This window comes from Neoaquamicrobium sediminum, from assembly GCF_040970315.1.
In the GTDB taxonomy this organism is placed as follows: domain Bacteria; phylum Pseudomonadota; class Alphaproteobacteria; order Rhizobiales; family Rhizobiaceae; genus Aerobium; species Aerobium sediminum.
In genome coordinates, this window is the sequence record NZ_JAZHFV010000010.1 from 56,878 (window position 1) to 100,576 (window position 43,699).

Sequence of the window (43,699 nt, forward strand, 5' to 3'; positions counted from 1 at the left end):
CGGTGACCACCAGGCCGATCACGCCGCAGGCGAACAGTGCCGAGCCGGTGATGTCCATGCCGGCAACCGTGCCGATCGAACCCCAGCCGATGGTCAGCGAAGTCGCAGCGCCCACGCCAACGATGGTCAGCAGGCCGGTGACGATAAGGCCCTTGTACAACGCGCCCATGATCGAGCCATTGGCGCCGAGCTTGACAAAGAAAGTGCCGATGATCGACGTGATGATGCAGGCCGCACAGATGGCGAGCGGGTAGACCATCACCGAGCCGAGCACGTCGGTGCCGGCAAAGAAGATCGCGCCGAGCACCATCGTGGCGACGACGGTCACCGCATAGGTCTCGAACAGGTCGGCCGCCATGCCGGCGCAGTCGCCGACATTGTCGCCCACGTTGTCGGCGATCGTGGCCGGGTTGCGCGGATCATCCTCCGGAATGCCTGCTTCCACCTTGCCGACGAGATCGCCGCCGACGTCCGCACCCTTGGTGAAGATGCCGCCGCCGAGACGCGCGAAGATCGAGATCAGTGAGGCGCCGAAGCCGAGCGCGACCAGCGCATCGATCACCGCACGGTCCGCCGGCGAATAGCCCATGGGACCGATCAGGACCCAGTAGTAGACGGCCACGCCCAGCAGCGCGAGGCCGGCGACCAGCATGCCGGTGATCGCGCCCGCCTTGAAGGCGACGTCGAGGCCGGCTGCGAGGCTGTTCGACGCTGCCTGCGCGGTGCGCACATTGGCGCGCACGGACACGTGCATGCCGATATAGCCGGCCGCGCCCGAGAGCACGGCGCCGATCAGGAAGCCGACGGCCGCCGCACCCGACAAAAGAAGCCAGGCGAGTACGAAGACGACGATGCCGACAATGGCGATGGTTGTGTACTGGCGGTTCAGATAGGCCTGCGCTCCCTCCCGGATCGCGCCTGCAATTTCCTGCATGCGTGCATTGCCCTGATCGGCCGCAAGGACCGACTGTGTCGCCCAGAATGCATAGACGACAGACAGGACGCCGCAGAGAATGACGACATAAAGTATGGTCATTTCACGGATTTCCTCGATTGCGGTCCGAAAGACCCCTCCCCGGACCAGTTAGAAACAGGGTGGAAGCCGAGCGGCCTTCACCCTTCCGCAGCAGCTTGCGAAACGGTCCGGCGAACGTCAAGGTTCAGTTGATGTTTTGTCCCGCCTTTCAGCGGTTCCGGCCCTTGCGGCCTAAGCCAGCTCACCGTCGGGCTGGTTGACGTAGATCAGCACGGCGAGGATGGTGATGTAGAACTTGAAGGCCGCGTCCTGCCCGTTCCAGGTGCTCGACTGCCACATGGCGAACCATTCGCCGCCGATGACCATGAAACCCAGGAACCAGACCAGGAAACCCATCGTGGCGGCCAGGGCCACGCCACCCTTGGCGCCGTTGAATTGCGCGGCGGTACCGCTGCGCGCGCTCCACAGACGCCATGCAGCCACCAGGAACAGAATGCAGGTAATGGCTTCGCCAGCGATGATCAGCCAATAGCCTGCCGTCCAAAGTGCAGGGTTGGTGATCGCCCGATACATCAGCGCATTGCCGGGAAAGGTCGTGTCCATGCTCAATACGTGCTGTACGAACGCGTAGTTCGAGCCGTAGTCGGTTATGTTGCCGAAAGCGACGAGAAAGCAGAATGCCGCAAGGCACAGGCACATGACGATCTTGGAAAGGCGCATGGTCATGACGAAACCTCCATCTGATTCCCGCAAACATACTCCCACAAATCCGGGAAGCGGTATTGCGGGCGGCGACATGCATGTGGGTATCCGGCTGACAGCATCGGCTGAACGTTATGCCAGGCACCATGCGCTGATGGAGTTCATCGAAGCGGCCAATCCGGGACCAATGGCGGCGGTTGGCGACATCCTCTCGCTAACGGCCGGAGGAAGCGTCCACGAGTTCGCCGTAGCACAGCGCCGCTGGATCTTCGACGGAGAGACGCGTCGGCTCGAACTCACGATCGACCACCCCGCCTTCGGGCGCAGATGATCAGGAGGATACAACGGCCGTGTTGCGACGAAGCACGACCAGCGCTCCCAGGCCTGCAAGGCACAGCACCACAACCGGGAAGATCACCCAGTTGAGCATGTCCCAGCCCCATTCGTTGTAGACGACACCGGACATGAACGAGGCGAGCGCCACCGAGCCGAACAGCACGAAATCGTGGAAGCCCTGTACCTTACCCTTCTCCGAGGGACGGTACGCATCGGCCACCATCGCGGTCGCGCCGATGAAAGCGAAGTTCCAGCCGAGGCCGAGCAGGATCAGCGCCGTCCAGAACTGCCACAAATCGATGCCGGACAAGCCGACCAGCGCGCAGCCGACAAGAAGCAGGAGCCCGACGCCGACCATGGTTTCGCGGCCGAAGCGCGAGATCAGCCTGCCGGTGATAAAGCTCGGTCCGAACATCGCCATCACGTGCCACGAGATGCCGAGCGCAGCTTCGTCGGGCGAGAAACCGCAGCCAACCATGGCCAGCGGCGCGCCGGTCATCACGAAGCTCATCAGCGCGTAGGAGCCTACGGCGCACAGGAGGCCGATGGCGAAGAGCGGCTGGCGGAGAATCTCGCCGAGCGGCCGGGCGGGTTCTTCCGCGCCGGACACGTGCGACGAGCCGGCCTGGCGCGCCGGCAGGAAAGCGAGGATCATCGCGCCGACTGCCGCCAAGCCAATGATGGCGGCAAACGAGCCCGCAAACATCACCGGCGCGAGCATTTCGCGCGTGAAGATCACCACCTGCGGCCCCAGTATGGCCGTGATGATGCCCCCTGCGAGCACGAACGAGATCGCCCTCGCCTTGAAGGCAGGCGGTGCGTTGTCGGCAGCGGCAAAGCGGAACTGCTGCACGAAGGCGCCGCCGAAGCCGAGCACAAGCAAGCCGAAGCTGAACAGCAGGAACGAGGCCTGGAAAAGCCCGAGCGTCGCCACGGCCCCGCCGACGGCGGTGATGCCGGTGCCGGTCATGAAGCCGGCGCGCTGGCCAACCTTCTTGATGATGCTTGCTGCAGGAATCGCGCCCACGGCGACGCCAACCGTGAACGCGGTGACGGGAATCGTCGCCAGCGACTTGTCGGCATCGAGCAGATAGTAGCCGGCGAGCCCGCCGACGGAGAAGGAGATGGGCGCTGCGGAACCGACGATCGCCTGCGAGGCAGCGAGGACGATCGCCGTGCGCCGCGCCTGCGATTCGCCGGGCATGCTCATGCGGGATCCCTGCCCTTGCCTTCGCCACGCACACGCCGCGATACGCGATCGAGCACGGCGTTCACCAGCTTGGGCTCGTCGTCCTCGTAGAACGCCTTGGCGATGTCGACATATTCGGAAACGATCACGGCAACCGGCACGTCGCCGCGCTGCATCAGCTCGTACACGCCGGCGCGCAGGATCGCGCGCAGCGTCGAATCGAGCCGCGAGAGAGGCCAGTCGTCGGTCAGCGCCTGACGAATGATCGGGTCGACGTTCTTCTGGTTCTCAACCACGCCCGAAAGGATCGCGCGGAACCACTGTGCGTCGGCCTCGCGATATTGCGCGCCATCGACTTCCTTGCCGAGGCGGAACTGCTCATATTCCGCGGTGATCTCAAGAATGCCGCTGCCGGCGACATCCATCTGGTAGAGTGCCTGCACGGCGGCGAGGCGCGCAGCGCCACGCTTGTTGGCCTGGCGCGGTCCTGCCGCTTTGCCCGCTGGGGATTTCTCCGACACGATCACGCTCCCAGACGGTCGCGCAGTTCGATCATGGTGAGGGCGGCGCGCGCGGCGAAACCGCCCTTGTCGCCCTCATCCATCTTGGCGCGCGCCCAGGCCTGCGCCTCGTTCTCGACGGTCAGGATGCCGTTGCCGATCGCAGCCGATTCTTCGACGGCGAGGTCCATCAGCGCACGGCAGGATTCGTTGGCCACGATGTCGAAATGATAGGTCTCGCCACGGATCACGCAGCCGAGCGCGACGAAGCCGTCATACTCCGTCCCGTCGGCCTCGCCGCCGTCGAGCGCGAACGAGATTGCGGCCGGCACTTCAAGCGCGCCAGGCACGGTCACCACGTCGTAACGCGCGCCGGCGGCATCCAGCGCGGCCTTGGCGCCAGCAAGCAGCGCATCGGAAAGGTCGTCGTAGAAACGCGCCTCGACGATGAGAAGTTTGAGTTGTTTTTTGCTTGCCATGGTCGTCTCCGAAGTCGCCGGTGACTTAGGCCGAAGCCGACACCTTAGCAAGCGGTTCGTTGCGGGTAGCGGCCCTGCGCGGGACGCAAGGCTTGCAAAATGGAGCTACAACCCCTCCGCAGCAGCCTCGCTCAGTCGCGCGGCATAGCGGGCCATGGTGTCGACTTCGAGGTTGATGCGGTCGCCGGGCTGGCGCTGGCCCCACGTCGTTACGGAAAGCGAGTGGTGGATCAGAAGCACGTCGAAACGCCTGCCTTCGACGTGATTAACGGTCAGCGACGTGCCGTCCAGCGCCACCGACCCTTTCGGGGCGATGAAGCGGGCCAGTTCCTTCGGCGCCTCGATGGTGAAGCGCACGGCGTCGCCCTCCTCCTTGCGCTCGACGATCTCGGCCGTGCCGTCGACATGGCCGGAGACGATGTGGCCGCCCAGTTCATCGCCGATCTTCAGCGCGCGTTCGAGGTTGATCGCGGTGCCCTCGCCCCAGTTCGCGGTCGTCGTCAGGCGCAGCGCTTCCTCCCAAGCCTCGACCTCGAACCAGCGCTGGTTCGAGCCCTGCTCGGGAAGCGCCACGACCGTCAGGCAGACGCCGGCACACGCGATCGACGCCCCGATCGCGATCGTCTCTGGGTCGTAGGCCGTCTCGATCCGCAGCCGGATTCCTTCCGGCAGCGGCGAGACGGATGCGACGCGCCCCACGTCGGTGACGATCCCGGTAAACATCAGCGTGTCCTTACATATTCGCGATAGAGGTCGTTGCCGAACGTGGCTTCCCGCACGAGACGGAAACCTTCCGGCGGGTCGGACGGATCGAGCGGCGACGCGACACCCCCCTCTCCCACCGTGCCCGGCCCGACATAGAGTGCTATGCGGTCGACGAGACCCTCGTCGAGGAAATGAGCGGCCGTTTCCGCGCCGCCTTCGACCATCACCGTCATCGTGCCCTGCGCGGCCAGGTCTTCCAGCAGTTCGGGCAGCGCGATCCGTCCGGTCTCGTCGATCTCGACTGCGAGGAAGCCGACACCCTGCGCTGCCAGCCCGGCGCGTCGGCCCGCATCCGCGTCGCCGGCTGCGGCCACCAGCACCGGCACGTCGCGTGCGCTTTGGGCAAGCTTTGAAGAAGGCGGCAGCCGCAGGCTCCGGTCGATCACGATACGCGTCGGCGAGCGCGCTTCCAGCCCCGGAAGCCGGCATGTCAGCTCTGGGTCGTCGTCAACGGCAGTGCCGACCCCGATCAGGATTGCATCGCATTCGGCGCGCATCATATGCACCTGAAGCCTCGCCTGCGTGCCGGTAATTGCGACCTGGCATTCTCCGCGCCGACCGATCATGCCGTCGGCAGAAATCGCAAGCTTGAGAATCACTTCCGGCCGTTTTTTCAGGGACCGATTCAGGTAGCCGGCCAGCATATCGGCGGCGGCTTCTGCCAGCACGCCCTCCGTCACTTCGATGCCGTCGGCACGCAGGATTGCATATCCCTTGCCCGAAACGCGTTCGTCCGGATCGCTGGCAGCGCCCACCACCCGCGCCACGCCCGCGGTGACGAGCGCGTCGGCGCAAGGCGGCGTGCGGCCATGATGGGCGCAGGGTTCGAGGGTGACGTAGGCGGTCGCGCCGCGCGCGCGATCGCCGGCCTCGGCCAGCGCCTGCGTCTCGGCATGCGGCCGGCCGCCGATGGCCGTCACACCGCGCCCGACGATCACGCCGTCGCACACGATCAGGGTTGCCACAGACGGGTTTGTGGCCGTCAGGCCAAGATGCCTGCGCGAAAGCCGGATGGCGGCGGCCATGAAGCGGCGGTCAGTCTCCGCCTGCCGGGCAGCGTCCTTTGCCGCCATCGCCGCCTACTCCTCGTCTTCGTCGCCCCGCAACTCGCCGAGCACGTCGTGAAAATCCTTGGCCTCGCGGAAATTGCGGTAGACCGATGCGAAGCGCACATAGGCAACATCGTCTATCGACTTCAAGGCCTCCATGACGAGACGGCCGATCTCGCCGGAAACCACCTCGCTCTCGCCGGAACTTTCGAGCTGGCGGACGATGCCGCTGACGGCACGGTCAATTCGCTCCGGGTCGACATTGCGCTTGCGCACGGCGATTTCAACGGAGCGCAGCAGCTTGTCGCGGTCGAACGGAACCTTGCGGCCCGATTTCTTCAGCACCACGAGATCGCGCAACTGCACGCGCTCGAAGGTGGTGAAACGGCCGCCGCAATCCGGGCAGACGCGGCGGCGGCGGATCGCCGCCCCGTCTTCGGCGGGGCGGGAATCCTTCACCTGCGTATCTTCGGACTGGCAGTAGGGGCAGCGCATAGCTTATCGATCCGGTGAATCTGTCTCGCCGGACTGCTTACCCCAGATAGGGGTAGAGCGGAAAGCGTTCGCACAGTGCTTCCACCTTCTTGCGCACCGCGGCCTCGACCGAAGCGTTGCCTTCGTCCGAGTTTGCGACCTTCAGCCCGTCCAGCACCTCGGCGATCAGCTTGCCGATCTCGCGGAACTCGGCCGCGCCGAAGCCGCGCGTGGTGCCGGCCGGCGTGCCGAGGCGCACGCCCGAGGTCACGAACGGCTTTTCGGGATCGAACGGAATGCCGTTCTTGTTGCAGGTGACGTGGGCACGGCCCAGTGCTGCCTCGGCGCGCTTGCCGGTCGCGTTCTTCGGCCTCAGGTCGACCAGCATCAAATGGTTGTCGGTGCCACCCGAGACGATGTCGAGCCCGGTCTCCTGCAGGCTCGCGGCCAGCGCCTTGGCGTTGGTGACGACGTTCTGCGCATAGGCGTGGAATTCCGGCTGCAGCGCCTCGCGGAAGGCCACCGCCTTCGCGGCGATGACATGCATCAGCGGCCCGCCCTGGAGGCCGGGGAAGACAGCGGAGTTAATCTTCTTGGCGATGTCCTCGTCATTGGTGAGGATCATGCCGCCGCGCGGGCCGCGCAGCGACTTGTGGGTCGTGGTGGTCACGACGTGGGCGTGCGGGATCGGCGACGGATGCACGCCGCCGGCAACGAGGCCTGCGATATGGGCCATATCGACCATCAGCCATGCGCCGACGCTGTCTGCGATCTCGCGAAAACGCTTCCAGTCCCAGATGCGCGAATAGGCGGTGCCGCCGGCGAGGATCAGCTTCGGCTTGGTCTCGTGCGCCTGCTTTTCGATGGCGTCCATATCGAGCAGGTGGTCGTCCTCGCGCACGCCGTAGGAGACGACGTTGAACCACTTGCCGGACATGTTGACCGGCGAGCCGTGCGTCAGGTGGCCGCCGGAGTTGAGGTCCAGCCCCATGAAGGTGTCGCCCGGCTGCAGCAGCGCCAGGAACACCGCCTGGTTCATCTGCGAGCCCGAATTAGGCTGCACGTTTGCGAAGTTGCAGGAAAACAGCTTCTTGGCGCGCTCAATGGCCAGTTCCTCGGCGATGTCCACGAACTGGCAGCCGCCATAGTAGCGCTTGCCCGGATACCCTTCCGCATATTTGTTGGTCATGATCGAGCCCTGCGCCTCGAGAACGGCGCGGGAGACGATGTTCTCCGAGGCGATCAGCTCGATTTCATCACGCTGGCGACCGAGCTCCTTGCGGATGGCCCCAAAGATTTCCGGGTCGCGCGATTCGAGCGTCTCGGTGAAGAATGCGGACGCATCCGTCGCTGCTGCGGGGTCGAGGGCCATGGCTCAGTCCTTTACTCGTCGGGAGATGGCGGCGCATTAACACACTTCCCGAGGCCCTTCCATGTTCGGCACGCGAATTTTGATCGCCGCTTTGCGCCGTTCCGAAAAAAGAAAAGGCCGCCCGGGAGGCGGCCTTCAATTTTGCAGTGCTTCTGGCAATCAAAGCGTGGAGAGCTGAAGCTCCTCCACCCCGTCGCGGCCGTAGATGTCGTCGCGGAAATGCGCCACACCACCGTCGCTTGCCCAGGCCGAAATATAGGTGAAATACACCGGCACCGGATTCGTCAGAGCAACCGGGACGTCCGAATCGTTCTGGATCGTCTGCTCGATATGGCGCCTGTCCCAGCCGGGCGTGTCACGAAGCAGCCAGGTGACGAGGTCGCGCACGTTCTGGACGCGCACGCAGCCCGACGAGTGGAACCGTTCGAGCTGGTTGAACAGGCTCTGCTGCGGCGTGTCGTGCATGTAGACCGCGTGCGGGTTGGGGAAGTTGATCTTCACCGAAGCCATGGCGTTGATCTTGCCCGGATCCTGCCGGAAGCGCAGCTTTGCCGCCTCTTCCGTCGACCAGTCGATGCTCATCGGATCGACCTCGCCGTTTGGCCCGAGGATGCGGATGTTGTTTTCGGTCAGATACTGCGGATTCTTGCGCATCAGCGGAATGATGTCGCGGCGCACGATCGATTCAGGCGCGTTCCAGTACGGATTGATGATGATCTCGTGGATCTTGGAATTCAGGATCGGCGTCTGGCGGTCGATCTTGCCGACCACGGCAGCATGACGCGAGACAACGCGGTCCCCTTCGACTGCTTCGATCTGAATGGCGGGAATGTTCACCATCACGTAACGATCGCCGAGGAAACCGGACATCGAGCGCAGACGCACGAGATTGGTCTCGAGCTGGCCGAGCCGCACCTGCGCGGAAACGTTCATGGCGCCATAGGTGAAGCGGCCGGTGGCGCCGTCGGCTGGTATGCCGTGGCGGATCTGGAAGCGTTTGAGCGCGGCGTCAACGTAGGTGTCGAATGAAGACGAGATGCCCGCCTGTTCCGAAAGGTCACCCGAGATCATCAGGCGGCGGCGCAGCACCTGCACGTCGGGGTCGACAACGCCGACCTTGAGGGCCTTGGTGTCCGGCACCATCGGCCAGCCGCCGCGCGAGACGATGTCGCGATACTGGCCAAGCGTCTGCTCGATGTAGGCAACGGTGAACGGGCTGAACACCGGCGTCGTCGAGACCACGGTGCCCGGCTGCGTCGTGGCGCGCGCGTCGAACTGGTCGTCCCAGTTGCCGCGCTGGGTTGACGCGAGGATGTCATCGATGGCGCTTTGCGCGAACGCGCTTCCAGACAAGGCGCTGGCTGCTGTCGCACCCGCACCGGCAAGGAAGATACGGCGAGATGTCTTCATGGATTTTCCCGACATTGTTCTCGTCTGCCGCGAAAAGTCGCGACTTCATCCGGCATAGTGAGCGGTTAACGTTAAGAATCGCCAAACCCGCCCGGCTGCCACACTCCTTTACGGAAGTTATCCGTTTCGGTTTCATTCCTTTATGGCAGGATCGTGACCAAGGTGCGGCGCAGCGCCGCGGAACTCTGAAAACGGCGAACCGCAAGCGGCGGGCCGCTTGCGGTTTGGATAGAATCGGACCCCGGTGGCCCGATACGGAGAGTGGGTCCTACATGCGGTAGGCGATGGTATCGTTCCAGAAGCGGTCAAGGCGCTGCAGGGCGCGGTTCATCTGCTGGAACTCTTCCGAATTGATGCCGCCGACCTGCTCGATCGAACCGACGTGACGGTCATAGAGGCGTGCGACGACCTCGGCGACCTCCTGCCCCTTCGGCGTCAGGCTCACCCGCACCGAGCGGCGGTCGACACGCGAACGCTGGTGGTTGATAAAGCCCAGGTCGACCAGCTTCTTGAGGTTGTAGGACACGTTCGAGCCGAGATAGTAGCCCCGCGAACGCAGCTCGCCGGCGGTCAGCTCAGCCGAACCGATATTGAAGAGCAGCAGTGCCTGGATGGAATTGATGTCGCTGCGACCCGCACGGTCAAATTCATCCTTGATCACATCAAGCAACCGGCGGTGCAGCCGCTCGACGAGCTGAAGCGATTCAAGATAAAGCGAACGGATCGAGTCGTAGCGATCGTTGTTTTCAGCGGGCTTCGCCGCCTGGCGCGAAGTCATCATGGTCTAGCCTCTCGTTTTGACGCCCGGTGATTTTGTTTTTTGTTCTCACCTTGGCCCGACCTTATCGAATGCCTATAAAATTCGACTTAAACCGCAGGCTTAACAAGGGCTTACCAGGGGCCGAGCTGCAAAGAGGCCTAAAAAATGGTTAATCCTCCTGTTTGCGCGAGCGGATATAGAAGACCAGCCTGAAGGTGGCGTAGATCACCGCGACCAGCGCGTGGGAGACGATCACCTCGATGCGCCAGCCGTAAAGATCGGAAAAGCCCGCATACATCGTCGTCTCGATCACCGCACAGATGAACCAGATGACGAAGCCCCAGGAAGCGAGCATCCAGAGGCCGCTCGCGGCAAACGGAAACAGGACCGCAAGCGTCACCGAAACCACCTGCCAGTGAATCGGCATCAGGTCGAAGCGCCAGTTGGCGCCTTCATAGATGCCCACCAGCCGCACCCAGTAGAGAACCCCGAACAGCAGGCAGTAGACGGCGACGATCCTGTGGAACCACTGCCAGATCAGTTCCAGCGTGGTCGCGTGCAGGGGCGCGCGTTCAAAGACCTGCTGCATTGCGGATGACTGCTCCGGATCGTTGCGATTCGTTAAGCATAGTTTTTGCCGCGCGGTTGGGCAAAGGCATCCGCGATGGTGATCGGGCAAAGCGTGCCCACTGAAGGGCGCCGCCTTGCACACGGAATCACAGCACGGCAGGATCGAGCACTTCCTACTCCGCCGCGACGGCTTCGATCTCCACCAACAACGACGGCGAAGCCAGCGCCTTCACATAGACGAGCGTAGTCGCTGCCGGCGGCTGAACGAGCAGCGGAGCCGCCGCTGCGGTGAACCCCTCGAAATTGGCCTCGTCGGTAAGGTAGATCGTGGACTTCACGATGTCGGCGGGCGTCATGTCGGCAGCGGCAAGGACGGCGGTGAGGTTTTCGATCGCCACGGCGGCCTGCGCCCCAATGTCCTCGGCAACCGTCCCGTCGTGCCGGAGACCGACCTGCCCGGAGACGAAGACCATGCGCGCGCCGGCCTGCACTTCAACGCCATGGCTGTAGAATGGCGGCGGGGTCATTCCTTCCGGGTTGAACTTCCTGGTCATATTTCATTCCTCCTTCTGGGTTGTCCCCTGGCGGGACCGGAAGCGGTCTCGCGATTGTCGCAGGATGTCGAACTGTGATCGAACCGCATCCTCGAAGCCTTCGTCGAACCGCCCTGCCCGGGAGAAGACGAGGATGCCGTGATAGAGAAGAAGCAGCTTGTCGGCTTCCGCGGCGGCGCGCTCTGGCTCGATCTCGCGCTCCAGCACCCCGTGGATGCCGGCGGTCACCAGATCGAACGACCGCGCCATCGCCTCCTCGCCCGGGGAACCCTGCGTTCCAAACTCCATCGTGGAATTGACGACTAGGCAGCCATTGCCGTCGGTCATGGGCTCCCTGAACAAGGTGAGGAACAGTTGCTCAAGGTCATCGAGCGTCGCCACCGGCCCCGCATGCGCCGCGATGCGGCCAGCTACATAACCGTCGACGTAAAACGCCATCGCGGCGCGGAATAATCCCTCCTTGTCGCCATAGGCGTTGTAGAGGCTGCCGGAACTGAGACCCGTCGCTTCCTCCAACTGCTTGATCGAGATGCCGGCGTAACCGTGGCGACGAAAAGCGTGCATCGCGCTTTCCAGCACTTGGGTCTCATCGAAAGAGCGGTTGCGTCCCATCTGACTCTCTAATTAGAATTCTCATTTTAAAATACACATTCTAAAATTGCTGTCCAGCGGCATTTTGGCCTGCCATTGCATGCTTGGTTCGCTCGCCCTGACCGTGATAGAAGCCGGCGAACCGGAGTGAATGCCATGAACAGCCCAGCCCGCCTGAAACCGTCGCGCACCGTCGACGAGATCACCGGGTCGCGCAGGTTGCGCAGGATGCGCAAGGCAGACTGGTCGCGCAGGCTGGTTCAGGAAAACCACCTGACGGTGAACGACCTGATCTGGCCGATCTTTCTGGTCGATGGCGAAGACCGCCGCGAGGAAGTCGCGGCCATGCCGGGCGTGTTCCGCCTATCGGTCGATCTGGCAGTGAAGGAAGCCGAACGAGCGGCGAAGCTTGGCATTCCGGCGCTCGCCACCTTCCCCAATGTGGATCTCGCGCTGCGCGACCGGACCGGCTCCGAAATCCTCAATCCGGACAATCTCATCAACCGCGCCACGCGAGCGATCAAGGCCGCAGTGCCGGAGATCGGCATCATCACAGACGCCGCACTCGACCCCTTCACCAGCCACGGCCATGACGGCATTCTCGATGGCGGCATCATCGTCAACGACGAGACCGTCGATCAGGTCGCGGCTGCCGCGGTGCTACAGGCGGCTGCAGGCTCGGACATCATCGCGCCATCCGACATGATGGACGGACGCATCGGCGCGATCCGCGATGCGCTGGATGCGGCGGGCTTTCAGGACGTGGCGATCATGTCCTATGCGACGAAGTTCTCCTCCGCTTTCTACGGCCCCTATCGCGAGGCGATCGGCACGCAGGGCCTGCTGAAGGGCGACAAGAAGACCTATTATATCGACCACGCTAATTCCGACGAGGCGGTGCGCGAGACCGAGCAGGACCTTGCCGAGGGCGCGGACATGATCATGGTCAAGCCCGGCCTGCCCTATCTCGACATCGTGCGGCGGCTAAAGGACGAGTTCCAGATGCCGACCTTCGCCTATCAGGTGTCCGGCGAATACGCGATGATCGAGGCCGCAAGCGCCAATGGCTGGCTCGACGGCGAAAAGGCGATGCTGGAAAGCCTGCTGGCCTTCAAGAGGGCCGGCTGCGACGGCATCCTGACCTATTTCGCGCCGCGCGTGGCGGAGATGCTGAAGGGCTAGTACCTAGGCCGCTTCGATGTCCGTTAGGGGGAAATCCGCCCCCTTGAACATCAAAGGCATGCCGAAATGCCTCGCACAGGCATAGGCAAAGCAGTCGCCGAAATTCAGTCGCGCTGGATGCCGGCCTTTGCCGTAGCGGTCATAGGCGTCGATCGCAATCCTGGCGGTCGAAGGCGGAACGGCGACGACCTCGATTCCCATCTCTTCGAAATACGCCTCCAGCGCAGAAGCGACTTCTTTCACACTCAAGTCGAGCACGCGAGCGACAGCGATGGCTGCCTCCCACACCGCCATCGGCGAAGTGATGCGCGTCGTCGCCCCCTGCATGCGGGCCAGCAGTTCGCGCGCATCGTCCTCGTCGGTGAGGAGCGCGGTCAGCGCGGAAGCGTCAATGAACATCAGTCGTTCTCGTAAAGGCTGTCGATAAATGCCTTGTCGGCCGGAAGGCCGCGCTCGGATCGCCCCTTCGCGCGAAGAGCGCGGCTAAACGCAAGCCCCTTTTCGACCAGTGACGGTTTGCCCAGTTCTCGATCGAGCTCGTGGCGGAGCGCGTCGTGCACCACCTCTGTCAAACCCGCCTTCCTCAGGGCAGCGAGCCGCCGCGCCAAGGCCTCAGTCTCAGAATTCCTGATATGAAAGGCCATCTCACACTCTATCTAGCCATTTGTATCTATCCGTATATACAGCATCGGATACACGACTGGAAGGGAAGTGCCATCTTGAATTCGGTAGCACAATTCCCATCTGCAACGGACGATCATCCGCGAAGCACAAGGAGCAGCGCGCATCATGAACACACGGGTTCTCGACGGTGAGATCATCTCGTCACGCCTCGAAGACACGCGTGTCTATGAGGGTGTGCGGACACGGCGCATATTCGCCTTCATCATCGACTATTGCATCATCGCGCTGCTGCTGATCCCGTTTGCCATCCTGGTCGCGATCCTCGGCGTCCTCACGCTGGGGCTGGGATGGATGCTCTTTTCCATACTCGGCCCTGCGGTGGCCCTGCTATATGTGTGGAACACGCTGGGCGGCGCCAACCAGGCAACGGTCGGCATGAAGATGATGGGCATCCGCCTAGACCGTCTCGACGGTCGTCCCGTCGACGGCCTGATCGCCGTGGTGCATACCGTGCTGTTCTGGGCCGGCAACGTCATCCTGACGCCCTTGATCCTGCTCGCGACACTCTTCCTGGACCGCAAGCGCACGGTTCACGATCTGTTGCTCGGCACGGTGGTGACCCGCGACGACCGCTGAACGCCTTGTGCTCCAAGGTTTGCGTTACGTCATATTCAATATTTTACAGTTGACGTTTGCTGCGGGCGTGACAAGCCTAGAAACCTGAATCGCAGCAACGGCTCATGAAGCACCAACCGACGCAATCGCCGCAGTTCTTCCTGACAGCGCCTTCGCCCTGTCCTTATGTCGAAGGACAGTTCGAGCGGAAGGTGTTTACGCATCTCGTCGGCGAGCGCGCGGCCGAACTCAACGACCTCCTGACGCAGGGCGGCTTCCGCCGCTCGCAGAACATCGCTTATCGCCCCGCCTGCGAAACCTGCCGGGCCTGTGTTTCGGTGCGCATCCTCGTCGACGAATTCAAGCCGTCGCGCAGCATGAAGCGCGTTGCGGCCACCAATGCCGACTTGATCGGCGTGGAGCATGACGCGGAGCCGTCGACCGAACAATATTCCCTCTTCCGCACCTATCTCGATGCGCGTCACCGCCGCGGCGGGATGTCAGACATGACCGTGCTCGACTATGCGATGATGGTCGAAGATACACATGTTGATACCAAGATCATCGAATATCGCAGGCGCGGCCCGGACTCCTTCATCACCGGCCGGGGCGAAGGCGAGCTCATCGCGGTCGCGCTGACCGATCGCATGGGCGACGGGCTGTCGATGGTCTATTCGTTCTTCAATCCTGAGTTCGAGGATCGCTCGCTCGGCACCTTCATGATTCTCGATCACATCGCGCGCGCCCGCGCGGCGGGGCTGCCCCACGTCTATCTCGGTTACTGGGTCAACGGGTCCCGCAAGATGGCTTATAAGGTACGCTTCGGACCGCAGGAGCATCTCGGTCCCAAGGGCTGGGAACGCTACGACCACGAAGCCGTCTGAAGGTATCCGGTTCTTCCGCCTTTCGCCCGTTGCCTTCCTCGGCGTTCCGCCGGAGCCAGTTTCCATGTCCGCACCCATTTCCGACCATTCCAAGGGTCTGCTGCTGACCGCCATCGGCGGGCTGACGCTGACCGTCGACATTCCGCTCATCAAGCTCGCCAACGGCGACGTCTGGTCGGTGCTGATGGTGCGCTGCGCCACCACGCTGGTGGTCACCGCCATAGTGTGGGCGGTCTGGCGGGCGCTTTCGCCGCGCGCGCCTGCGCTTTTGCCCGGCAAGGCCGGCCTGGCGGTCGCCGCATGCTACGGCATCGGCTCAATCTGTTTCCTGAGCGCCGTCTACCATATCCCGACGGCCAATCTCGTATTCCTGCTGGCCTTCAACACGGTCTTCGCGGCGGTGCTTTCATGGTTCTTCCTCAAGGAGCGGCCGCGTCCCGCGACGCTGGCGGCCATGGCTGCCATGCTGGTGGGTGTCGCCATCATCGTCAGCGACGGCATCTCCGCCGGCAGCCTTTTCGGCAATGTGCTGGCGCTGTGCTCGTCGCTGTGCATCGCCTCGGCCATCACCATCACGCGGGCAACCGGGCGAGACATGGGCTTCACCTCGCTGGTCGCGGTCAGTCTGCCGCTGCTGGTCGCCGTCGCCATGGTCGCGCAGGTTGGCTACAGGATCGAGGCGCCGTGGTGGATCGTCCTCAACGGCGCGGTGGTGATGCCGATCGCCTTTTTCCTGCTGGCGACCGGCCCGAAATACATCTCCGGCCCGGAAGTAGCGATGTTCTACCTGCTGGAAACCGTTCTGGCGCCGATCTGGGTGTGGTTGATCTTCCTGGAGACGCCAACGCCGCAGACGCTGGTCGGCGGGGCGATCCTGATCACCGCCCTGCTCTCCCATTCGCTGTGGCAGCTTCATCAAGGCCGGCGACGCCGCGCCGCACAGGCAGTCCGCCACGCGCCCTGACTACTCGGCAGCGTCGCGGCTTTCGGCAAGTTCATCCGGCGCGTTGGGATCGCCCGGCGCACTCTCGGCGCCGAGGTCGGGAAAGACCACGATGCGCTGGCCGTGGAAATCCGTACGAACCACCAGCAGTCCCCGCTCCTCGAAATAGGTGAGCAGCCGACGCGCGCGCGACAGCGAATGCGTACCGTAGGCCCGCGCCAGCGTCGCATCGGACGGGCACGGCGCGCCGGCCAGGGCCGCCTGCGCGACGATCAGGAAAACACCCTGAATGTCGTCGGTGAGGCTTTCCGACATGCGTAGCGCCTCCTGCCAGGCATCGTCGCTCGCCATTGCCTCGTCGACGCCGGCCCGTGCAATCGCCAGCCTGCGCTTGAAGGCGGCTAGGTCGAGCGGCTGGCCCGGCACCCTGTGGATGCGGCAGCGCACGAGAAAATCCTGGTAGAGCACAGCGACCGTGCGGAACGCGGCGTCGGCATCGGCCACGATCTCGCGCAATACGGCATCGAGAGCGGCGCCTCGTTCGGCCTCGTCGATCTCGGGGAAAAGCGACCCCGCATCGGCTGCGGCCGACTCCGGCTTGGACCGGGCGAGCTGGGCCAGGATTTCCGCCGTGGGTGTGGGCGGAGGCGGCGGTGGTGGTCGACGAACCGGTTGGCGCAGCTCGATCGGGTCCATCTTGAAGATCAGCTCGGCAGCATCCTCCGGCGCCGTTTCCGGCAGCGGCATCAGCTTGGGGCTGACGGAGCGCGCGGACGTCTCGACCGCACCGATCGCCACCGGCAGAGGCCGGCGCGCGATCGCCGGGCCGAGCGCCACGAAGCGACCGCGATCGAGGTCTCGGAACTGCTCCGCCTGACGGCGATCCATGCCGAGCAGGTCGGCTGCGCGCGCCATGTCGATGTCGAGAAAGGTACGCCCCATGAGGAAGTTGGAAGCTTCCGCAGCGACATTCTTCGCAAGTTTGGCGAGGCGCTGGGTAGCGATGACGCCGGCGAGGCCGCGCTTGCGGCCGCGGCACATCAGGTTGGTCATCGCGCCCAGAGACAGTTTGCGGGCCTCGTCGGAGACTTCCCCGGCTGCGGCGGGCGCGAAGAGCTGGGCCTCGTCTACCACAACAAGCACCGGGTACCAGTGGTCGCGCTCGGCATCGAACATGCCGCCGAGGAAGGCGGCGGCCGCCCGCATCTGCTGCTCGACGTCGAGCCCCTCGAGGTTGAGCACCACGGAGACGCGATGCTGGCGGATGCGGCCGGCGATGCGCGTGAGTTCCGTCTCGGTGCGCGCAGCGTCGACCACCACATGGCCGAACCTGTCGGCCAGCGTCACGAAATCGCCCTCGGGGTCGATCACGCATTGCTGCACCCAGGGAGCCGACTGCTCCAGCAGCCGGCGCAGCAGGTGCGACTTGCCAGAACCCGAATTGCCCTGGACGAGCAGGCGCGTGGCGAGCAGTTCCTCAAGGTCGACGGATGCCGGCGCGCCGCCCGCGCCCGTTCCCAGATCGATACCGACCTTCATTCATGCCTCGACGCGTGTTGCAATGCGGCAGGCATATCATCCCCGGCAACACATTGCGCGGGTCGGCGGTCGCAATTCACAAGAGAGGCGCAGGCCGGCCGAGCAATCGCAGGGGCGCAGCCATGAGAAGCAGCCCAGCAATCATGCCCACCAGTCCCAGGAGACCCTTCAGGATTGCCGGGCGCCAGGCGAAGGAGGTCTCCAGATAGGCGCGGTCCGGATTGTCGGGATCGTAATGGGCCGGCACCGTCCGGCCCGTTACGCTGGCGAAGACCAGCCGATGGTAGAGCCGGCGGAGGCGGCGGTCGCCGGGTTCGGCACGGTCGGAAAGGCTGGCCGAATGGCCGGTGCGCCGCTCGCCATCGGCTTCGAATTCGTAAGCGACCGACAGAACGAGCTCACTGACGAAGCCTTCGCCGCGCGGCAGTCGATCCTCGAAGAGCGTTGCGGAGACGATGGTCGCCTCGGCCGTTGGCCAGGCTCGTGCCTCCATATGCGTGGCCGCCTGCCGCGAGGGCACGCTTGCCAGCAATGCGAAGGATACGATGGCCAACGCCATGCCAATGAGGACGTTGAGCGCCCTGCCCCGATGCCGCGTATTGCGGCCGCCTCTGGCCCGGATTGCTCCGAAGCTCGCCGTATCCATCTCGGCCCCCGCCGATCGTTTTCCCCATCCTCAGACTAGCATGGGTATGTTGAGCAACGACCAAGGAATTCGGTTAAATTGCGCTTATCCGAATGGGTTAACGGGCACTCTCCGCGAGGCGGCGGGCCTTTTTCCAGCGCATGATGCGCGGCCGCAGGGCGCGGTAGCCGACGAGCACGAAGGCGATCAGCAGGTAGATGAACGGCTCGGCCGTGACGACCTTCACCGACATGGCGAAATGGGTCGCAGCGCCAAGAACGATCAGGTAGCTGAGCTTGTGCAGGCGCTGCCAGTGGGGGCCGAGCCTGCGGATCGACCACGCATTCGAGGTCGCCGCCAGCGGTATGAGCAGCACGAGGCAGGCCATGCCGATGGTAATGAACGGCCGTTTGGCGATGTCGGCCAGGATCGTTCCAAGGTTGAGGTTCTGGTCGAGCACCATGTAGGTGAGGAAATGCATGAGCACATACCAGAAGGCGAGAAGGCCGAGCGCGCGCCTATAGCGTAGCAGGTTGACGCCGGCGAGATCGCGCAGCGGCGTGACGGTGAGCGCGGCAATGAGGAAGCGCAGCGCCCAGATGCCCAGCAGATGCTCGAACTCCTTGACCGCGTTGCCCGCTATCTGCCCCGTCGCGCCGAGGTAGAAATACCAGACGGCAGGCACGAAACCCACAGCGTAGAGCGCCCATATGCTGGCGGGCCGCCAGTTCCAGGGCTTCGCCCGCGCCGTTCGGCCTTGGGCCGGTTTCGCTTGCACCGATCTGGCTTCTACCTGTGCCATGGTCAGTAATTCTTCCTGAGATCCATGCCGGCGTAGAGGCTGGCAACCTCATCGGCATAACCGTTGAAAGGCAGCGTCGGGCGCCGGGCGGCGTTGAAGAACCCGCCCTCTCCGACGCGCGTCTCGCTCGCCTGGCTCCAGCGCGGATGGTCGACCTCAGGATTCACGTTTGCATAGAAACCGTATTCCTGCGGCGCAAGACGCGACCAGCTCGTCACCGGTTCCTCTTCCACCAGCGTCATGCGCACGATCGACTTGATGCCCTTGAAGCCGTATTTCCACGGCACGACGAGGCGGACCGGCGCGCCGTTCTGTTTCGGCAGGGTCTCGCCATAAAGGCCGACGGAAAGAATGGTGAGCGGATGGCGCGCCTCGTCGAGGCGAAGGCCCTCCACATAAGGCCATTCCAGCGGCTGGAACAGCCCGCGCTGACCGGGCATCTCCTCCGGCCGCACGACCGTTTCAAATGCAACGTATTTCGCGCTGCCCAGCGGCTCGACGCGGTCAAGCAGGGCTGCGAGCGGAAAGCCCACCCACGGTATGACCATCGACCATGCTTCCACGCAGCGCATGCGATAGGTGCGATCCTCCAGAGGGAAAGCGTGCAGGCTGTCGAGATCGAACTTTTGCGGCTTGCCGACAAGGCCGTCGACCTCAAGCGTCCACGGTTCCGGCCTGAAGTCGCCGGAGTTGGCCGAAGGGTCGGCCTTGCCGGTGCCGAACTCGTAGAAATTGTTGTAGCTGGTCACGTCCGACTTGGCGGTCGGCTCCTCGTCGATGGTGAAGGGACCAGGGGTGGTCTTCAATGCCGCCGCATGAGCTACACCGCCGCCGATGAGCGGCAATGCGGCCGCCGTGCCGACACCAGCCAGGAAACGGCGACGGTCGAGCCAGACGGACCGCGGCGTTATCTCGGACGCCGCCACCTTCGGATAACGATATGAAGCCATGGGCATGATCTCCTGCTTTCGGCCTGCGGGCCGGAGCCCGCTTTTCAATGACCAGTCACGTTGCGCACACGAACATAGTTTCGGTCGAACGACATGAAATGTTACATCACGAAGGCGTGTTTTTTGTAGGATTTTTGGGGGCTTTGTGTCCTTCGAGGCTCGCTGCGCTCGCACCTCAGGATGAGGGCGGTGGGTTGATGGACCTCCAATGCAGCGGGCTCCCCACTACAGTCGCGTGCTGAATAGATCCGGGCGGTTGCGCTCTTCTGGCAAAGATCGACGCCGTGCCCGCGGCACCGTCGCCGCGATGACCAAGACATGGATAAAAGTTGCCGGATTACGGGATTTCATATCGAGTTGCAGCGGCAACCGCCCGTAGGCAACCGGCCAAGACCGGCTATCGGATTCGAGCTCTCAGGAACCCGACGCTTGCTGTCCCTTGTCAGGCGCCGGTGGGACCGGCCCCGCTGTTCAAGGACCTTTTGAGCATCTCCTGCGTCACCTGCCGTTCGTCGTAAGGCTTTCCGAAAAAGACGGCGTCGGGAGGCAGGCGAAGGTCGCGAGAGGCTACGTGGCCGGATGTCACGATAAGATGGATGGGCGGCCAACGATCTCGGATAATCGCCGCCAGCCTCATGCCATCCATGTCTCCCGGCATATCAATGTCAGTGAAAACAATATGTATGTCGGTGCGGCCTTCCAAAATCGTGACTGCTTCGGCAGCGTTGCACGCCTCGAGTGCCTCGAAGCCTGCGTCTTCCACCATGTCCACCGCGGCCATGCGAAGAAGCGGCTCGTCCTCTACAACGAGTACGATCGTTCGGACGCCTGAAATTTGGGACAAACCTATGCCGCCTATGTCTGCTGCATCTGCTGCAGCTTTGCCTGCATGAGAACCATCAGGCCTGAATGACGGTAACTTGCCTCAACACCGCCGGTTCCAATCAAACCCATATTAATAAGCCGAGACCCAAATCCACGGCCTGAGGGCTCGACGACAGGGGGGCCATCCCTCTCTATCCAGCTAAAAATCAAAATATCCCCGGTCTCGTCGCGTTCGACCCGCCATTCCACAGCGACACGCCCTTCAGGAACCGAGAGGGCGCCATATTTGATTGCGTTGGTCGCGAGTTCGTGGAGGATCAACGAGAGTGACAGGGTGGCTCTTGGGCCTATGCGCAGGTTAGGACCCACAAGATCGAACCGGTCCATCCGATCAAAGGTTGAGAGCACCGCGACGACTATGTCCCGCACGATTGCCTCGGACCAACTCTGGTTCACCAGCACATCGTGTGCGCGCGAGAGCGCGCCGATGCGTTGGGTGAATGCCTCCACGGCCTGTCGATCGGTAACCTGTCGCAGTGTCTGCGTTGCGATCGCCTGCACCATAGCCAACGTGTTCTTGAGGCGATGGCTCAGTTCCTGATTGAGGATCTTCTGCTCTTTCTGGGCGCTCAGCCTGTCCATATTTACCTGAACGCCGTCCGCAACGGATCGAACAAAGTCGATGTCGCTGTCGCTCCAGAGGCGCGGCAGCCGGTCATGCGCAAAAAACAACGCAATGGCCTTCCCGTGAACGACAAGGGGAACGTTGATCATCGACCTTACGTCGATCGCTTCCAGCAGAGCCGTGTCGTCCTTGGTCAGGGCATCGCTTCTGACGTCATTCAGAATAATGTTTCGACCATCGTTGAGAGCTGCACTGAACAGGCCATAATCGTCGAGGTTGTGTATGCCAGCGACACTCGCCTGGCCCTCGATCGCCCAATCGCCATCAATCGTGATTGTTTCAAAGCCATTGCTCAAACGACCGAAGCCAGCTCGCGAAATTCTGAGAGTCCGCGTGACAATCTCGCCTGCAATCCTGGCCATGTCGGCATAAGTGTCCAACGGCCGCAGACGATCTCCGAGTTCCATCAGCGCCGAAAGGCGCTCCACGGCCGAGGCCTGATCGGCTATTGAGCGCCTTAGTTCCAACTGCGTCATCACCTGGCGCGCAAGGAGCTTCAGCGTGCGTATCTGATGGGCATCGAGGTCGCGGGGGACGGTATCAAGAACGCAGACCGTACCGATTGGGAGTCCCCCAGGCGCTTTCAGGAGTGCGCCCGCATAAAAGCGCAATCCACCCTCGGAGTGCACCAGTGGATTGCCGTCGAAGCGCGGGTCCTTGGACGCGTCGTTCACCACCATCATGTCTTCGGAGAGAATCGCGTGCCCGCAGAATGATGTCTCAAGCGGCGTCTCCCGCACACCGAGACCGACTTCGGCCTTGAAAAACTGCCGGTGCGTGTCGACGAGATTGACGACAGCAATCGGTGTTGCACAAACCTCCGCTGCCAGCCTGGCTATATCGTCGAACTCTGCCTCACGTGGTGAATCCATCACGTTGTAGCTGTGAAGAGCTGCCGAACGGCGCGATTCATCGTTGAGTCGAGTTTGGTGCTTCAAGCGACCTCGGCTACAGGCGTGGGAAAAGTGTCAACCTCATTTAGAGCACAATCGCAGCTTGTGCCATGAGCAGCGGACCAAATATTCCGCATCGCGAATACCGAAGCGAAATGCGCGCGACGCCCAAGCCTGCAAATTCATGTGCTCTGCGCCGTCCGCTCCCCAGCAGTCCACCTCGCTTCCGGTGCATCGATCACTCAGCCGTGAACGCGCAGTTGCGATTCGCAACAAAATTGCGCGGAACTATTTTCCGCAAGCATACGTTGCTTCACCGATCGTCAGGACTCGATCATGAAAACAACGAAGGAGCCCTAAAGATGAAACGTATTCTTCTCGCTACCGCCCTGTGTGCCGCTTTTGCCGGTTCGGCCTTCGCACAGACTGCAACGGACGCAGCGACTGACAGCCAGGGCAACAGCCCGATCATGATGGATCGCGAACTGGTTGGCGGTTTCTACACCGACGACACCATGACCGAGATGCGCTCGGTCGACGAGATGCGCTCCGCCTACGGTGCACTGACCGAGGAGCAGCGCGAGACGCTGCGCACGCAGTGCGAGGAGGAAGAGAACCGCGGCACGGAAGGCACGGCGCTCTGCTCGCAGATCATGACGTTCTGATAGACATATCAGCGTCCTACGCAAAACCCCGCCGGTTAGCGCCGGCGGGGTTTTTTCTTGCGGTCGTTTCGGCTGCTGCGCGAGGCGCGCTAGAACCGACCCGTCCTCGGGAAACCCTTCGGCACCATGCGGCCGGCGCCGGCGCGGGCGCCGATCCATTCGGCCAGCTCCTCGCGCGTCTTCACAAAGGTGCGGTCGGCGGAATCCGTCCATGACAGGCCGGTTTCCATCGCGAAGCTCTTTGCGTCGGATACGCCGCCGTCCTTGTATTTCTGCAGGCGCACGCCCTTGCCGCGCGTCATCTCCGGCACGTCGGCGAGCGGGAAGACGATCAGCTTACGGTTCTCGCCGACGATGGCGAGATGGTCGCCCGAAACCGGGGCGCAGATCTTGGCCTCGTCGGGCGATTTGACGTTCATGACCTGCTTGCCCTTGCGGGTGTTGGCCACCACCTCGCCCTCGGGCACGACGAAGCCGTTGCCCTGATGCGACACGAGGAGAAGCTTGCGCGACGGGTCATGCACGAAGGCGGTGACGATGTCCTGCTCGTTGTCCATGTCGACCATGATGCGGATCGGCTCGCCATGGCCGCGCCCGCCGGGCAGACGATCTGCGCCGATGGTGTAGAACTTGCCGCCTGTGGTGAAGACGAGGATCTTGTCGGTGGTCTGGGCGTGGAAGGCGAGCTTGAGCTTGTCGCCCTCCTTGAAGGACAGGCCCTCGAAATCGGCCAGATGCCCCTTCATCGCGCGCAGCCAGCCCTTTTCCGACACGATGACGGTAACGGGCTCGCGCTCGATCATCGCGTGGGCAATGTGCTGCTCGTCATGCTCGGGCGCGTCGGCGAACTGGGTGCGGCGGCGGCCGAGCTCGGTGTGGGAACCGAACTGGTCGCGCAGCTTCTCCACCTGCCAGCGGATCGTCTTCCACTGCTTGGCGTCGGACGCGAGTAACGCCTCGATCTGCTCCTTCTCGGCGGTGAGTGCGTCGAACTCCTTGCGGATCTCGAATTCCTCCAGCTTGCGCAGCGAGCGCAGGCGCATGTTGAGGATCGATTCGGCCTGCAGATCGGTCAGGTCCCAGCGGGCCATCATCACCGGCTTGGGCTCATCCTCCTCGCGGATGATGCGGATGACCTCGTCGATATTGAGATAGGCGATCAGGTAGCCGCCGAGGATTTCCAGCCGGCGGACGATCTCGGCGAGGCGATGGCGGGAGCGGCGGACGAGCACGTCCTTGCGATGCTCCAGCCACTCCTGCAGCACCTGCTTGAGCGACATGACGCCCGGCACCTTGCCGCGCGAGAGCACGTTCATGTTGAGCGGGAAGCGGCTTTCGAGCTCGGTGAGCTTGAACAGCGATTCCATCAGGATGGCCGGGTCCACCGTACGGCTCTTGGGCACCAGCACGAGGCGGATATCCTCGGCGCTCTCGTCGCGCACGTCGTCGAGCAGCGGCAGGCGGCGGGCCAGAAGCAGCTCGGCGATCTTCTCGATCATCCGCGATTTCTGGACGCCATAGGGGATCTCGGTGACGACGATCTGCCAGACGCCCCTGCCCTGATCCTCCGTGTGCCATTTCGAGCGGACACGGAACGAGCCGCGGCCGGTCTTGTAGGCCTCGAGGATCGCGTCGAAGGAATCGACCACGATACCGCCGGTCGGGAAGTCGGGGCCGCGGACCTTGTTCTCGTCCGGATCGTCGGCCGGATCGCGGGTCATCAGGTCCTCGACCTCCGCCTCCGGGTGATCGATCAGATGGAGCGCTGCCTTGCAGAGTTCGGCGGCGTTGTGCGGCGGGATCGAGGTCGCCATGCCAACGGCGATGCCGGACGAGCCATTGGCGAGCAGGTTCGGGAAGGCGCCGGGGAGCACTACCGGCTCCTCGTCCTCCTCGTTGTAGGTGAGGCGGAAATCGACCGCGTCCTCGGTGATGCCCTCCAGAAGCTGGGTGGCAACCTCGGTCATGCGCGCCTCTGTGTAGCGCATGGCGGCGGCGTTATCGCCGTCGATATTGCCGAAATTCCCCTGCCCGTCGACCAGCGGATAGCGCACGGAGAAGGACTGCGCCAAGCGCACCAGCGCGTCGTAGATAGACTGGTCGCCATGCGGGTGAAACTTGCCCATAACCTCGCCGACGATGCGGGCGCATTTAGCAAAGCCCTGCTCGGGGTTGAGGCGCAGAAGCCGCATGGCGTGCATGATGCGTCGATGGACGGGCTTCAGCCCGTCGCGCACATCCGGCAACGCACGGTGCATGATGGTCGAGAGCGCATAGGCAAGGTAGCGTTCCTCGAGCGCCTTGCGCAGATCGACCGGCTCGATGTGATCGCCCCCGTCGGAGCCGGGCGGAATAAGGTCTTTTCCCATGAAATCCGGTTACTTGAGCGGGTGATTCGGGGCAAGCCGCAATCGCCTCGCGCCGCAGGCGGCGGCAGGAGACGAAACCGACCGTTTACACAGAAACGCGAGCCGGGCCGCTTTGATTTGCGTTCCGGCCGAAATAAGTGAATCTTGCCGCGATGTCACGCTTCGCGGCACCCGGTTGAGTGCGGCGCCGGGCAACACGGTTTTTTCAAGGAATGATCCATGTCGATAATCCATAAGCAATTGCGGGCACTTGCGCTCTCCACCCTGTTCGGCGGCCTCGCCGTGACCGGCGCATCCGCGCAGGCGGTCGAGGAGGCGCTGGACCGGCTGAAGGCGCTGAGCGCCGACCAGGGCGTGACGCTCGACTGGGCGAGCGCCGACATCAGCGGCGACGACGCCGTGCTCTCGGGCGTCACGGTCACGGTTGACGGCAAGTCGACCCCGATCAGCGACATCACGCTCAGCGGCATCTCGGAAGTCGATTCGGGCTACAGGATCGAGCGCCTCGAGGCGGACGACTATTCGATGTCGAACGACGGCGGCTCGGTGGCGGTCGAAGGCGTCGAGATGACCGGCCTGCTGCTGCCCAGCGAGGAAGACCGCGACGCCTATGGCGGTTTCCTGTTCTACGAGACAATCGCCGTCGCTTCGATGAGCGTCGCCGCGCAGGGCAACGAGATATTCAGCCTGACCGACCTCCAGGCGGAAGTCACCGCGGGCGAGGCCGGCGAGCCGATGTCGTTCACCGGCGGGGCCGATGGGTTCACCGTCAACCTTTCGTTCCTGGAGCCGCAGCAGCGCGCCATCATGCAGGCGCTAGGCTACGAGGAACTGCAGGGCTATCTGGAGATGGAGGGAAGCTGGCAGCCGACGGACGGCCGCATCGAGCTTTCGCAATACGACGTAACCGTGGACGGTGCAGGCACATTCGGCCTGTCGTTCGACCTGGCCGGCTACACGCCCGATTTCATCGCGTCGCTGCGCGAACTCCAGCAGCAGGCGCTCGCCAACCCCGACGGCGACAAATCGGCCCAGGGCATGGCCATGCTGGGGCTGGCGCAGCAGCTCTCGTTCAACCGCGCCGAGATCGCGTTCGACGACGACTCGCTCACCGGCAAGGTGCTGGACTTTGTCGCCGCGCAGCAGAACATGAGCGCAAGCGACGTCGCCAACCAGGCAAAGGCGATCCTGCCCTTCGTGCTGGCCCAGCTCGGCGACCCGGACCTGACGGCCAAGATCACGCAGGCGGTCTCCACCTTCCTCGACGATCCGCAGAGCCTGCGCATCACGGCCGCGCCGCCGGCACCTGTGCCCTTCGCGCTGATCGCAGCCGGCGCCATGAGCGCGCCGAAAGAGCTGACGAAGACGCTGGGCGTGACCGTTACGGCCAACGACTGACGAAAAAGGCCCGGTTCAGACCGGGCCTTTCATTTTCAGGCGCGGACGTTCCACTCGTCGATGCAGGCGGCGATGACGATGTGGGCGCCGGCGACGAGGTCGTCGATGGCCATTGCGGCGGGGTGGTCCGGTTCCGCTTCCTTCAGCGGCGGCACGTGCACGAAACCCGCCATTACCGGACGAAGGCCGTCGCAGGCGTGGGCCGCCGACAGCGTAAAAACGGTGTTGCACAGATAGCCGCCGGCATCGTCGGACCATTCGACAGGCAGGCCGGCCCCCTCGAGACGCTTGGCGATGAGGTCGAGCGGCAGTGTCGAGGCCAGCCGGTCCGGCCCGGCACAGACGCGCGTGGCCGAAGGCAGCGCACCCGACTGGTCCGGGCGCGCGCCGTCATGGCTGTTGCGGGCGACGCGCTCCAGCCGGAAACCGCTGCACTCCCGCGCCAGACCGAAATGGATCGCGATGTCGGGCAGGAACTCGCGGCCGATGGCCGACAGGCGATCCGCGATCGTCGCGTATTCGACGGCCAGCACATCGGCGCGAAACGCCTCGACGCCTGCCGGGGGCTCGTCGTTGAGAATGCCGGCAAGCGCCTCGGTCGGGTTGACCGGCGCGCCGGGAAACACCGAGAAACCTGTGACGAGGATGCGTGGCGGGCGCGTGAACACGAGCCACTATAGCCTGCACGCAACCAAAGCCAATCGAATTTGCGCCGGGTTCGAACGGCCTGCGACCGGCGCCATTTACTGCCGGAAGACCCACCGGCGGTCTTGGCTTTCCAGATCCATTTGAATATATGCTTCATATACGAATCATATATGGAGACTTCAGTGGGCATCGTGAACATCGACGACGACCTGCACGAGCAATTGCGCAGGGCCAGCAAGGTATCGTGCCGGTCGATCAACGCGCAGGCCGTGTTCTGGATCAAGATCGGCATGCTGTGCGAGACCAACCCGACGCTCAGCTTCTCGGAGATCATCCAGCGCGAGATGAACTCGGCGGGCGTTTCGGCGCCGGCGCTGGCTATGGGTGACGCGTGATCAAGAAACCGAACGAACTGGCGCTGCTGGCCGCGTCCGGCCGGCTGCTGGCGTCGGTGTTCGAGATGCTGGATCGAACGCCGCTGGCCGGCAAGTCGACGCTCGAGATCAACGATCTGGTCGAGCGCTTCATCGTCGACGACCTCAAGGCCCGGCCTGCGAGCAAGGGACAGTATGGCTACGGTTTCGTGCTGAATTCCTCGATCAACGAGGTGGTGTGCCACGGGGTGCCCTCGCAGGCTGACGTGCTTCGGGATAGTGACATAGTCAATCTCGACATCACGCTGGAGAAGAACGGCTATATCGCCGATTCCAGCAAGACCTACCTCGTCGGCGACGTGAACCCGGCAGCCAGACGGCTGGTGCAGACCACCTACGAGGCGCTGTGGTTGGGCATTAACGCGGTGCGGCCGGGCGCGACGCTCGGCGATGTCGGCTGGGCGATCGAGCGGCACGCCAAGCGAAACGGCTATTCGGTGGTGCGCGAATTCTGCGGGCACGGCATCGGCCGCGAGATGCACGAGGAACCGCAGGTGCCGCATTTCGGCAAGCCCGGAACCGGGCCGGTGCTGCGCGAGGGCATGGTCTTCACCATCGAGCCGATGCTCAACCGCGGCCGGCGAAGCGTGAAGACGCAGGACGACGGCTGGACGGTGGTGACGCGGGACGGCTCGCTCTCCGCGCAGTTCGAGCACACCGTGGCGGTGACAGCTTCCGGCGTGTCGGTGCTGACGTTGCGCGCCGACGAGCGCGGTGCGGGGGTGGGCAGAAGGGTGGCGGTGGACACCTGACGCGGCTTTCCATGCTTCCGGACTGACAACCTCGCGCGCCCCAAGAAAACTCACGCGGGCTACAACCCACGCACCCGTCCGAGATCCGTGAATCTCATGCCATCCCGGCCAAATGCCAAAATCCACCGCTCGACACGTCCTATTACCCAATACAGATCATCATCTGCATTAGGTATAGTGATATCGACATATCGATCTTCCGAGAAAATAATGCGAATCCTTCCATTATCCGATACTCGAAATGCTATAATTTTCCTTCCGAGCAAATCGTTCATTATATCGTCTATTTTGACTCTATCGCTATCACAGTCTCCGGCAAACGACTTCTCCTTGTAGAAAATCCAATCGACCGCGATGGCGTTGATTTTCCATACCGGATCCTCGGAAGGGCCATTTGCTGCAGAAATAACGAACCCGGATTCTGGGGATCTTTTTGCGTAACTTACAAATAAGCCCCTAGTCTCAGCGTTGATAATCTCGGAAACAAAATTTTCTTTTTTCACCAATCCACCATGAGAACCTAAAACACCCCCGTTGCTGCGGGCCGGTGATAACCGGCTTTCGAAAGCCACGCCGGCTACTTCGCCGGAGCGTATTCTCAAAAGCGTTCCGCGACCTACAACGGACTGTGGCCGTGCGTCCTTCGAGGCTCGCTTCGCTCGCACCTCAGGATGAGGGAGCAGCGCGAGCGGTCGATCACACGCCTCCAGAGCGGATTAGGCGCGACAGACCTACTCGTCTTTCTTCGAGACGACCGTGCGCAGGTGCAGTTCGCGAAGCTGCGCGGGTGAGGCTTCCGCCGGTGCGTTCATCAGCAGGTCCTGCGCCTGCTGGTTCATCGGGAACATGGTGATCTCGCGCAGGTTCTTTGCCCCGGTGAGCAACATGACGATGCGGTCGACGCCGGCCGCCATGCCGCCATGGGGCGGTGCGCCGTACTGGAAGGCGCGGTAGAGGCCGCCGAAGCGATCCTCGACCGTCTGCCTGTCGAGGCCGACGATCTCGAACGCTTTCACCATCGTCTCCGGCAGATGGTTGCGGATGCCGCCCGATGCGATCTCGAAGCCGTTGCAGACCATGTCGTACTGGAACGCCTTGATCGTGAGCGGATCTTGCCCCTCCAGCGCTTCGATACCGCCCTGAGGCATGGAGAACGGATTGTGGCCGAAATCGACCTTCTTCTCGTCCTCGTTCCATTCGTAGAAGGGGAAATCGACGATCCAGCAGAGCTCGAAGCGGTCGCGGTCGACAAGGTTCAGCTCCTCGCCGGCCCGGGTGCGCGCGGCACCGGCAAATGCGACGAACTTCTTCGGGTCGCCGGCAACGAAGAAGCAGGCGTCACCGTCATCGAGCCCGAGCTGCTGGCGGATCGCTTCGGTGCGCTCCTCGCCGATGTTCTTGGCCAGCGGGCCGGCCCCTTCCAGCGCCTCGCCTTCCTTGCGCCAGAAGATGTAGCCCAGCCCCGGCTGGCCTTCGCCCTGCGCCCACGAGTTCATGCGGTCGCAGAAGGCGCGGCTGCCGCCGGTCTTCGCCGGGATCGCCCATACTTGCGCCTTCGCATCGTTGGCGAGGATGTTGGCGAAGACCTTGAAGCCCGAGCCGCGGAAATGCTCCGACACGTCTTCCATGACGATCGGGTTGCGCAGGTCCGGCTTGTCGGAGCCGTATTTGCGCATGGCCTCGTCATAGGCGATGCGCGGGAAGGACTGCGTGACCGGCTTGCCGTTGGCGAAGGTCTCGAACACGCCACGCAGGACCGGCTCCATGGTTGCCAGAACGTCGTCCTGCTCGACGAAGCTCATCTCGAGGTCGAGCTGGTAGAACTCGCCCGGCAGGCGGTCGGCGCGCGGGTCCTCGTCGCGGAAGCAGGGCGCGATCTGGAAATAGCGGTCGAAGCCTGAGACCATGATGAGCTGCTTATAGATCTGCGGCGCCTGCGGCAGCGCGTAGAACTTGCCCTCGTGGATGCGGCTCGGCACCAGGAAGTCGCGCGCGCCCTCGGGGCTGGAAGCCGTGAGGATCGGCGTCGAATATTCGGTGAAGCCGACATCGGCCATGCGCCTGCGCATCTCGGCGATGATCTTCGTGCGCTGGACGAGGTTGCGGTGCAGCGTGTCGCGGCGCAGGTCGAGGAAGCGATATTTGAGGCGGATGTCTTCCGGATAATCCGGCTCGCCGAAGACCGGCAGCGGCAGCTCCTTGGCGCCGGAGAGGACCTCCATGTCGCGCGCGAAAATCTCGATCTCGCCGGTCGGCAGGTTGGCGTTGACGGTCTCGGCGGTGCGCGCCTTGACCTCGCCGTCGACGCGGATGACCCACTCGCCGCGCACGGTCTCGGCAATCGAGAATGCCGGCGAATCCGGATCGGCGACGACCTGGGTAAGGCCGTAATGGTCGCGCAGGTCGATGAACAGCAGGCCGCCGTGGTCGCGCACGCGATGGACCCAGCCCGACAGGCGGACGGTCTGGCCGACATCGGCCTTTCTCAACTGTGCGCAGGTGTGGCTGCGGTAACGATGCATGGGGAAAGTCTTTCGATTGTCAGAAGCTTGCAACAGGCGCATCACGCGCCCTGAAATTCGCGCGGAAAAGCGCATGGGAGGCGCGATTTGTCAAGGTAATGACGGGTGGCGCGCACTGCCGGACGCGAAGCTAGCGGTTATCCCACATCCAGGAGCGGTCGCGCCACATCTTCTCGCCGACCTCGCAGTCGGTCGAATCCCGCGTGACGGCGGGGACGATGTGAGCGTGAGTCGGCTGGCCGCCTGCGAGCTCGAGAACCAGCTTGCGGCGCACGGCCTCGGGGAACTGGTCCCAGTCGTTGACCGGGATCATGAAGGCGCCCGGGCCGCCGATGACACAGTTCTGGTAGTAGAGATCGAGATTGGCGAGATCGTAGACGCTGGAATATCCGCCGGTGGTCATCAGCGGCAGGCCGTTGATGGTGATGCCCTGCTCGACCAGCGCGTCGCGGGCGGGGACGACCAGCCCGCCCTGATTGTTGGGGCCGTCGCCGGAGATGTCGACCACGCGCTTCATGCCGCGATGGGGGCTTTCGGCGAACATGTCGCCGGCGAAGGTCAGCGCGCCGGAGATCGAGGTGCGCCGCGCGCTGTTTGGCGGGTGCAGCGTCAGCTTCTCGGCGAAGGCCTGCGCCTCCTCGTGATTGCTGACGATGGTCCATGGCACCACGATGTTCTGCACGGTGACGCCCGCCCACTCGACATAGGTGATCGCGATCTTGCCGTGGACGCCGTCGCGGATCGCGTCGATGACCTGCTGGCTGGTGAGCGCGGCCGCATAGCCGTCACGCTGGATGGCGAGTTCGCCGGGAGACATGGAGAGCGAGACGTCGACCGCAAGGATCAGCTCGACGTCGACGATGTCGGCGCGGGCCGCCGTGGGTGCGGCGGAAGCCATCGCCAGAAGAAGACAAGCCTGCAACGCAAGCTTGAGTCGCGCAGCATGTGACATGACGCAAGGATAGGGAAAGTGCGGCCATTGGGAAGAAAGGGAACGGCCAGAGCCCGGGCTTTCCCATCACAATTTCGGGAAGAGGATCAAGGGGTGCGTCCTTCGAGGCTCGCTCCGCTCGCACCTCAGGATGAGGGAGGTTGGCATTCGAATCCACAACGCAGCGGGCTCGAAGCACGACAGCCCTCATCCTGAGGTGCGAGGGCGAAGCCGGAGCCTCGAAGGACGCACTGCATCGAAATGCAGGTCAGCTCCGCGGCTTGAGGTTTTCGGGGTCGTAGAGCGGTTGGTAGCCGACGGCGGCGACCTCCACCGGGTAGGTCTCGCCGAAATATTCGACCGCCAGCTTGCGGCCCTGCTGGCAGTATGCCCATGGCAGATAGGCGAGCGCGATGTTGTTGCCGATGGTCGGGCCATAGGCCACCGAGGTGGTGTAGGAGCGGCGGCCGAGTTCGTCGACCAGCGTCTCGCCTGTCTCGGGATCGAGCACCGGCATGGTGCCGACGGGATAACGGGCGACGCCTGCCTTGTCGGTATTATCCTTCATCACCAGCGTGCAGAGCATAGCCGGTTGGTGGTCGCGCGACTTGTATTCCAGATGCTTCGCCTTGCCGCGGAAATCGGCCTCCTTGACCTTTGGGCGGGCAAGGTCGGCCTCCAGCAGATTATACTGGGTCAGAAGGTCGGCGTTCTGGAGGCGGAGCGACTTTTCCATGCGGCGCGAATTGGCGTAGGTCTCGACGCCGAATGCCATGACACCGGTGGTGCGCAGCGCGTCCCAGACGGCAAGGCCATCCTCGTAGCGCATGTGCAGCTCCCAGCCCTGCTCGCCGACATAGGAGATGCGGAAGGCGGTGACGCGCTTGCCGGCGATTTCGATCGGCTTGATGGCGGCGAAGGGGAAGTTTTCGGGATCGAGGCCGGCGGGGTCCGCAACCACCTTCTTCAGCGTCTGGCGGGCGTTTGGGCCCCAGATGCCGATGGTGACGAATTTCTCCGAGACATCGGTGATGGTGACGTCGAGGCCGCGATCCTCGGCGACGCGCTTCATGTAGTGGAAGTCGCGCGGGCCGGCGTCCGCGCCGTTGACGAGGCGGCAGCGGTCTTCCATGCGGAAGACGGTGAAGTCCGCACGCACCATGCCCTCGTCATCGAGGAAGTGGGTGTAGATGCCCTTGCCGACATTGCCGTCGCCGCCGATCTTGGCAGCGCACAGCCATTCGAGCAGCGCGACGTGGTCGGCCCCCTCTATGTCGACCATGTGGAAATGCGACAGATTGACGATGCCGCAATCCTCGCTCATCGCCAGATGCTCGGCGTTGGAGACGCGCCAGAAATGGCGGTTGTCCCACTCGTTTGCGCGAACCGGAACGCGGTTGCCGTATTTTTCGAGCAGGTGCTCGTTGGCGGCGTAGCCGTGCGCGCGCTCCCAGCCGCCGAGCTCCATGAAATAGCCGCCAAGCTCGACCTCGCGCTCGTAGAAGGGCGAACGCTTGACGTTGCGGCCCGTCGCGTAGGGCTCGCGCGGGTGGATGGCGGGAAAATAGATCTTCTGCGCGGCCTCGCGGGTGCGGCCCTCGATGAAACCTTCCTCGAGCTGGTGCGGGTAGAAGCGGGCGTAGTCGATCGAATTGTGGTCGATCTCGGTGCGGCCGTCCGTCATCCAGTCGGCGATAAGCTTGCCGTAGCCTGGGCCGTCCTTGACCCAGATGGCGACGCAGTACCAGAGCCCCCTCACCTTCTGGCTTTCGCCGCAGGACGGGCCGCCGGCGGCCGACACCTGCAGCAGGCCGTTGAAGGAATGGCTTTCGTTGTAGCCGAGTTCGCCGAGGATGGGCGTCAGCTCGATGGCGCGCTCCAGAGGCTCGATGATCTGCTCCATGTCGAGATCGCGCTGGGAGGGCGACAAGCGCGCCTGATCCTTCTCCAGGATGTCGCGCGGATGGCAGAGGCGCGGATTGTCGGTCTCGTAGTAGCCCCACTCGATCTGGCCGCCCTCGGTGGTCTTCGGGTCGCCGGTGTCGCGCATGTAGGCGGAATTGCCCTGGTCGCGCAGCAGCGGATAGCCGATGTCCTTGCCCGTGCCCTCGAATTCGTTGAAGGGACCAAAGAAGGTGAGCGGGTGATCGACTGGCATCACCGGCAGGTCCTCGCCGACCATTTCCGCGATGAGACGGCCCCAGATGCCGGCACAGACGACCACGTGGTCAGCCATGATCGTGCCGCGATGGGTAACGACGCCCTTGATGCGGCCGTTCTCGACGATGAGCGACTGGGCGGGCGTGTTGGCGAAGGCTTTCAGCTTGCCCGACTTTTCCGCCGCGTCGACCAGCTTGCCGGCAACCGTCTGCGAGCGGGGAACGACGAGGCCGGCGTCAGGATCGAACATGCCGCCCATGACCTGGTCCTGCTCGATCAGGGGGAACAGCTTCTTGATCTCTTCCGGCGTGACGAGGTGCGCGCGGGTGCCGAAGGCCTTGGCGGACGAGACCTTGCGCTTGATCTCGTCCATCCAGGTATCGTCGCCGGTGCGCGCAACTTCCAGCCCGCCGACGCGCGCGTAGTGACCCATCTTTTCGAAGAAATCGATGGAATACTGGGTCGTCCAGACCGAGAGATAGTCGTGGCTGGTCGTGTAGCAGAAGTCCGAGGCGTGCGCCGTCGAGCCGATGTCCGTCGGGATGCCGGACTTGTCGATGCCGACGATGTCGTCCCAGCCGCGCTCGATGAGGTGGTGCGCGATCGATGCGCCGACGATGCCGCCGAGCCCGATGATGACGACCTTAGCCTTTTCCGGAAACCCTGCCATTGCCCGCAACTCCAAGATGGTTTTCGGCGCAGACTATAGGGCGGCGCAGCAGGCGGTTTGCAGCCTGTTTGCGACATCGCCGAAACGCGGCGCGACGGCATGCCGCCGCAATCGCAAAATGCAAACGGCCGGGGCTGGCCCGGCCGTCACGCAACCACTATTGCTTGGCTTAGAGGATCTTGCCGCGACCGCCCTCGATCTCCAGCGTCTCGGGGCCTGTAAGGACCTCGCGGTCACCGTTGGGCATGGTGACGAAGCAGCCCTGCGGACAGATCTCGATCGTCTCGCCTGCCCCGATGCTCACCTCGACCTGACTGCCACCTTCGCTGACGACCAGCGTGTGGGCGGAGCCGTCTCGGTTGGTGACCGTCGCGGAGAAAGCCGCCGTCGGGGCCACGAGTGCACCAGCAAGCACGGTCATGATAAGCATGTTCTTCATCGGCATTTCGGTGTGTCCACCGCCTCTGTTCGCATTCGGGCTTTCGCCCTTTTCGCGTTCCTTTATAGCGGCCTGAAGCTGAACGCCAACTGAACGCTATTCCGGCGCGGCCTTGCGGCGCACCTGCGGGGTCGAGCGTTTTGCAGGTTTTGCGGCTTCGGCGGGTGCGGGTGGCAAAGCCTGTTCCACCGCCACTTTCGGCATTTCCTTGATGTAGACATCCTGCTGCGGGAACGGAATCTCGATGCCTTCTTCCCGGAACCGCTCGAAAATCTGGAAGCGGACCTCGTTCATGAAGCCCACCTGCGTGGTGACGTCGGACAGGAAGGCGCGCACCTCGAAATCCAGCGAGGACGCGCCGAACCCTATGAAGACCACCATCGGCTCGGGATTCTTCATCGCCTGAGGCTGGGCGCGGATGATTTCCAGAAGGATTTGCTGAACCTGACGCGGGTCGCTCTGATAGGCAACGCCGACCGCGATGTCGACGCGGCCGAGCCGGTTGCGGTGGGTCCAGTTACCGACCGCCGCGTTGATGAGCTCGGAGTTGGGAAGGATCACCGACTGGCGCTGGAACGTCTCGATCTCGGTGGCGCGGACGCTGATCTTCTTGACGGTGCCGGAGATGCCGCCGGCCACGATCCAGTCGCCGACCTTGAAGGGCCGCTCCGCAAGCAGGATCAGGCCGGAGACGAAATTGTTGACGATGTTCTGCAGGCCGAAGCCGATGCCCAGCGACAGCGCACCGGCAACGAGTGCGAGGTTGGAAAGGTCGATGCCCGCCGCCGATATGCCGACCAGGGCCGCAAGGGCGATACCGGCATACCCCACCGCCGTCTTGATGGAGTTGCGTACGCCGGCATCGACCTTGCCGCGCGCCATGACCTTGCCGTCGAGCCAGCGCTGAAAACCGCGCGTGCCGAGATATCCGAGGAGAAAAAGCAGGAAGCCCGTCAGAATGCCGATCAGCGAGATGGAAATCGAGCCGATGCGTATCTCGTTGGCGATGTTGTAGGTCCAGAGGCGGATATCGCCCCACTGGAAACCCCATTGCAGCAGGATCAGCGGGATGCCGACGGCCAGCACCAGCACGTTTATGACGACGGAAAGCAGAAGACCGATCTGGTCTTCCGTCGTTTCGTCGAAGTGATACTTGCGATCGAGCCGGCGGCCGAAGCTCGTGTTCATGAAACCGCCGATCTCAGAGATCGCACCGGCGGACAGATAGCCGATATACATCGTCGACAGAATCGCGCCGGTGATGACCACCTGCTGCGAGATGAAGCGCGCAAGCCCGATATAACCCAGGAACGCAGCGAGGATCGTGCCGGCGCCCAGCAGCAGGATCAGCGCCTTGAAGTAGGAGTTCCAGCCGCGCGACGTGCCATCTTCATTGACGTAGGGCCGGACCAGACCAAACACGATCACCAGCAGGCCGACGATGACGGTCGCCAGCAGGCTCTTGGCGACGGTCAGCGACAGCGGCGACTGCATCACCTCGTTGATCTTGCTGGCGAAGAAGTCCGCACCGGTGACGATCGCGGCGAGAAGGCTGACCCAGAAGAGCGCGCGGGCAGCACCCGTCTGCATGGGCAGCAGGCGCCAGTTCGGAAGGCGTGGTGCGAAGACCGCCCGCGCAAGACGATAGACGAAGAAGACAATGGCGATGACGTTGAAAAGCGTCACCATGAGCTGCGCGATGTCGTAGCGCAGGACTCCATAGTAGTTGTAGAAAAAATAGGTTCCTGCGAGGAACACGCCGAGCGCCGCAGACGGCAGCAGCGTCGACCAGAAGGCGACGGAGAGCCTACTGAGATAGGACGGATTCTCGATGGCTGGGTCGGCATCGAAGAGATTGCCGAAGAGCCGCCGCCCCCCGATCATCAGGATGCCGGCGGCTACAAGCGCGTAGAAGGTCGCGAGCAGAACCGCCTGCAGCTTGAAATTGAGGACAAATCGCATCCAGGAGGAGACGGCGGCGGAAAGCCTGCGGGTTTCGGCCGCGAGATCGCCGAGCACCTCGCCGTTGAGTGCGGACGAGATGTCATAACGGCGCGACAGCGTGTTGGTGAACAGGTCGCGCCGGGTCTGGTTGATTTCCTCTATCATGCCGTTGACGCGCAGCGACAGCGACTCCGCCCGGCCGATCAGCGCATTGATCTCGGCCTTCTCGTCGATCAGCGTCTGCCGCTCCGCCGTCAACGCCGGCGGCTCAGGCGGTTCATCCTCACCGCGGGGCGGGCCGATCTCGTCCAGCCTCGTGTTGATCGTATTCAACCGGGGCCGAAACGCCACACCGCTTGCAATCAGGTCGCGCGACAGCTCCTCCAGCCCGCCGCGAACGTCGACAAGGGCGGAGTCGTTGTGGGCGTTGGCCCGCATCTGCGTCTGGTACTGGTCGGCAGTCGCTCCGTAGCGGTCGAGCTTGTCGCGCTGTTCGGCGACGACACCGGGGCCGACGGCCGGCGAGGCCGAAACCGTCTGGCCCGATTGCGCCGGCGCCGCCCCGTTCTGCGCAAAAACCGCAGGCGCGAAGCTCATCATCGCCACCAGCAATGCAAGCATTGCGATCAGGCGGGAAAAGAGAGACGGCAATTTCATGCGCCACGGCGTTCCAAAGATGGAGTCAGGGCGGCATTGATAGGCGAGCGCCGCGGCAGCGGCAAGCTCGCCACCCGCCGTGGAGTCGGCGGAGCGAAAGCCGATGGCGGAATATTTGCCTTGGACCCGAGCAACCGCCTATAGCTTGGCAAGACCTGCGGCTTGCAGACCCGGCTGGGGACCATGGCTGAATACTCCGTCTTCTCTCTCCTCAAGAACAGTTTTTCCGGCAATCGCGACTGGAAACCGGCGTGGCGCAAGCCAGACCCGAAGCCGGAATACGACGTGGTGATCGTCGGCGGCGGCGGACATGGGCTCTCGACGGCCTATTACCTTGGCAAGGAACATGGGCTCACCAACGTGGCCGTTCTTGAAAAGGGATGGCTTGGCTCCGGCAATATCGGCCGCAACACGACCATCGTGCGTTCGAACTATCTGCTGCCTGAGAACTCGCGCTTCTACGAGCATTCGATGAAGCTGTGGGAAGGGCTTTCCCACGACCTGAACTACAATGTCATGTTCTCGCAGCGCGGCATCCTCAACCTTGCCCATACGCCCGGCCAGCTCGACGATTTCGCCCGGCGTGGCAACGCAATGCGGCACGAGGGCATCGATGCCGAACTTGTGGTCGGCGCAGAGGCGGTGCGCCGGATGGTGCCGGGACTGGACGTTTCAGCCAATGCACGGTTTCCGATCGTCGGCGGGCTGATGCAGCCGCGCGCCGGCACCGCGCGGCACGACGCGGTTGCCTGGGGCTATGCGCGCGCGGCCGACCGGCGCGGCGTCGACATACTGGAAAACTGCGAGGTGACCGGTTTCCTGCGCGAAGGCGACCGCGTGGTGGGCGTGACGACGACGCGTGGCGACATTCGCGCGCGCAAGGTTGCGGTCGCCGTTGCCGGCTCCACGGGCCGGGTGATGAAGCTCGCAGGTGTCGACGAGATGCCGATCGAGAGCCATGTGCTGCAGGCTTTCGTGTCGGAATCGCTCAAGCCGGTGCTGCACACAGTCGTCACCTTCGGCGCGGGCCATCTTTACGCCTCGCAGTCCGACAAGGGCGGGCTGGTCTTCGGCGGCGACATCGACGGCTACAATTCCTATGCGCAGCGGGGCAACCTGCCCGTGGTGGAGGATGTCGCCAGTGAGTTCGTGGCAATGTTTCCGGGCTTTTCGCGGGTGCGGCTGCTGCGCTCGTGGGGCGGGATCATGGACATGTCGATGGACGGCTCGCCGATCATCACCACCGGGCCGCTGCCGGGCATGTATCTCAACTGCGGCTGGTGCTATGGCGGCTTCAAGGCTACGCCGGCTTCGGGCTGGTGTTTTGCCCACACCATCGCCCGCGACGAGCCGCATCCGCTCAATGCCGCGTTCACGCTCGACCGGTTCCGGCGCGGCATCCTGATCGACGAAAAGGGTGTCGGCGCGACACCCAGGCTGCACTGAGGAGGCCCGGATGCTGATCGCCTGCCCCTATTGCGGCCCGCGCGACGTCGGCGAGTTCACCTATCAGGGCGACGCCAACCGCAAGCGGCCCGACCCCGCCTCGCCCACCGGCACGGAATGGGAGCGCTACGTCTATGACCGAACCAACGCCGCCGGGGAGCATCGGGAATACTGGCAGCATTCCGGCGGGTGCCGGGCGCATCTGGTGGTGACACGCAACACGGTGACGCATGCCATCTCCTCGGTGACGCTGGTGCGCGGGGACGACGCATGAGCGGGCGCCGCGCCAATGCCGGCGGGCAGATCGACCGCACACGTACGATCCGCTTTGCCTTCGACGGCAAGCCGATGACGGGCCATGCGGGCGACACGCTTGCCTCGGCGCTGCTCGCCGGCGGTGTCTCGGTGGTTGGCCGGTCGTTCAAGTACCACCGGCCGCGCGGCATATTTTCGGCCGGCGTGGACGAACCCTCGGCGCTGGTGACCGTCGTCAACGGCGCGGTGCGCGAGCCGAACGTGCCGGCCACGGCGATCGAGATTTTAGACGGGCTGGTCGTCGAAAGCCAGAACCGGTTTCCCTCGCTCGGCTTCGACATCGGTGCGGTGAACGGGCTGTTCGGCGGGCTGTTCTCTGCCGGCTTCTACTACAAGACCTTCATGGGGCCGGTGGTCGGGCCGCTGAAGGGGACGCGGTTCTGGATGCTGTGCGAGTGGTTCATCCGTCGCGCGGCGGGCCTCGGCCGCGCCGGCCATGCACCGGACGACGCACGCTACGAACGCATGAACGCATTCTGCGACGTGCTGGTGGTGGGCTCCGGCCCGGCAGGCCTGATGGCGGCGCGCGCGGCTGCGGCGAGCGGCAAACAGGTAATGCTTGCCGAACAGGACCCGCTTCCGGGCGGCTCGGCACGATGGAGCGGCGAGACGATCGACGGCGTGCCCGCCGCCGAATGGGCGGAACGGGTGGCCGGCGAACTGGCAGCGATGGAGAATGTGCGCATCCTTCCGCGCACCACCGTCTGGGGCTATTACGATGGCAATGTGCTGGCGGCCCTGGAGCGCGTTTCGGACCACCGCCCTGCGGAGAAGGGCGAACCACGCCACCGGCACTGGGTGATCCGCGCCGTGCGGGTGGTGCTTTCGACAGGCGCGTTCGAGCGGCCGCTGGTGTTTCCGGGCAACGACCGCCCCGGTGTCATGCTCGCCGGTGCCGCGCAACGCTATGCCGGCGCTTTCGGCGTACTGCCAGGCGAGAAGATCGCGGTGTTCGCCAACAACGACACCGCCTACCGGGCAGCCGCAGCGCTCCATCGCGCGGGGGCGCGGATCGCGGCAATCGTCGACGTGCGCCGTGAAGTCTCGGCGGCGGCACTGGATCTGGCGCGGAAGACCGGAGCGGAGCATCTGCCCGGCCATGCGGTGGTCGCGACCTCGGGTGGCAACGCGCTGAAGGACATTTCGGTACAGCGGTTCGACGCTGCGACCGGCGCGCTTTCGGGCGAAACGCGGCGCATCGACGCCGACTGCCTCGCCGTTTCGGGTGGCTGGTCGCCGGCGATCCATCTGGCGAGCCAGGCCGGCGGCGCGCCGCGCTGGGATGACCGCTTGCAGGCGTTCCTGCCGCCGGAGCCGTTGCAGCCATGGCTCGGTGCTGGTGCCTTCACCGGCGCCTTCACTACGCAGGAAGCGCTCGTCGAAGGGCTGGCTGCGGGGGCTGCGGCGTGCGGGCAGAAGCCGTCGCGCAGGAAGCCGCCGCAGGTCGAGACCGACGATCTGGACGTGGCGCCGGCGCCAGTGTTGGAGATCGGCGCCAAGGGCAAGGCCTTCGTCGATTTGCAGCACGATGTGACCGCCGAAGATGTTCGGCTCGCGCATCGTGAGGGGTTCGTCTCGGTCGAGCACCTGAAGCGCTATACGACGCTTGGCATGGCGACCGACCAGGGCAAGACCTCCAACGTGCCCGGCCTTGCGATCATGGCGCAGGCTGCCGGCAAGGCGGTCCCGGAGGTGGGCACGACCCGGTTCCGGCCGCCCTTCTCGCCCGTGTCGCTGGGTTCGCTCGCGGCGGAACGGCATGGCGACCTGCGACCGGAGCGGCTGACGCCGATGCACGACTGGCACGCCGAGCACGGCGCGCGGATGCTTGCAGCCGGGCTGTGGTTCCGCCCGCAGATCTACGGACTGCCGGGCGAAACGGTGGAACAGGCCTATGTGCGCGAGGCAGCCGCCGTGCGCGACAGCGTCGGCATCGTGGACGTGTCGACACTAGGCAAGATTGCCGTACAGGGGCCGGATGCGGGCGAATTCCTCGACCGCGTCTATACCAACATGTTCTCGACACTGCCGGTAGGCAAGGCGCGTTACGGGCTGATGCTGCGCGAGGACGGGCTTGCCTTCGACGACGGGACGACGTGGCGGCTTGGCGAACACGAATTCCTGATGACCACGACGACGGCCAACGCCGGCAAGGTGATGCAGCATCTGGAGTATCTGCTCGACATCGTCTGGCCGGTGCTGCGCGTGCACCTGACCTCCGTCACCGACCAGTGGGCCGGCGCGGCCTTGGCGGGCCCAAAAGCGCGCGCGGTACTGGCGGCCTGCGTGACGGGAACGGCGGTGGACAACGAAACGCTGCCCTTCATGGGCATCGTGCGCGGCGAGATCGACGGCGCACCGGTAACGATCTGCCGCCTCTCGTTTTCCGGCGAGATGGCCTTCGAGGTCTATTGCGGCGCCGGCCACGGGCTGCAGGTCTGGGAAGCGCTGATGGACGCCGGCAGGCCGTTCGGCATGGTGCCTTACGGGCTGGAGGCGCTGGGTACGCTGCGCATCGAGAAAGGCCACGTCACGGGCTCGGAGATAGACGGGCGTACAACGGCGCGCGACCTGCATCTCGACTGGATGCTGTCCAAGAAGAAACCATTCGTCGGCTCGGCGATGATAGATCGCGAGGGCCTGACCGCGCCCGAACGGCTACAGCTCGTCGGCGTCGTCGCGCTCGATAATCGCGCCTTCAGCAACGGCGCACATCTCGTGGACGCGCAACAGGACCCGGCCGACCCGCACGGCTCGATCGGCCATGTTACAGCCAACTGCTTCTCGCCGGCGCTCGGGCGTTATGTCGGGCTGGCGCTGGTGAAGGGCGGCAAGGCGCGGCATGGCAGCCGCGCCTGGCTCTCCGATCCGTTGAGAAAACGCTTCGGGCCGGTGGAGATCGTCAGCCACCACATGTTCGACCCCGAGGGGAGCCGCATGCATGGTTGAACAGGCTTCACCGCTGGGCGACGCCTACCGTCCGGGCTCGCACGGCAATCTCGTCGACGGTGCCGGCGTCGTCATCACCGAGACACGCCCCGGCTCGATCGTCGAGGTGGCGGCGTGGCCGGGGCAGCGAACCGCGCTGCTCGAGGCGATCCGCGCTGCGATTTCGCTCGATCTCGGGGACAGGCCGGGGGCCGGAGCGATGCACGAAGAACGGAGCGGCTTCGGCATCGGGCCAGGCCGGCTCCTTCTTGTCGATGAGGCCGAAGGCCTGGCGCAAACGCTCGCCAATGCTGTCGGCAACGAAACCGGCACCGTCACCGACCTGTCGCACGGGCGCACCGCGATCCGGGTGGAGGGCGACCAAGCCGAGTGGGTGCTCTCGAAGCTTTTCCCCATCCACATCTCGCCCGACGGCTTTCCCGTCGGCGAGGGGCGAGCCACAGCGCATCACGACATCTCCGCCGCGATCCAGCGAACGGGCGCGCACAGCTTCGACATCTATGTCTTCCGCTCGTTCGCGCGCAGTTTTTGGAAGGTGCTCTGCCACAGCGCCGAAGAGGTCGGCTACGAGATCAGGTAGCGGGCGTTACGCATTCGCGCCGCCGTCGATGGTGAACTCGGCACCGGTGACGCCTCTTGCCTGCGGTCCTGCCAGCCAGGCGACCAGCCCTGCGACTTCCGCCGGATCGCCGAAACGCGGGATGGCCATGATCGAACGCTGGACATCCGCGCCCTCGCCGGTCGCCGGGTTCATGTCGGTATCGGTCGAGCCGGGGTGAACCACATTGGCGGTGATGCCGCGCGAGCCGAGATCGCGGGCAAGACCCTTGGTGAGACCGATCAGGGCCGACTTGCTCATAGCGTAGAGACTGATGCCCGGAAACGGCACGCGAACGGCAAGATTGCTGCCGATGGCGACGATGCGGCCACCATCGGGCATGTGGTCGACGGCGGCGCGCGAGGCAATGAAAGCCGCGCGGAGATTGACGTCTAGCGTGCGGTCGAAATGAACCGCTCCGGGTTTGCCGGAGGCTCCAACTCCTGAGAAGGTGGAGCCATCATGAGCAAGACGACGAACAAGTTTTCCCCGGAAGTGCGCCAGCGAG

At 63.9% G+C, this 43,699-nt stretch carries 44 protein-coding genes (1 of these 44 cut by a window edge); 13 read left to right on the forward strand and 31 right to left on the reverse strand.

The window, feature by feature from the left end:
- Positions 1 to 1,036, reverse strand: the 5' end (the start) of a protein-coding gene (locus V1479_RS23055; protein WP_368804922.1) for a sodium-translocating pyrophosphatase. The gene continues 1,103 nt to the left of window position 1, outside the view; only the first 1,036 of its 2,139 coding nucleotides appear in the window; it begins with the start codon at positions 1,034 to 1,036; the stop codon falls past the left edge of the window.
- A 171-nt stretch (positions 1,037 to 1,207) separates the two neighbouring features.
- The gene (locus V1479_RS23060) at positions 1,208 to 1,702 is read right to left on the reverse strand and encodes a DUF2165 family protein (protein WP_173190776.1); all 495 of its coding nucleotides are present in this window, start codon (positions 1,700 to 1,702) and stop codon (positions 1,208 to 1,210) included.
- 70 nt (positions 1,703 to 1,772) lie between these two features.
- Between V1479_RS23060 and V1479_RS23065 the strand changes: the two genes are divergently transcribed.
- The gene (locus tag V1479_RS23065; RefSeq protein WP_368804923.1) at positions 1,773 to 2,009 is read left to right on the forward strand and encodes a hypothetical protein; all 237 of its coding nucleotides are present in this window, start codon (positions 1,773 to 1,775) and stop codon (positions 2,007 to 2,009) included.
- Here V1479_RS23065 and V1479_RS23070 read toward each other — a convergent pair whose 3' ends face one another.
- From V1479_RS23070 to V1479_RS23125, 12 genes are all read right to left on the reverse strand, one after another.
- On the reverse strand, positions 2,010 to 3,224 hold the full coding sequence (locus V1479_RS23070; RefSeq protein WP_368804924.1) for an MFS transporter: 1,215 nt from the start codon (positions 3,222 to 3,224) through the stop codon (positions 2,010 to 2,012).
- Positions 3,221 to 3,730, reverse strand: coding sequence for a transcription antitermination factor NusB (gene nusB / locus V1479_RS23075; RefSeq protein ID WP_376769164.1), 510 nt, complete (start codon positions 3,728 to 3,730; stop codon positions 3,221 to 3,223). The genes V1479_RS23070 and nusB overlap by 4 nt, the downstream gene beginning before the upstream one ends.
- Positions 3,727 to 4,182: a 6,7-dimethyl-8-ribityllumazine synthase gene (locus V1479_RS23080; protein ID WP_368804925.1), complete on the reverse strand. Its 456-nt coding sequence runs from the start codon at positions 4,180 to 4,182 to the stop codon at positions 3,727 to 3,729. Before V1479_RS23080 ends, nusB begins: the two co-directional genes overlap by 4 nt.
- Before the next feature lie 105 nt (positions 4,183 to 4,287).
- Positions 4,288 to 4,905 (reverse strand): riboflavin synthase, encoded by a 618-nt coding sequence (locus V1479_RS23085; RefSeq protein WP_368804926.1) that lies wholly within the window; start codon positions 4,903 to 4,905, stop codon positions 4,288 to 4,290.
- Positions 4,905 to 6,020 carry a bifunctional diaminohydroxyphosphoribosylaminopyrimidine deaminase/5-amino-6-(5-phosphoribosylamino)uracil reductase RibD gene (gene ribD / locus V1479_RS23090; RefSeq protein WP_368804927.1) on the reverse strand — a complete coding sequence of 372 codons (1,116 nt, stop codon included), beginning with the start codon at positions 6,018 to 6,020 and terminating at the stop codon, positions 4,905 to 4,907. Before ribD ends, V1479_RS23085 begins: the two co-directional genes overlap by 1 nt.
- Before the next feature lie 6 nt (positions 6,021 to 6,026).
- Positions 6,027 to 6,491 (reverse strand): transcriptional regulator NrdR, encoded by a 465-nt coding sequence (gene nrdR / locus V1479_RS23095; protein ID WP_173190764.1) that lies wholly within the window; start codon positions 6,489 to 6,491, stop codon positions 6,027 to 6,029.
- 37 nt (positions 6,492 to 6,528) lie between these two features.
- Complete coding sequence (glyA, locus tag V1479_RS23100) at positions 6,529 to 7,842, reverse strand: serine hydroxymethyltransferase (protein WP_368804928.1); 1,314 nt, start codon at positions 7,840 to 7,842, stop codon at positions 6,529 to 6,531.
- 159 nt (positions 7,843 to 8,001) lie between these two features.
- Complete coding sequence (locus V1479_RS23105; RefSeq protein ID WP_173190762.1) at positions 8,002 to 9,252, reverse strand: L,D-transpeptidase family protein; 1,251 nt, start codon at positions 9,250 to 9,252, stop codon at positions 8,002 to 8,004.
- A gap of 268 nt (positions 9,253 to 9,520) precedes the next feature.
- Positions 9,521 to 10,033, reverse strand: a complete 513-nt coding sequence (gene ldtR / locus V1479_RS23110) for a transcriptional regulator LdtR (RefSeq protein ID WP_173190760.1) — start codon at positions 10,031 to 10,033, stop codon at positions 9,521 to 9,523.
- A gap of 148 nt (positions 10,034 to 10,181) precedes the next feature.
- Entirely contained in the window at positions 10,182 to 10,601 is a 420-nt protein-coding gene (locus V1479_RS23115) for a DUF6163 family protein (RefSeq protein WP_368804929.1), read from the reverse strand.
- 154 nt (positions 10,602 to 10,755) lie between these two features.
- Positions 10,756 to 11,136: a RidA family protein gene (locus tag V1479_RS23120; protein ID WP_368804930.1), complete on the reverse strand. Its 381-nt coding sequence runs from the start codon at positions 11,134 to 11,136 to the stop codon at positions 10,756 to 10,758.
- Between the two features lie 3 nt (positions 11,137 to 11,139).
- Complete coding sequence (locus tag V1479_RS23125) at positions 11,140 to 11,700, reverse strand: TetR/AcrR family transcriptional regulator (protein ID WP_368804931.1); 561 nt, start codon at positions 11,698 to 11,700, stop codon at positions 11,140 to 11,142.
- Between the two features lie 183 nt (positions 11,701 to 11,883).
- Between V1479_RS23125 and hemB the strand changes: the two genes are divergently transcribed.
- Positions 11,884 to 12,909 (forward strand): porphobilinogen synthase, encoded by a 1,026-nt coding sequence (gene hemB, locus V1479_RS23130; protein ID WP_368804932.1) that lies wholly within the window; start codon positions 11,884 to 11,886, stop codon positions 12,907 to 12,909.
- Positions 12,910 to 12,912: 3 nt separating this feature from the next.
- On the opposite strand, the gene V1479_RS23135 is transcribed toward hemB, so the two are convergent.
- Both V1479_RS23135 and V1479_RS23140 read right to left on the reverse strand, forming a co-directional pair.
- Complete coding sequence (locus tag V1479_RS23135) at positions 12,913 to 13,308, reverse strand: type II toxin-antitoxin system VapC family toxin (RefSeq protein WP_368804933.1); 396 nt, start codon at positions 13,306 to 13,308, stop codon at positions 12,913 to 12,915.
- Complete coding sequence (locus V1479_RS23140) at positions 13,308 to 13,553, reverse strand: type II toxin-antitoxin system VapB family antitoxin (RefSeq protein WP_368804934.1); 246 nt, start codon at positions 13,551 to 13,553, stop codon at positions 13,308 to 13,310. The genes V1479_RS23135 and V1479_RS23140 overlap by 1 nt, the downstream gene beginning before the upstream one ends.
- Positions 13,554 to 13,698: 145 nt before the next feature.
- Between V1479_RS23140 and V1479_RS23145 the strand changes: the two genes are divergently transcribed.
- From V1479_RS23145 to V1479_RS23155, 3 genes are all read left to right on the forward strand, one after another.
- Positions 13,699 to 14,169, forward strand: coding sequence for an RDD family protein (locus V1479_RS23145; RefSeq protein ID WP_173190746.1), 471 nt, complete (start codon positions 13,699 to 13,701; stop codon positions 14,167 to 14,169).
- A 104-nt stretch (positions 14,170 to 14,273) separates the two neighbouring features.
- Positions 14,274 to 15,032, forward strand: a complete 759-nt coding sequence (locus V1479_RS23150) for an arginyltransferase (protein ID WP_368804935.1) — start codon at positions 14,274 to 14,276, stop codon at positions 15,030 to 15,032.
- 64 nt (positions 15,033 to 15,096) lie between these two features.
- Positions 15,097 to 15,996 carry a DMT family transporter gene (locus V1479_RS23155; protein ID WP_368804936.1) on the forward strand — a complete coding sequence of 300 codons (900 nt, stop codon included), beginning with the start codon at positions 15,097 to 15,099 and terminating at the stop codon, positions 15,994 to 15,996.
- Here the strand turns inward: V1479_RS23155 and V1479_RS23160 are convergent, their stop codons facing one another.
- From V1479_RS23160 to V1479_RS23185, 6 genes are all read right to left on the reverse strand, one after another.
- On the reverse strand, positions 15,997 to 17,514 hold the full coding sequence (locus V1479_RS23160; RefSeq protein WP_368804937.1) for a helicase HerA domain-containing protein: 1,518 nt from the start codon (positions 17,512 to 17,514) through the stop codon (positions 15,997 to 15,999).
- A 76-nt stretch (positions 17,515 to 17,590) separates the two neighbouring features.
- On the reverse strand, positions 17,591 to 18,160 hold the full coding sequence (locus V1479_RS23165) for a DUF3592 domain-containing protein (protein WP_368804938.1): 570 nt from the start codon (positions 18,158 to 18,160) through the stop codon (positions 17,591 to 17,593).
- Positions 18,161 to 18,257: 97 nt separating this feature from the next.
- Positions 18,258 to 18,941 carry a protein-methionine-sulfoxide reductase heme-binding subunit MsrQ gene (gene msrQ / locus V1479_RS23170; protein WP_368804939.1) on the reverse strand — a complete coding sequence of 228 codons (684 nt, stop codon included), beginning with the start codon at positions 18,939 to 18,941 and terminating at the stop codon, positions 18,258 to 18,260.
- A 2-nt stretch (positions 18,942 to 18,943) separates the two neighbouring features.
- Positions 18,944 to 19,891, reverse strand: coding sequence for a protein-methionine-sulfoxide reductase catalytic subunit MsrP (msrP, locus tag V1479_RS23175; RefSeq protein ID WP_368804940.1), 948 nt, complete (start codon positions 19,889 to 19,891; stop codon positions 18,944 to 18,946).
- A 442-nt stretch (positions 19,892 to 20,333) separates the two neighbouring features.
- Entirely contained in the window at positions 20,334 to 20,726 is a 393-nt protein-coding gene (locus V1479_RS23180; protein ID WP_368804957.1) for a response regulator, read from the reverse strand.
- Between the two features lie 20 nt (positions 20,727 to 20,746).
- Complete coding sequence (locus V1479_RS23185) at positions 20,747 to 22,339, reverse strand: sensor histidine kinase (protein ID WP_438620840.1); 1,593 nt, start codon at positions 22,337 to 22,339, stop codon at positions 20,747 to 20,749.
- Between the two features lie 317 nt (positions 22,340 to 22,656).
- On the opposite strand from V1479_RS23185, the gene V1479_RS23190 reads away from it, so the two are divergent.
- Positions 22,657 to 22,959 (forward strand): hypothetical protein, encoded by a 303-nt coding sequence (locus V1479_RS23190; protein ID WP_368804941.1) that lies wholly within the window; start codon positions 22,657 to 22,659, stop codon positions 22,957 to 22,959.
- Between the two features lie 89 nt (positions 22,960 to 23,048).
- Here the strand turns inward: V1479_RS23190 and parC are convergent, their stop codons facing one another.
- Positions 23,049 to 25,328 (reverse strand): DNA topoisomerase IV subunit A, encoded by a 2,280-nt coding sequence (gene parC, locus V1479_RS23195; protein ID WP_173190728.1) that lies wholly within the window; start codon positions 25,326 to 25,328, stop codon positions 23,049 to 23,051.
- Positions 25,329 to 25,547: 219 nt separating this feature from the next.
- On the opposite strand from parC, the gene V1479_RS23200 reads away from it, so the two are divergent.
- Positions 25,548 to 26,726, forward strand: a complete 1,179-nt coding sequence (locus V1479_RS23200; protein ID WP_368804942.1) for an aq_1923 C-terminal domain — start codon at positions 25,548 to 25,550, stop codon at positions 26,724 to 26,726.
- Between the two features lie 35 nt (positions 26,727 to 26,761).
- Here V1479_RS23200 and V1479_RS23205 read toward each other — a convergent pair whose 3' ends face one another.
- Entirely contained in the window at positions 26,762 to 27,394 is a 633-nt protein-coding gene (locus tag V1479_RS23205) for a pyroglutamyl-peptidase I (protein WP_368804943.1), read from the reverse strand.
- Positions 27,395 to 27,556: 162 nt separating this feature from the next.
- Between V1479_RS23205 and V1479_RS23210 the strand changes: the two genes are divergently transcribed.
- Positions 27,557 to 27,769 (forward strand): ParD-like family protein, encoded by a 213-nt coding sequence (locus V1479_RS23210; protein WP_173190723.1) that lies wholly within the window; start codon positions 27,557 to 27,559, stop codon positions 27,767 to 27,769.
- Positions 27,766 to 28,560, forward strand: a complete 795-nt coding sequence (gene map / locus V1479_RS23215; protein ID WP_368804944.1) for a type I methionyl aminopeptidase — start codon at positions 27,766 to 27,768, stop codon at positions 28,558 to 28,560. The genes V1479_RS23210 and map overlap by 4 nt, the downstream gene beginning before the upstream one ends.
- Before the next feature lie 59 nt (positions 28,561 to 28,619).
- On the opposite strand, the gene V1479_RS23220 is transcribed toward map, so the two are convergent.
- The 6 genes from V1479_RS23220 to V1479_RS23245 form a co-directional block, all read right to left on the reverse strand.
- Positions 28,620 to 29,132 (reverse strand): hypothetical protein, encoded by a 513-nt coding sequence (locus tag V1479_RS23220; RefSeq protein ID WP_368804945.1) that lies wholly within the window; start codon positions 29,130 to 29,132, stop codon positions 28,620 to 28,622.
- Between the two features lie 159 nt (positions 29,133 to 29,291).
- On the reverse strand, positions 29,292 to 31,082 hold the full coding sequence (gene aspS / locus V1479_RS23225; RefSeq protein ID WP_173190719.1) for an aspartate--tRNA ligase: 1,791 nt from the start codon (positions 31,080 to 31,082) through the stop codon (positions 29,292 to 29,294).
- A 130-nt stretch (positions 31,083 to 31,212) separates the two neighbouring features.
- The gene (locus tag V1479_RS23230) at positions 31,213 to 31,980 is read right to left on the reverse strand and encodes a DUF1194 domain-containing protein (protein ID WP_368804946.1); all 768 of its coding nucleotides are present in this window, start codon (positions 31,978 to 31,980) and stop codon (positions 31,213 to 31,215) included.
- A gap of 301 nt (positions 31,981 to 32,281) precedes the next feature.
- Entirely contained in the window at positions 32,282 to 34,843 is a 2,562-nt protein-coding gene (locus V1479_RS23235; protein WP_368804947.1) for a GcvT family protein, read from the reverse strand.
- A gap of 169 nt (positions 34,844 to 35,012) precedes the next feature.
- Positions 35,013 to 35,282 carry a hypothetical protein gene (locus tag V1479_RS23240; RefSeq protein ID WP_173193467.1) on the reverse strand — a complete coding sequence of 90 codons (270 nt, stop codon included), beginning with the start codon at positions 35,280 to 35,282 and terminating at the stop codon, positions 35,013 to 35,015.
- Positions 35,283 to 35,378: 96 nt separating this feature from the next.
- Positions 35,379 to 37,883: a mechanosensitive ion channel domain-containing protein gene (locus V1479_RS23245; protein ID WP_368804948.1), complete on the reverse strand. Its 2,505-nt coding sequence runs from the start codon at positions 37,881 to 37,883 to the stop codon at positions 35,379 to 35,381.
- Positions 37,884 to 38,066: 183 nt separating this feature from the next.
- Here V1479_RS23245 and V1479_RS23250 point away from each other — a divergent pair, with 183 nt between their 5' ends.
- From V1479_RS23250 to soxG, 4 genes are read left to right on the forward strand one after another with little or no spacing between them, the layout of a single operon-like run.
- A complete protein-coding gene (locus tag V1479_RS23250; RefSeq protein WP_368804949.1) occupies positions 38,067 to 39,329 on the forward strand; it encodes a sarcosine oxidase subunit beta family protein in 1,263 nt (420 codons plus the stop codon).
- Positions 39,330 to 39,339: 10 nt separating this feature from the next.
- The gene (locus tag V1479_RS23255; protein ID WP_368804950.1) at positions 39,340 to 39,603 is read left to right on the forward strand and encodes a sarcosine oxidase subunit delta family protein; all 264 of its coding nucleotides are present in this window, start codon (positions 39,340 to 39,342) and stop codon (positions 39,601 to 39,603) included.
- On the forward strand, positions 39,600 to 42,593 hold the full coding sequence (locus V1479_RS23260) for a sarcosine oxidase subunit alpha family protein (protein WP_368804951.1): 2,994 nt from the start codon (positions 39,600 to 39,602) through the stop codon (positions 42,591 to 42,593). The genes V1479_RS23255 and V1479_RS23260 overlap by 4 nt, the downstream gene beginning before the upstream one ends.
- Positions 42,586 to 43,173, forward strand: coding sequence for a sarcosine oxidase subunit gamma family protein (gene soxG / locus V1479_RS23265; protein ID WP_368804952.1), 588 nt, complete (start codon positions 42,586 to 42,588; stop codon positions 43,171 to 43,173). Before V1479_RS23260 ends, soxG begins: the two co-directional genes overlap by 8 nt.
- 6 nt (positions 43,174 to 43,179) lie before the next feature.
- Here the strand turns inward: soxG and V1479_RS23270 are convergent.
- A partial coding sequence (locus V1479_RS23270) for an SDR family oxidoreductase (RefSeq protein WP_368804953.1) occupies positions 43,180 to 43,699 on the reverse strand: 520 nt, incomplete at its 5' end.

Bases quoted from the DNA above. Each gene is read 5' to 3' on its own strand.
- V1479_RS23060 (WP_173190776.1), bottom strand. From the start codon at position 1,702: ATGACCATGCGCCTTTCCAAGATCGTCATGTGCCTGTGCCTTGCGGCA.
- V1479_RS23065 (WP_368804923.1), top strand. From the start codon at position 1,773: ATGCATGTGGGTATCCGGCTGACAGCATCGGCTGAACGTTATGCCAGG.
- V1479_RS23070 (WP_368804924.1), bottom strand. From the start codon at position 3,224: ATGAGCATGCCCGGCGAATCGCAGGCGCGGCGCACGGCGATCGTCCTC.
- V1479_RS23080 (WP_368804925.1), bottom strand. From the start codon at position 4,182: ATGGCAAGCAAAAAACAACTCAAACTTCTCATCGTCGAGGCGCGTTTC.
- V1479_RS23085 (WP_368804926.1), bottom strand. From the start codon at position 4,905: ATGTTTACCGGGATCGTCACCGACGTGGGGCGCGTCGCATCCGTCTCG.
- ribD (WP_368804927.1), bottom strand. From the start codon at position 6,020: ATGGCGGCAAAGGACGCTGCCCGGCAGGCGGAGACTGACCGCCGCTTC.
- nrdR (WP_173190764.1), bottom strand. From the start codon at position 6,491: ATGCGCTGCCCCTACTGCCAGTCCGAAGATACGCAGGTGAAGGATTCC.
- glyA (WP_368804928.1), bottom strand. From the start codon at position 7,842: ATGGCCCTCGACCCCGCAGCAGCGACGGATGCGTCCGCATTCTTCACC.
- V1479_RS23105 (WP_173190762.1), bottom strand. From the start codon at position 9,252: ATGAAGACATCTCGCCGTATCTTCCTTGCCGGTGCGGGTGCGACAGCA.
- ldtR (WP_173190760.1), bottom strand. From the start codon at position 10,033: ATGATGACTTCGCGCCAGGCGGCGAAGCCCGCTGAAAACAACGATCGC.
- V1479_RS23115 (WP_368804929.1), bottom strand. From the start codon at position 10,601: ATGCAGCAGGTCTTTGAACGCGCGCCCCTGCACGCGACCACGCTGGAA.
- V1479_RS23120 (WP_368804930.1), bottom strand. From the start codon at position 11,136: ATGACCAGGAAGTTCAACCCGGAAGGAATGACCCCGCCGCCATTCTAC.
- V1479_RS23125 (WP_368804931.1), bottom strand. From the start codon at position 11,700: ATGCACGCTTTTCGTCGCCACGGTTACGCCGGCATCTCGATCAAGCAG.
- hemB (WP_368804932.1), top strand. From the start codon at position 11,884: ATGAACAGCCCAGCCCGCCTGAAACCGTCGCGCACCGTCGACGAGATC.
- V1479_RS23135 (WP_368804933.1), bottom strand. From the start codon at position 13,308: ATGTTCATTGACGCTTCCGCGCTGACCGCGCTCCTCACCGACGAGGAC.
- V1479_RS23140 (WP_368804934.1), bottom strand. From the start codon at position 13,553: ATGGCCTTTCATATCAGGAATTCTGAGACTGAGGCCTTGGCGCGGCGG.
- V1479_RS23145 (WP_173190746.1), top strand. From the start codon at position 13,699: ATGAACACACGGGTTCTCGACGGTGAGATCATCTCGTCACGCCTCGAA.
- V1479_RS23150 (WP_368804935.1), top strand. From the start codon at position 14,274: ATGAAGCACCAACCGACGCAATCGCCGCAGTTCTTCCTGACAGCGCCT.
- V1479_RS23155 (WP_368804936.1), top strand. From the start codon at position 15,097: ATGTCCGCACCCATTTCCGACCATTCCAAGGGTCTGCTGCTGACCGCC.
- V1479_RS23160 (WP_368804937.1), bottom strand. From the start codon at position 17,514: ATGAAGGTCGGTATCGATCTGGGAACGGGCGCGGGCGGCGCGCCGGCA.
- V1479_RS23165 (WP_368804938.1), bottom strand. From the start codon at position 18,160: ATGGATACGGCGAGCTTCGGAGCAATCCGGGCCAGAGGCGGCCGCAAT.
- msrQ (WP_368804939.1), bottom strand. From the start codon at position 18,941: ATGGCACAGGTAGAAGCCAGATCGGTGCAAGCGAAACCGGCCCAAGGC.
- msrP (WP_368804940.1), bottom strand. From the start codon at position 19,891: ATGGCTTCATATCGTTATCCGAAGGTGGCGGCGTCCGAGATAACGCCG.
- V1479_RS23190 (WP_368804941.1), top strand. From the start codon at position 22,657: ATGAAACGTATTCTTCTCGCTACCGCCCTGTGTGCCGCTTTTGCCGGT.
- parC (WP_173190728.1), bottom strand. From the start codon at position 25,328: ATGGGAAAAGACCTTATTCCGCCCGGCTCCGACGGGGGCGATCACATC.
- V1479_RS23200 (WP_368804942.1), top strand. From the start codon at position 25,548: ATGTCGATAATCCATAAGCAATTGCGGGCACTTGCGCTCTCCACCCTG.
- aspS (WP_173190719.1), bottom strand. From the start codon at position 31,082: ATGCATCGTTACCGCAGCCACACCTGCGCACAGTTGAGAAAGGCCGAT.
- V1479_RS23230 (WP_368804946.1), bottom strand. From the start codon at position 31,980: ATGGCTTCCGCCGCACCCACGGCGGCCCGCGCCGACATCGTCGACGTC.
- V1479_RS23235 (WP_368804947.1), bottom strand. From the start codon at position 34,843: ATGGCAGGGTTTCCGGAAAAGGCTAAGGTCGTCATCATCGGGCTCGGC.
- V1479_RS23240 (WP_173193467.1), bottom strand. From the start codon at position 35,282: ATGAAGAACATGCTTATCATGACCGTGCTTGCTGGTGCACTCGTGGCC.
- V1479_RS23245 (WP_368804948.1), bottom strand. From the start codon at position 37,883: ATGAAATTGCCGTCTCTCTTTTCCCGCCTGATCGCAATGCTTGCATTG.
- V1479_RS23250 (WP_368804949.1), top strand. From the start codon at position 38,067: ATGGCTGAATACTCCGTCTTCTCTCTCCTCAAGAACAGTTTTTCCGGC.
- V1479_RS23255 (WP_368804950.1), top strand. From the start codon at position 39,340: ATGCTGATCGCCTGCCCCTATTGCGGCCCGCGCGACGTCGGCGAGTTC.
- V1479_RS23260 (WP_368804951.1), top strand. From the start codon at position 39,600: ATGAGCGGGCGCCGCGCCAATGCCGGCGGGCAGATCGACCGCACACGT.
- soxG (WP_368804952.1), top strand. From the start codon at position 42,586: ATGGTTGAACAGGCTTCACCGCTGGGCGACGCCTACCGTCCGGGCTCG.